Consider the following 57,671-nt stretch of genomic DNA (forward strand, 5'->3'; position numbering starts at 1 on the left):
AAAAGTGCTATTGCGATTATTTAAGAAAGTTGAGACAGTAGCCGAGCCATAATTTGCCACCGCCAAGTCAGCGTAGCCATCGTTATTTAAATCGCCAATCGCCACTGAATAAGGATTAGTGCCTGTCGTGTTGTCCACCTTGACGGCAAATGTTCCTGGAGTCGTTGTGCTGTTTATGAAAGTCGAAACAGTAATAGAACCATAATTTGCCACCGCCAAGTCAGCGTAGCCATCGTTATTTAAATCGCCGATTGCTACCGAGTATGGGCTGGTGCCCGTGGTTTTATCCACCTTGGCGGAAAAAGTTCCGTTACGATTGTTCAAAAAAGTCGAGACAGTTGCCGAGTTACTGTTCGCCACCGCCAAGTCCGCATAGCCATCATTGTTAATATCTCCAATTGCAACCGAATAAGGATTTAATCCAGTAACGTTATCAACCTTGTCAGTAAAAGCACCATTGCCATTATTTAAAAAAGTAGAGACCGTATTAGAAGCATAATTCGCAACCGCTAAGTCAATATACCCATCATTATTAAGATCACCGGTGGCAACTGAATAAGGACTGGCTCCTGTGGTTTTATTACCTTCTTTAGTGCCAAAACTAACACCCTCCCCATCTTTAACTTCCTTCCAGTCGGTTCCAGTATAGTAGGAAATCTTTTTCGTTCTGTTATTATATGAAAATTGACCTTCAGTTGGAGCTGTCGGCATAGTACTAGTCCCAGTCAAAACTAGTCCATTGCCACCAATATTAACCGTACTAGTCGCGCCCGGATTTAAATTGATGCTACTATTACTATTAATCGTAGCGCCGGCACTAAAGGTAATACTATTGGTGTCGATATAAGTTGAAGCATTGCCCACTTTCAGTGCACCTAGAACTTGAAGATTACTAGTAATCGTTGAGGTGCCGGTGCCACCGACATACATCAATCCGTCGAGACTTAATTTTGCCGATGCGGTCGTGGTACCCATCATAACATTGCCTGCATTATCAATATATATTCCCTCATCACCACCGTCGCCAGAGAGATAATTAGAGCCCAGGGCAATATTAGAGCTGGCACCAGAGAAAGTGAGTCCACCTGGAATAGTAACAGCGCCGACATTGCTAACTAGAAATTGTTGCGAACTAGTCGCGCCAACAGTAAGCATGTAAGAAGGGGTCGTGGTGCCAATACCGATATTACCATTTTGATATGCGGTCAAAGCTTTGGTTGCGCCATTAACAGTAAATATAACCGCTCCATTTCCAGCCGCAGTTTTAAACTCTAAGTCAGCATCTGCGTCCGTGGCCTGAAACTGCGTCCAAGCGCCTCTAATATTAATCTGGTTAGACACGGACATATATCCGCCAACATCAAGCGTAGTCATCAGTTCGGATACTGCCTTGCCAATCGCTACCCTGTTTGTTGCCGTATCAACATATAGCGTCGGTACAGTTCCAGTGGCCACATTTAAATTACCCCAAATATCCAGCTTGGCACTTGGACTAGTCGTTCCAATCCCAATCTTCCCATCACTAGCCACAAATAAAGCCGAAGTCGCCGTTAAGGCGTTGCCATTGGTAGCAAAATATGGAATATAGCCAGCTGTGCCAGAAGCAACCAAGTTTGGCAAATTACCCCAAGCGCCACTGGCATGTTTTAACTGAATCGTGCCAGCGTTATCATAAAAACCATAACCAGCTGTACCCGTCGCGGTACCAAAATTTAAATAACGATTAGAGCCTTCTAGGAGAGCATCACCGTAGACAGTTAGTTTTGATTGTGGTGAGGTGGTGCCGATGCCGAGGTAGCCGTTTGCATTCAATTGCACCTTCTCCGCTCCACCGATATTAAATCTCAGTGTTAGTCCGTCTAAAACTGTGCGACCGTTAGTGTTGCCGAAAGTGTTGATACCGTATTCTGCCGAATTAGCGCTTGACTTAGAATTAATAACAGCAATCTGCTCCTTCGTTTCACTGCCTACATAAGTATAAATTTGTCCATTATAAACTGTGGCGACTTTCTTTGAACCATCGGCGGACATAGTAAAGCTCTGCCAATTTCTATCAGAATCATTTTCCATCCAGGTGCTACCAGAATCAATTGAGATATACATTTTACCACCCCAAACTACTGCCGTTTGCTTAGTGCCGTCAGCCGACATGGCAACATCTTGCCAACCCCTATTTGAATCTTTGGCTGTCCAGGTCGCGCCACTGTCTGCTGAAATATAAATTTGACCACCCCAAACTACCGCCGTTTGCTTAACACCATCAGCAGACATGGTCACGCTAACCCAGTCTCTGCTTGCATCCTTGGCCGTCCAGGTCGCGCCGCTGTCTACTGAAATATAAATTTGACCCAAATTATTTACCACTGTTTGTTTGGTGCCGTCAGCGGACATAGCCACACTGCGCCAATCCCTATTTGAATCTTTGGCTGTCCAGGTCGCGCCACTGTCTGCTGAAATATAAATTTGACCTCCGTCAACTACGGCTGTTTGTTTTGTGCCGTCAGCGGACATGGCTACACTGCGCCAATTCCTAGTTGAATCCTTGGCTGTCCAGGTCGCGCCACTGTCTGCTGATACATATATTTGACCACCAAAAACTACCGCTGTTTGCTTAACACCATCAGCAGACATGGTCACGCTAACCCAATCTCTGCTTGCATCCTTAGCTGTCCAGGTCGCGCCGCTGTCTGCTGAAATATAAATTTGACCCCCTTCAACTACGGCTGTCTGTTTTGTGCCATCAGTAGTCATAGCGACGTCTTGCCAGGTTCTTGACGAATCTCGAGCTATCCAAGAGCTAGTTGGTTGCTTTATTACTGTATTGTAAAAAGAAAAATTATTGCTAGCATTTTCTTTGGAAAAGTAAGCATAATTGGTCGAATCAGTTGAATCAATTAAAGTTAATTGGCTAGAAGCGCTAATGATACCTGTGCCACCGGCAACAGTTAGCTTGTGAGCTGGAGTGGTGGTGCCGATACCAACATTTCCATTGGCATTAATTATAAATATTCCAGCATTTGTCGAAGTCGCTATTTGTAATAGATTTTCTCCCGTGCCACCAACAACGGTTAATTTGTACGTTGAGGTGGTCGTACCAATGCCAAGATTACCATTAGCATTCAATTGCATCTTCTCCGCTCCACCGATGTTAAATCTAAGTGATAATCCGTCCAAAACTGTGCGACCGTTGGTGTTGCCAAAAATGTTAATGCCGTATTCACTTGGATCTAGGCTCGCTTTCGAGCTAATAAAAGCAATCTGCTGTTTGGTTTCACTACCTACATAAGTATAAATTTGTCCATTCCAAACTACTGCCGTTTGTTTGGTACCGTCAGCCGACATCGCCACACCAGACCAACTTAGGCTTGATTCTCTAGCTGACCACGTTGCGCCATAATCTGCTGAGGCATAAATTTGTCCGTTGTAATCCACTGCAACCTGCTTGACACCGTCGGCGGACATCGCCACGCTCGCCCAACTTCTGTTCGAATCCCTAGCTGTCCAGGCAACACCACTGTCGGTTGAGGTGTAGATTTGACCTCCGCTATCAACGGCTGTTTGTTTGGTGCCGTCAGTAGACATCGCTACATCATACCAATCTCTCACTGAATCACGTGCTGTCCACGTTGCACCACTATCGGTTGACGTATAGATTTGACCGGCTAAAACTACAGCTGTTTGTTTGGTACCGTCAGCCGAGATGACTACACTGTACCAATCCCTCACCGAGTCCCGCGCTGTCCAAGTCGCACCACTGTCAGTTGAAGTATAGATTTGTCCGGCATTTGCAACGGCTGTTTGTTTGGTGCCGTCAGCCGACATGCTAATACCATACCAATTACGGGCTGAATCTCTTGGTGTCCAAGTTGCCCCGCTATCGGTTGAAGTGTAAATTTGTCCGCCATTAACCACGGCTGTTTGTTTGACGCCGTCAGCCGACATGCTAACACCATACCAATTACGGGCTGAATCCCGCGCTGTCCAAGTTGCCCCGCTATCGGCTGAAGTATAGATTTGTCCGCCAAACGCCACCGCGGCTTGCTTGACACCATCAACTGACATGGCAACATTATACCAATTTCTAGTTGTCTCTCTAGCCGTCCATGTATTCGTTGCTTGCTTTGTCACTGTATTATATAAAGAAAAATTACTACTTACATTTTCTTTGGAGAAATAGGCATAATTAGCAGAATCAGCGGAATCAATCAAAGTTAATTGATTGGAAGTGCTGGCAATACCAACTGAACCCATGACTGACAATTTTCGATCTGGAGTAGTGGTGCCAATGCCAACATACCCACCATCTTGGATTACAAAAACTGAATTTCCGCCATCTTTAAAATCAACAATTTTGCCAAGACCATTTTGGTTTATCGAAAGAGCAGCCCCACTCACGCCGATATTAGCAGTGGCCGTAATGCCTCCGCTTAACGTCAACGAACCATTGGCTATTACATTCCCCTGGGCGTTAATTCTAAACTTTTCTGAACCATCGACAGCTACTCCAAAAAGTGTATTGACTATTCCTCCAATAGTGCCGGTATTTTCATAGGCATAAGAAATGCCATCGCCACCAGCAGAACCAATAAGCAAATCTTTGTCACCATCATTGTCCAGATCAGCAAAGGTCGGGCTACCATAAGTTCCAATATCCGGTGTATTCCAAGAAGAATGAGCTGTCCATGTTGGATTAGATATAGTGCCCGTATTCTCATAACCATATGATACACCACTTGAATCGCCAATAATCAAATCCAAATCTCCGTCTCCATCTAAGTCAGCCAGAGTCGGTGCGGCGAAACCACCAATATCGGGAGCATCCCAGCTTGCAAAAGCTGACCAAGTCGGTGCGAATACTGTACCTGTATTTTTATAACCATACGCAATTCCAGAAGCCTCACCAACTAATAAATCTTTATCACCGTCATTATCCAAATCAACGAAAACCGGAGCGGCCATTGTCCCAATGTCTAACAAGTCCCATCCTGCCTGTCTTGTCCAGACTGGTGCGGACAATGTTCCAGTATTTCTATATGCATAAGACGAACCATCATTTCTGCCTATCAACATATCCACTAAACCATCGTTATCTAAATCAGTAAAAGCTGGCGAAGTATTATTGTCTTGCGCAGGAGCATCCCATCCCGCATGAGGCGTCCAAGATGGATTAAGGCTAGATCCGGTATTCTCATAGGCCAAAACTTGTCCATTGGTTTCACCAATCATCAAGTCAAGATCACCATCTGAATCTAAATCAATAAATGTAGGCGAAGCCTGATCACCGATATCAGGGGCATTCCAAGCGGACTTCGCAGACCAAGAGACCACACTTCCAACCGCATAAGCGGAAGGATTAATGTATAATGACCCGTCGCCAACATTTGAACCAACTGGAATTCTCGCAAATATACCTTGGCCACTACTATAAAGACCAGTTGTTGTTGCAAAACCAGCAGAAGAAACTGTAAATTGATTATTATTACCAACAGTTAACATTTGCGATGGCGACGTGGTGCCAATGCCCAGATAACCATTTTGCTTAATAACAAATAATGAGCTACCAGTCGAACTAGCAATATTTAGCAAATCCATTCCAGACGTCCCCCAAAGAGTTAGTTTCGCCAAAGCTGTTGAAGTTCCGATTATTATATTTCCAGCTGCATCAACCCGAAAAGATTCATCTCCAGCGCCAACTATGGTAGTCTGGAAACCGTTTGAGCCAATAGAAAGTTGACCAGTATTATCAACCGCAAACTCGGCGTAATTACTAGCATCGTAAGCCAATCTCAATTGGGCACCATTTGATGACAAAACCGTTAAAGCATTTGATGGCGTAGTTGTGCCGATTCCTAAATAACCGCTGGAATTCAAAACCATCTGATTAATCGCATTTGTTCGCCAAGTTATTTGATTATCAATTGAGAAATCAACTAAATTATCCGCATCTCGACCTAGTTTGCCAGCTGCTCCAAGATAAACAGCACTGGCTAATCCGAAGGTTGGATTGCCACTCACACCATCGCCATTCGTAACAAAAATTTGATCAGCCGTACCGGTTGCCGTTCGTGATGTATAGACACCGTTAGCTGTGCGCACCATTAGACCATTGGTAGCAAATTTAGCATCATAGAGCCAAGAGGATGAGCTGGCGTTAACGATATTATAAGCACTGGTCCAATTTGTTGAACTGGCGTTGACAGTAACAGTAGTGGCATTCCAAATCGAACTAGAGGCGATATAGGTATTAGTAATTGCAGAACCCATCCACGCCCCACCAATAACTTGACCAATGTTGTTTACGAGAAATTGTTGGGAAGACGTCGCGCCAATAGATAACATTTGCGACGGCGATGTAGTGCCGATTCCTAAATAGCCACTACTATTTAACACCATCCGCATCGCTCCATTCGCCTTAAACCCAATCTGATTCGCTGTGTTAAAATCAACATAATTATTACTATCGCTTCCAATTAGACCGCTGGTGCCGAGATAGACTGCGCTGGCGAGACCGAAGCTTGGGTTGCCAGAGACACCATCGCCGTTAGTGACGACAATTTGATTAGCGGTGCCAGTGGTAGTACGGTTGATATAAGTACCAGCGGCGGTGCGAACCATTAGACCGTTAGCGGCAAAGTCCGCGTCAGCAAGCCAAGTGTTGGTGTTGACGGTATTATAAGTATTTTGCCAATCAGTAGAACTCGCATTAATAATATTATATGCACTAGTCCAGTTTGATGAACTCGCGTTGACTGTGTTTGTCGTTGTATTCCAAATTGAGCTAGAAGCGATGTAGGTATTGGTAAGCGCTGAACCATTCCAAGTGCCAGCAGTGACAACGCCAGTACTGGAGACTAGGAATTGGGCGCCAGTCGTGGAACCGATAGTTAACATTTGTGATGCAGTGGTAGTGCCAATCGCTAAACCGGTAGAATTTAATTGCATCTTTTCTACTCCGCCAATATTAAATCTTAGTGATAATCCGTCTAACACTGTGCGGCCGTTGGTGTTGCCGAAGGTGTTGATGCCGTATTCAGTTGGGTCGGTGGAGGATTTGGAATTAATTAGTGCTATTTGTTGTTTTGCCTCATTACTTGCAAAGGTATAAATTTGACCCCCGTAAACCACTGCTGTTTGTTTAGTTCCGTCAGCAGACATAGCCACACTTTGCCATGAACGAGTTGAGTCTTTTGTAGTCCAATTTGCACCACTGTCAATTGAGGCATATATTGGACCATTGCTTGATACCAATGTCTGTCTAATACCGTCTGAAGACATAGCCACTCCTTTCCATGCATATGACGGCAGAGTCCCTGGAGTCCAAGTTACTCCACTATCAGTGGACGCGTAATTAGGGTATCCATTACCGACACCTGCTTGAACAACACCATTAATAGACACTGCGACATCAAGCCAGCTAACATATGATCCCCTGACAGTCCAAGTTACGCCACTATCAGTAGAGGTGTAGGCTTGCCCACCATTAGGGACTGCAGTTTGCTTTGTGCCATCAGCGGACATAGCTACGCTAATCCAATAACTACTTGGGCCTCTGGGAGTCCAAGTGGCGCCACTATCAGTAGAAGTGTAAAGTTGCCCAGGACTCCAATCTGTAGCTGTTTGTTTGGTGCCATCAGCGGACATAGCCACTCCATACCAACCCCTATTTGAATCTCTGGGAGTCCAAGTGGCGCCACTATCAGCAGAAGTATATATTTGGCCACCATTAACCACCGCTGTTTGCTTAGTACCATCTAAAGACATAGCCACTCTCCTCCAATTTCTATTTGAATCTCTGGGAGTCCAAGTGGCGCCACTATCGGTAGAAGTATAAATTTGACCACCATAAACTGTCGCTGTTTGCTTGGTACCGTCAGCGGACATAGCAATGGATTGCCAATTCCTATTTGAGTCTCTAGCTATCCATGTACTTGTTGGTTGTTTTAAAATCGTATTATACAAAAACAAATTATTACTCGCACTCTCCTTTGAGAAATACGCATAATTAGCCGGATCGGTAGAATCAATCAAGGTCAACTGATTAGAGGTGCTAGAAATAGCCGTGTTACCAATTATTGATAATTTGTAATTTGAGCTTGTAGTCCCAATACTAACGTTGCCGGTATTGTAGTAAATATCCGAGCCACTAGTTGTCCACTGTGAAGAAACTTTATTTGACCATTCAGATGAACTAGCAGCAATAACATCGTAAGCCATAGTCCAGCTTGATGAACTAGCATTGACCAAATCAGTTGTAGCATCCCAAGTGTTCGATGCCGCACTCAGGTCAATCCCTTCCACCGTTCCCATCCAATTTCCGGCCGTATCTAGCGTAATTGTGTTGCCAACATAAGACAAAAGTGTCGAACCGCCCGTATTGGCAACAGCTAAATCAGTATTGCCGATATGAATCGTTGTCGTCGCCGTTGAGGTGCCATTGCTTAAATATAAAAAACCGGTCGAACTAGCCAGGTTAAGACCAGTACCACCGTAAGCCAAGCCGATAATGCCGGCCTGCCAACTACCACCAGTCACCACACCGGACTTGCTCACAATAAACTGGCTACCAGCATCTAAACCGACAGTCAACATATTATTAGCGCCCAAAGTGCTAGTCCCAATTCCCACTCGTCCATCATTGGTAATTGTAAAAATCCCCCCCGGAGTATTGCTAGCCGATAATTCCATCAGATTGCCGCTGCCGTATTGAGTACCCCAGAGCAATGATGAGCTGGTGGCATAGCGAACATTCACCCCGGTTTCAAAATAGCTCGCATTCACTCGACAATAACCATCCAAACCGCTGCAATTATCATATTCGCCAATCAAACCGCTCGGACTGACACAGGTAGCGCCGTTATGGATTTCACAACCATCAGTCAAGGCTGGACCTTCAGCATTACAATCAAAATAGTTAGTATTACAGGTCGCTGCGCAACCGGTTTCATAGTGCGCATTAGTTCCTGTTGCCGTCACGCCAATCTGCACTTCGCAACCATTGCCGTCAACATAAGAACCGTCACAATACTCGTAACCAGTGCTACAGGTGCCACAAGTCGCTACACCTGCCTGATTAGCCGCACAATCAGTTTTACGATGCACTGTTGTACAAGTAGAGCTGGCATTACACCACCAATCACCATTATTACTACAATAACCACCACTCGCACTAGAATCGGTAGCAAAACAATCCAAAATATATCCACCCGGCAAAGCACCGGAATAAATCGTATTGGAAGTGCCACCTGCTACCGGTGGATTAATAGTATCTGTATCATAACATTGTGCAATATTACCAGAAAGCGTGCCGCAAATATCTAAATCATCACAATTTTGCCCTGGATAATAAGTTTGATTAGTCGAAGGACAACTAGCGGGATCAGTTACCCAATAATTCGCCGCCAAAACACCCTTAAATACAAAAAAACCTAATACCAAAACAAAAAATGGTATTAGCTTCGCTAATTTTATATTATTCTTTCTCAAAAGCATGGGGATGCGCATGAAGAAATATTTAATTAATCTGAGTTCGTTGTAAAATTAAATATTTTTGTTTTCTGTCTGTTTTTATTTTGCTTTTGTTTTTAACTCTATTTTAATGACTGGGTCTCTTTATCCACAGATAGGATTATTATACCATTTTTTTCCTTTTTCACAAAAAATTTAACAAAAGAAACTATACCATATTCTTGCTATATTTACATCAGTTTTATTACCTATCGAAAATTCAAATTTTTGTTAAATTTCAAATTTTTATTAAACATCATCGAACTGCCAGTTTGTTGAGACATTGTGGTGGTAGAAATATATGCTCCATAAGCTGTACCGCCCTCATTAGTCGCAAAGGTTCTAACATAATACATCGTATTAGGACTTAAATTTGGAATTTGCATCTTAAAAGGCCCAACTGGATAATTACTCGACTCAGAAACCGTCCAAGTGCTGGTCGCCGTGAGACCATATTTAAATCCTCTGACAGTGACCGGATCGGAACCGACAGAATTAATGACACCGTTCGCCGTTAAAATTTTGGAGGCGACCTGGGTTGACGATGCTGTTGTAACGCTAGGCAATATATAGTAAATCAATCCCACAGCATCAAGCACTGGCGTGCTGGTACTGATTAATGTTTCAAATTTTATTTTGTAATAAAAATTCGAACCAGACCAGGATAGGCTGGACAGACTTATCGCCGTCGATGTTGACAAGTGATATCCGCTCGACATGCTTTGCCAAGCCCATAATGTCCCAGAAGCATTATACCAATTCGTATTATCTTGACTAAACTGAACACTAATCGTTGTTGACGCCGGCAAAGACGACACATTATAGCCAAAATAATTTATCGAATCCGCCGTTATACCGCTTAAATAATTATTCGACAAAAATACACCATAATTAGAATATCTAGGTCCTTCGGGAGTCGTAAAACTCCGCTCACCGCCGTAGCCCCAGCCGATGCTGTTGTGGGCTTTGGCGCGGTAGTAGTAGGTGGTGCCTGGCTGAAATTGCGCTATCTTCATTTGGAAGCTAGTGTTTATGGCGTAGTTACCAGATTCGACAGCTGAGCCAACTATATAACTACCCGTGCTTGTTCCCCATTCAAAACCTCTTTGATCGGCATTTTCTCCGTTCGTCGCGGTGATTGTGCCATTCAACCAGGCTTCGTATCGGGAATAGACATATTCTGAATTGGTCGTTACCGTGGGAATAACGAGCGTATCGTTGTAATTTACCGCCACATCTTGCACTGTCGGCGATGAAGTTGAAGCGGTGGTTTCCAATTTTAATTTGTAATAAAAATTTGCGCCCACAAAATTCAATCCGACTAAATCAATCGCATTTGTTCCGCTAGCTAGCAAAGTCCATGCCCCGACGGTATTGGAGGCGTTATAAAAATTCGTACCGTCTTGGGAGAATTGGACGCTAACTGTCGTACTGGCGGGGATGGTGGTGGTGGCGTTAAATATAGTCAGGACATAAACACTGGAAACGCCGGAGAGAATATTCGTGGAAAGGAGGGTGCCTTGGCTAGAATAAGCAGGCACAGCCGGAGTGGTAAAACTCCTCTCACTGCCATAGCCCCAGCCGATGCTGTTGTGGGCTTTGGCGCGGTAGTAGTAGGTGGTGCCTGGCTGAAATTGCGCTATCTTCATTTGAAAAATGCTATTTATGGCATAATTACCAGATTCGATGGCGGAGCCGACTATGTAACTGCCTGTGCTGGTTCCCCATTCAAAGCCTCTTTGATCGGCATTTTCTCCATTGGTAGCGGTGATTGTTCCGTCCAACCAGGCTTCGTATCGGGAATAGACATATTCTGAATTGGTTGTTACCGTGGGAATGAATGGCGTATCATTGTAATTCACGGCCACGTCTTGCACTGTCGGCGACGTAGTTGAAGCGGTAGATTCCAGTTTTAATTTATAATAAAAATTCGCCCCTACCCAATTAAATCCGATTAAATTAATAGCATTTGTTCCGCTGGCTAGCGAAGTCCATGCCCAGGCGGTATTGGAAGCGTTAAAAAAATTCGTACCGTCTTGGGAGAATTGGACGCTAACTGTCGTACTGGCGGGGATGGTGGTGGTGGCGTTAAATATAGTCAGGACATAAACACTGGAAACGCCGGAGAGAATATTCGTGGAAAGGAGGGTGCCTTGGTTGAAATAAGTAGCCGCCTGTGTCTTTCCGGCCATGACAAAACTAAACAACAAAAATCCGAAAACGAAAAATATTAAGTTTTTGTGTAAAATCTTTGCCATACATTCCACTAAAAAGTATCACGTAACCATTTAGTTTATACCTTAACTATAATTATGTTAATAAATTTTTATTACCGCACAAATCATAAAAATCACATTAATCACAGTTTAGAAATTTTTAATAGGTAAATATCATATCCATGTTTTAAATACCAAATTACTAAAACCCTAAACCTAATTTGACCACCCCCGAACACAACGGACGTAATATCCGATAGACTTGTTAAAGTTGGGGTTTGGCGTTCCAGTATTAAAAAAGACGAGCCAGGCATACGCAGCGCTACTCTCCGTAGAAGACCAATAACCACTAGATATAAAATTATTACCAAAAGTTGCTCTATTGGTGTATATACAACTAAGTTCATCCTTGGTTGGCAAGCGACCACCTAGCGCCTTGCAAGCTTCACGTGCTGGATAAGTGGCTCCAAAGATAACTGTATTGTCAGCAACCAGATTATCTGTTTGCCCTCCGGTAATTGAGCATTGTGGCGGGTCGCAAGCAGTGTCGACATTTTTCCACATATTTGGCGAAACATCCGTCCGAGCAACCAGCAAGCCATTACCATCAGCCAAAGTGCTTGTACAAACCGCAGTATCAGCACAAAACCAAGGACCATTGTCACAACTCTGCTCCTTCAAAGTCACCTCCCCCGTGCTAGTCGCCACCGTCGTCTGCCAAGTCGCGGCCACCTTACTGGTGCTGGTAAACGTGTCCGAAACCATCACCCCCCAAACAACCGCCCCACCCGCCAAAACAGCTACCGCAGCAATAAGTGCCACCGTCGGAATCCGGAAAATAGTTTTCGATTTCAAAGATTTGAACATAAAATTATTTTTACAAATTTATTATATATTTATTATAGCATTTTTTTCTTTTTCTCAAAAATTTTTTATTGGAGTTATTTCTGACACCATTCACAATAAGACGTCCCCCGCCCGGCGATTTTTTGTTTAATTATTTTATGGCCGCAACGCAAACACTGCAAATTTTTGCGACCATAAACTTTTAATTTCTGAACATAATTACCCTTGCGCCCTTCCGCGTCACGGTAATTATTAAAAGTCGTGCCTCGATATTTAATGGCATTTTTAATTACCGTTCTGGAATTCTTCCAAATCTCTTCAATTTCCCCTTCAGACAAACTAGCCGCACGACGATCTGGACGTACTGCTGCCGCGAATAAAATCTCATCAGCATAAATATTACCGATCCCAGCAATCAAGCTCTGATCCAAAAGCACCGCCTTGATTAGACGACTCGTTTTTTGAAATATCTTTTGTAAATATTTTTTCTTAAATTCCTTCTCCAATGGCTCCGGTCCATACTTCGCTAGCACTTTTTGTAGCTCTGCCTCATTCACTAATTGCCAATAGCCAAATTTACGTAAATCATTGAAATAAAGATTGGCGTTATCTGCAAAGCGCAAAATTATTCGCGTATGCCGATTTGGCAAATCTTCCATCTCCTGACCGTGACCACCGGCAATATAAATATCCTTACCGCGCTGTCTTGCCTGATAAATCAGTTGTCCTGTCATCTTTAAATGAATCAATAAATAATCACCGCCACTTAATTTAAATATCAAAAGTTTGCCCTTGCGGTTTATCTCCACGAAAAAGGCCTGCACAATTTTTTTTTCAAAATCATTGGTCAAACGAACACTGCCTTTATTTGTGAGCTCTAGGGCAGTAATTTTCTTGCGCACGATTTTCGCCCGCAAGTCATTTTTAATTGTCTCAACTTCCGGCAATTCTGGCATACATTTAAACTCCCTCGCCCCGCCGGGAGAGGGCTGGGGTGAGGGAGCATTATTAAAAATGCTACATCTGATATTATTTGACCGCTCTACCTCACCCTGCCCCTCTCCTGCAGAGGAGAGGGAACTATATAGCGCTATTTTATTACTTTTTAAGATTCTCCAACTCCACCTTCACCTCTGCCAATTTCATCTGTTCTTTCTCCACCACCTCTTTCGGCGCTTTATCGACGAACTCTTTATTTTTCAATTTTCCTTCCAAGGCAGTAATAAATTTTTCTAGTCTCTCAATCTCTTTGTTAATTCGTGCTTGTTCCTTTTCCTTATCAATCGCTCCCAACAAATAAATCTTTACATCACCGACAACCACGTAGATCGCCTCACTTAATTCTTCGCCAGTTTCGACGATTTCCAAATCTTCGATACCGGTGCGCAAACTCTTAATCAAAACCGCCTGCGCCTTAATCATTTCCAATTTATCACCGGCATAAATCACCGCCTTAACCTTTCTTGTTGGCTCAACTTTGTTCTCGCTACGTGCATTACGGATTGAAGTAATTACTTCCTGAACCATCTTTATTTGATCATTAACGCCATCATCGGAAAATCCAATCCATTCCTTGTCATATTGCTGAGCGTCAGGATATTTATCAATCATCAACATCTTTTCATTACCCAAATACTCCCAAATATATTCCGTCACAAAGGGAATAAACGGATGCCACAAGCGTAACAAATCACGCAAGACAATATTGAGAACAATATTTTTCTCCGGATTTTTTTCAAACTTACTTACTTCCAAGTACCAATCAGCCAAAACATCGACAGTAAAACGCTTGATTTCCTCGGCCGCCAATGAAAATTCATATTTCACTAAATTTTGTTCAACCTGAGAAGCCACGTTTCGTAGTTCTGACAAGATCCACTTGTCCCACAAGGTTAAATTTTCAAAATTTAGTTTATCGCCAACGGTTTGTATATCATAGCTAGAAATAACATAACGCGACACATTCCAAAGCTTGTTTACAAAATTACGATAACTCTCAATCTTGTCCTCACCGATACGTGTGTCATTACCAGGCGTTGAACCAATCAGCAATGACAAACGAACTGCATCAGTGCCAAATTTATCAATCACAATAATCGGGTCGATTCCGTTACCCTTGGACTTGCTCATCTTTTTGCCGTTATTATCCAAAATCATTCCATGCAAATAAACAGTCTCAAAAGGAATCTCGCCCACGGCAAACAAGGACATCATAATCATGCGCGACACCCACAAAGTCAAAATTTCGTAACCGGTATTCAAAACTTGCGTCGGATGGAATTTTTGCAAATCACCCGACTTTACTCCATTAGCAAAAGTATCTGGCCAACCCAAAGTTGAGAAAGTCCACATGCCAGAGGAGAACCAGGTGTCAAGTGAATCCTCGTCTTGTGTCCAACCTTCACCTTCCGGTTTTTCTATACCAACATAAATTTCAACACTCTCCGTCTGCCCCTCACCCCAACCCTCTCCCGCCGGGGCGAGGGAGTTAATTTCATTGTTTGTGCGATACCACGCCGGAATTCGATGACCGAACCAAATCTGACGACTAATACACCAGTTGTGCAAATTATTCATCCAATCCATATAGCGCTTCGCAAAACGATGCGGCACGAATTTTATCTCGCCTTCCTGCGCGACCAAGATCGCTTTTTCTTTCATTGACAATCCACCCAGTCTATCTAATTTTTTATCAACATCAACAAACCATTGCTTCGATGGCAAAGGCTCAATTGCGGTGTCGCAACGATAGCAAACCGACAGATTATTATCCATCTCTTCTTCACTCACTAATAATCCGCGCTTCTTTAATTCTGCCACCACCATTTCTCGTGCTTCCAAAACCGTCTTGCCGGAATACTCGCCAAAGCCGTCGTGAATCTTTCCCTCCTCATTGATCACTTTAATTATTGCCAAATCATTATTCTCAGCCATTTTCCAATCCACCATCGAATGCGCCGGAGTTACACCCAGAGCGCCAGTACCAAATTCCATATCTACTTCCCAATCGGCAATGATTTTCAATTCCAATGGCTGTCCGCAAAAATCCACCTCAAAAGTTTGACCGATATATTGTTTATACCGCTCATCTTTCGGATTCACAGCCACGGCTGTGTCACCTAGTTTGGTCTCTGGTCGTGTCGTCGCAATCGTAAACGGAAAATCTTCACTGTATTTAAAAGTATATATTTTTGCGCTTTGATTCTTATATTCCATTTCATCATCAGCCAAAGTTGACTTGCAACGCGGGCACCAATTGACGATTCGCTCACCTTTGTAGATCACGCCCTCATTATACATATCGACAAATAATTTGCGTACCGCCTTTTCCCGTTGTTCATCCAAGGTAAAAGCCTCGCGCGACCAATCCATCGACGAACCCATCTTGCGCGCTTGATGTAAAATTGTTGCTTGTGTCTCACGCAAAAACTCCCAAACATGTTCAATCAACTTTTCTCTCCCCAATTGATGACGAGTCAGACCCTGTTCTTTTAACAACTTCTTCTCCACCACATTCTGCGTCGCAATTGCCGCGTGATCCGTGCCAGGAATCCACAAAGCCCGATACCCGCGCATGCGATGATAACGAATCAAAAGATCCTCAATCGAAAACATCGCCGAATGACCAAGGTGCAATTGCGCGGTAATATTTGGAGGTGGCAAAACAATAGTGTAAGTCGGTGCATCCGCCGGCAAATCTAAATTATCTGGATTAAAAAACCCCGACTCTTCCCATTTTTTGTAGATCCCATCCTCACAAGCAGACGGATCATAAGCTTTTGGCAATTCTGACATATTTTTATAATAAGATTAGATAATAATAAGTTGTATTTAGTATAGCAATATCTGATTTTTTTTCAACTCGGACGCTTTTTGGTAAAATTACCAAATAAAAAAGCGCAGTTCTTTCAAACCGCGCTCAATGATGACTTTTTTCCAAGAGCTACTGCAATTTCATGTCGTAGGTCAGGCATTCTTCCATTTTTTCAATCGCCTCTTCAACGAAATCAAGCTCATTGCTGCCGGCAAAAGTTTTTTCGTTAGCCGGCAATTCGCATTGATGAATAAAGATAACGGTTCGCCGTCCAATCACAATTTCTATTTTTTTGGCAATAACATCGTCAACTGCCAATCCATCTTCTTTCCAAGCATGCCTCTTAAGGCCTCCCTCAATAAAAGCTTGCCACCTTCTAGCAATATCAGGCTCAGAGCTCTTTCTGTCTCCCTCTTGATGATTAACCTTAGTGCGAACTTCCATGCCGACAACTTTTTCCTCATGCGGATAATTGAAATCCCGAAATGTCTTGTGCACCACGGTTACGAGGTCGGCCGCAAAAACATTGCCGGAAAATCCAAACAGCATCACCATTGCCAAAAAAGCCGACAAAAAAGTTCCTTTCTTCATCTCCCTCTCCTTATATTGAGTTATTAAAATGTACAACGTTATAGGCACATATAAGCACATTTATCCCAAAAAGTCAAGGAGAATAAAAAAGGGCTAATTGTATTATACAACTAGCCCTATACTTTTTTGAACTAAAATCCATTCATATTGATTATTTTTCACAAAAACAAATGAGACCATTAATTTCACTCCAACTGGTCTCAAAATGACCAAGGTGTATAGCCCAACCTCCATCGTGCTCACGATTAAGATACGGCACCCGATAAGAACCTTCATCATCCTTCCAAAGCTTATTTTTCTCATCAAATGAAAGAATGAGTTTATCAACCGGCAATTTCCCCTTAAAGGCTTTCCATGCGAACGCAAGTCCTTGTGCGCCAACAAAAACAGCTCCTTGTGAAATCAACCATCTCAAGCATTCATCAGATGTCACCCGATGATTCATTTTTATGGTAAATATCTTGACCACATAAGTCTTCCCTGGAACCAGTTTATGAGAAACTTCGGAAAAATTACTGTCAGTAAGACAATCTTTATACTTTTTGAACATCGGCGACTTTCCAATTGACGACCAAAAAAAATTATCAAGTTGCGTCGCGTGACAATAATCAACGGGCACAAGCTGATCAAACATATTTAAAAGATGAAAATTCTCAGCAAATTTCTCCTCCATTACCTTCTCCTTTTTGTGAATTTTACAATGAACAATAAAAAAATTTACCCAACCCGGGAAAAATATAAATTAACATAAAAAAAATAATAAGGCAAATGCCGAAAACTTGACAAATCCCAAATTATAGGATAGAATAAATGCATTAAAAGGAGGAAGCAATAATGCTTTCTTTTTATTTATAAAAAATTATTTCAAATCATCCTTAATGATGATTTGCGGATAAGTACAATTATGTATTCAGTAATACTCTGCGGTGGCTCCGGCACCCGCCTTTGGCCCCTTAGCCGTAAAAATTTTCCCAAACAATTTCTAAAACTTTACAGTGACAACTCACTCGTGCAAGAGACTTTTTTGCGTATGAAAAAAGTGATGCCGAGTGAAAATATTTTCTTCGTCACTAATCAAGAAAATTATTTTAATGTCTATAATCAAATTCGTGATTTAGAAAAAGGCTTTAATAAAGAACAAATCTTAATCGAACCAGCAAGTCGCAACACGGCACCAGCTATTACCTTGGCAACGAAGTATTTAGTAGAGAAAGTACAAATCGAGCCCAACACTCCGATTGCCTTCTTACCGGCTGATCATTACATTGGCGATGAAGAAGAGTTTACAAAAATCTTCAAAAACGCAATGGAAAGTATCAACGGCTACATCGGCACCATTGGCATTACGCCAACCGGACCAGAGACTGGCTTTGGCTATATTCAAAAAGGCGATAAATTAAATGGCTTTTTTAATGCCGTTGAATTTAAAGAAAAACCCAATAAAGAAACTGCTAAAAAATACCTAGAATCAAAAAATTATGTCTGGAATTCCGGCATGTACCTTTTCACTCCCAAGACTTTTGTTAGTGAATTAAAAAATCATGCTCCAGAAATGTACCAGTCTCTAGCTCTCTCTTATGAGGATTTTTTAACTCGTTTTGCCGAGCTTCCTGATATCTCCATCGACTTTGCGATTTCTGAGAAATCAGAAAAAGTGGTTGTCTTCGAAGGCGAATTTGGTTGGAGTGACATCGGCTCCTTTGACAGTTTGGCAGAAATTTCCAAGACTCTAAAAAAAGAAGAACAGAAACACATTGGCATTAATTCCAAAAATGTCTTTGTCCATTCTACGAATAATAGACTAGTCGCTACTCTTGGAATTGATGATATTAATGTTATTGAAAATAATGATTGTATTTTGATTCAAAAAAAGGGCAACAGTGAAGACGTTAAAGAAATCGTTAAATATCTCAAAGAGCACAAGCGCGAAGAAATCGAACACAACATCGTCTCTTATCGACCGTGGGGCAGCTATGAAATCTTAATTGACACTCCAATTTACAAAGTAAAGAAAATCGTCGTCTATCCTGGCAATAAACTCAGTCTCCAGTCCCACTATCACCGTTCCGAACACTGGATTATCGTCCGCGGCTTAGCCAAGGTTACCAACGGTGACAATGACATCTTCCTGCGTGAAAACGAAAGTACCTACATTCCATCTCTATCCATACATCGCTTAGAAAACCCAGGTAAAATCAATTTAGAAATGATTGAAGTGCAGACTGGTAACTACATGGGCGAAGATGATATTATTCGTTATGAAGATATCTACAACCGAACTTCAAAATAAATATAACTCAAGCAAATAAAAAAGCTACTTTCAAATTTTGAAAGTAGCTTTATTTGTTTTTTTCATTCAAATAACAAGAGATATTCTTCATTACATGAAAAGCCACACTTGCGCAAGGCTGAGTGCAAAGCCTTCGTCTTAGTTTCTCCATGTCCAGAATAGTTTACTCCATTCTTGGTGGTGATACGACAGCATTGTGCATTGCTAAATTGAGGCGAGCAACCGCTTAATCCCAGGATGGCGACCACGAGTATAAACAGATTAAATTTCCTGAGCATATCCACCCCCCTTTTTTTAAGTTATACTTCAAATGAACAAACCATTATATAAATAACCCTTATATATAGCACAAAGATTGGAAAAAGTCAATCCATTGTCTTGAGCACAACACCTTTAAATAATAATTATTTAATAGTGATAACTCTTCCCACTCTCTATCATTTGTGCCCGATAAATCTGCTCAACCAATATCAATCTTGCCATTTCATGCAGAAAAGTCATTTTAGACAAAGATAATTTAACATCCATTTTACTCAAAGTTTTACTTGAAAACCCTAGAGCACCGCCGATTATAAAAATAATTTCTTGATTAGTTTTATTTAAAAATTTTGAGAATTCCATTGATGAATATTCAGTCCCGCCCTCAGTTAAGCAAATAATTTTCTTGTCCTTATTTTTTTCAAGATAATCTAAAATTCTCTGATTCTCTTTCTCCTTCGCCTGCTCGCGATTGGTTTCACCAAAAGCTTCAGGTGCCAACTCTACCACTTTAATTTTGGCGTATGGTTTTAAACGTTTCAAATACTCCGCCACCCCATCGCGGTATATTTTTTCTTTTAATTTTCCGACAGCTAAAATCGTTATACTATACATAGAAGTTAAAAATATTAAACACCACCGTTCTACCTCACCCCGTCCCCTTTATTATGAATTGGACGAGGATTACGTTAACCCTCTCCTGCAAAGGAGAGGGAGACTGCACTCGTCATGAATATTAATGGATAATTTATTTTTTTTAAAAAAAGAAGTTCTACAAGTTCCCTCGCCCCGCCGGGAGAGGGTTAGGGTGAGGGAGCCATTAAATTTGCAATAACAGCGCTGCGCCAATCGCACCTGCCTCACTGCCGAGTTTGCTCTTCAAAATATCAATCTTCTTTGCCTCCGGATTGCCAACAAATTCTCGCATAGTCTTTTTTAATTCCGGCAAAAACAATGGACTTGACTCCATTACACCACCACCGACGACAAAAACTTCCGGATCAATCGTGTTTACCACATTAGCCAAGGCAATACCTAAAATTTGGCCGACTTCTTCGTATGACTTTATCGCAAAATCATCACCGTGATAAGCCTGGTCAGACAACTTCGCCGGACTGGCTTGCAATAATTTCATATAAGCATCTTCTAGGGAAATTTTTTCAGAAAAATTAACAATCATACTACAAATCTCACCAGCGCCATTTCTATGTCCGCGATAAATATCACCGTTTACCCACCAAGATGAGCCCACGCTCGTGCCCAAGGCCACGCCAAAAACATTGGTATGTTTTTTCGCCGCTCCCAACAAAACCTCAGCACGAACAAAACATTTACCATCATTATCCATCACCGATCGATAACCCGTTTTCTCTTGAACTATTTGCGCCAACTTCACATTATTTAAAATATCCACATTCGGTGCTTGTACAATTTTTTGTTCATCAAAATCAACCAATCCAGCCACACTTAAACCAATGCCAACAATTTTACATCGATCTTTCTTTGCTTCCTCCTCCAAGGGCTCAATCAAGGCCTTAATCATGATTAATAAATGATCCAAGCTATCCTTTGGCGTTGCTAATGAAAGTCGTGACACCACTTTTTTGCCATCAAAAAGAACGGCCTTCATATTAGTACCACCAATGTCGACACCAATTGTATAATCATTACTCATAAAATATAAATTAATTGTTATTTTTGATACAACTCCTTAGCCGCTTCCCAAATATCAGGATTATTCTGTATTTCTTTTTCCCAATACCACCATTCAACGCCCCAAAGATAAAACTCGCTGAATCCCGTAGTTGAGGAGAACTCTATCATATCTTTAAATTTTTGTAAATTCATAGTCTTACTTCTTTCCTCTTCGCTCAAATTTTGAAACGGCTTCGGCCCCCAAGGCTCGCCCTGCATTTCAATCACGACCCACTTCTGCGGTTTAGCAAAAAAACTGGTCACATTTTTCTTAAAACGAAAAAATGCTGGTGTGATTGGATAATGAACATATCTTTCTAGCTTAGCCGAATAAGTATCTCGGTACATAGTCGTACCAAAGATATCGGCACGCTTAGCTGCCGGAACCCATAGGGACAGTTCTCCGGAATCAGTCACAATTACTGGACGTGAATCTAGTTTTTTTACCAAAGCAATTTCCTTGTCCAAGAAATTACTATCAAGAGGTGGACAAATGCCAAAATATTTCAAAAACGGTTCATTTTCTACCTGCCAAGCGGTTATGTTTTTATTTTCCTTATATCGCAAAATAGTTTTCTCCAAATAATCCAAGGTATATTTTTCCTTTTTATCTTTATCTAAATTATTCACCCATTCTGGATAATGACACTCTGGCCAGCGAGGCAGTCTCCCACCCATTGCTAAAACGATTTCCGCATTACGACTAGACGCTTCACTAATTTGCCAATCCAGGTCGTTCCAAGTATATTCTCCACCCTCAACTGATTGCAAATCATCCCAATAAGCCGACAGGCGCAATTTCTTAACACCCAATTCATCCAACATGGCAATATAGGTCTTTTTCCAATCCAGGCCTAGTGCCATTGCTTGTTTTTGAGAAAAAGTGACGCCATATTTTAATTCATTTCTCTTGGGAATATGGATTTGGCTCAAAGTAATAACTATCACCAACAGAAGAAAGAAGAAAAGAAAAAAATATTTTAATATTCTTAGAGATTTAAACATAAAATATATCAAAAAAAGCACTATCTATCAAAGTTGTGCTAGAAGTAGCTGTATTTATTTGATTACCGACAAAAATAGTAACGCCATAAGCTGCCAAGATTATCGCCAAACCAATCACGGCATTCTTAATTTGAGACAATGCTTCTTCTGTGACCTTATTATCACCAGCCATCATGTATTTATAACCTGCTAATATAATTAAAATCACGAATATCAACCCCAATAACCCCAAAAATATTTTAACATATGAAACTATAATTTCTCGAACATCTTTATTAGGATTGGTCCCAAAGGCGGAATCAATCTGTCCGCTACCCGGAGCCATTCCTTCTTGATTATTAAGATTAAGCGGACCGGCGATTACTTGATGAACATTAGACATAAAACTCATCTGAAATACTGCCATAACTAGCAATATTGCAAAACTTACAATTTTTTTGGATTTATTCATATAATTTTGATATAATAATTATAACTTCTTATAATATACCATAAAATTAATTCTTTGAACATAAACTATGCGCTTATCCACTAAAATTGCCTATAATACCATCATTCAAATCGTCAGCAAGGTTATTTCTACCGCTTTAGCCTTGGCCGCCGTAGCAATCATCACCCGCCAACTTGGCCAAACGGGTTTTGGTGAATACACAACCGTGGTGACCTATCTGTCTTTTTTTGCCATTGCCGCTGATTTAGGCCTAACCCTAATTACCGTTCAGATGATTAGCAAGCCCGATATTGACGAAGATTATGTCTTGGGCAATCTTTTTGGTCTCCGCCTAGTCTCCGCCCTGATCTTCTTAGCACCCGCTCCCCTGATCGCAGTTTTCTTTCCTTACAGTGCTGCCATGAAAATGGGCATCATCATCGCCTCTTTTTCTTTTTTATTTATTGCCCTCAATCAGGTTCTCGTTGGCGTTTTCCAAAAAAATCTCCGCATGGACAAAGTTTCCATCGCCGACATTGTCAGTCGCGTCTTCTTAGTTGTTGGCATTGTAATTGTGTACAAATTTAACTACGGGCTCTTGAGTATCCTCCTTGTCACATCTTTATCTAGTTTGGTGAATTTTATTTTTCACTTCTACTTTTCTCGCCAATTCACGATTATAAAACTGCGCTTCGATTTTCGCTTTTGGCAAGAAATAATGATCAAGTCCTGGCCACTCGCACTCACAATTACTCTCAATTTAATTTATTTAAAAACCGACACGCTACTTCTATCCATTGTCGACCGTCAGAGCGATATCGGCATCCTGGCCGAGGTTGGTTTATACGGCGCTGCTTACAAAGTTATTGACGTTCTGGTCACCCTACCGTTTATGTTCGCCGGCATCATCCTGCCCATCCTAACCCTGTCCTGGTCGCAGGGCAAAAAAGAAGAATTTAGCACTGTCCTGCAAAAATCCTTCAACGTCATGGCCATCATCGCTATTCCTGTAAGCCTAGGCACTCAACTCTTAGCCAAGGATATAATGACACTGGTTGCTGGCCCAGATTTTTCCGGCTCTGGAAAAATCTTGCAAATCCTAATCCTGGCTGCTGGCATGATCTTTTTGGGCAACATGCTTGCCCACGCTATTATCGCGATTGAAAAACAAAAAGCCGTCATCAAGGCATATCTTTTTACCGCTGTCACCTCCGTCATCGGCTATCTACTCCTCATCCCGCTCTATTCCTACTACGCCGCTGCCTGGGTAACGGTCTACTCCGAAAGTGTCATCGCCCTAGCCTCGATTTACATCATCTGGAAATACACCAGATTTTTGCCCAATCTAAAAATAATCATCCAAACTGGCGCCGCCTCTTTATTAATGTGCGCTAGCATTTGGCTATTACATTTTTTCCAAATTAATAATTTACTTATCGTGCTAACAGTCGCTATTCTTATTTACTTTTTCTTTTTATTTTTATTCAATGGACTAAATCGAAAAGAAATCATTGAGCTGTTAAAAAAATAAAAATCAATTTATGCAAATCCTTATTATAAATTCCTACTACAACATCAAACCTCTTTTTCCCATCTTTGAAGAGTTGAGCAATAAAGATCATAGCTTGTGCTTTCTTTCACATGATTCACGCTTGATCAAATTAGCGCTCGAAAAAAAATATCCAGCCCAAAAAATCCGCGCACATCAACAACCAGCAACTCTCCTAGCTATTTTGCTAATTGTCTTTCTACCGCTTACTCTAGTTTACGGTTTTTTCGCAATTCTTTATTACAAGCTCAAAAAGAAAACAAACACGATTATTTATTTCAATTGGTTTGAAAAAATTATCTACACTATCCCGGCTAAACTTTTAAAAATAAAAAATATTTGGCTCTTTTTACCAGAAACAGAAACCAATAATTTAAATATTGGCCTACAAAAAATTATCAAGCTTTCTTCTCAACTCGCCACTGTTATTGTTTTCAATCAAAAGACCAAAGACAAAATTAATAAACTCATTTCTTTAAAATCTGTAATCAAAGTCATTCCTCTTGGTATCAAAAATAATCACGAACGCCAAGAAAATATTTTTGAAGAACTTTCCAAAGCCGAACATGCCGAAGGGGCCAAAAAATATTTCACCATTGGGACCGCCGTTGAACTCAACAAAAATCAAAATATTGAAATGCTTTTTCATGCAATCGAAAAATGTATTTCTGTTTTACCAAACCTACAATTAATTATTATTGGCGACGGTGAAGAAAGAAAAACCCTCAGCTGGCTCGCCAAAAAAATGAATATCGAAAATATCACCTGGTTCGTGGGTGAACAAAAATTTCCGCGCAAATGGCTAGACAACTTCGACATCTTCGTTTCAACAAGCAGAGAACTCCATCTCGCCGACATTGAAATTACCCTAACCGCCATGAAAGCCAACCTGCCTATCATCGGTTTTTGGAATACCGGCATCGACGACCTAATCAGCACCAATAATAATGGCAAAATCATTGAAAAAGAAGACAGCGAACTCTTAGCTGACGAAATTATCAATCTCTATAAGCACAAAGTATTATGCCACAAACTCGGCGAAGCAGCCAAGTTTCAGGTTGACAAAAACTATAATCTTGATACAATGGTAGATACCCTATTGGCGGTTTTAAAATAATATTATCATATTTTCTCCCTCTCCTTGCCAGGAGAGGGTCGGGGTGAGGTAGTGAATTACAAAATGAACAAAATACTAGCAAAAATAGAAGATGAGAGCAAAAGACTAGACGTTTTCCTAGCTGAAAAGCTCGAAAATATCACTAGATCACAAATCCAAAAAATCATCAAATCCGGCAACATCACCATCAATGATGTTGTTTATGATTCTCCGCACCACAAAGTCAAAGACAACGACCTGATTGTTGTTACCAGTATGGACAAAAAAAAGAAAGAAGTGGTGAAGAAGGTAGCCGAAGAAGGTGAAGAGCCAGTTTTTTTCACAATCAAAGACATTCCAATTATCGAAGAAAATGACGACTTTATTATCATCAATAAGCCAGCCGGCCTCATCACGCACGGTGATGACCATATCATGGAAAAAACTTTAGCAGATTTATTATTAGAGAAATATCCGGAAATGAAGAAAGTTGGCGATGACCCACATCGTCCCGGCATCGTTCACCGTCTCGATAAGGAAGCGAGTGGCCTCATGGTCGTGGCACGCACCCAAGAAGCGTTTGAACATCTCAAAGAACAATTCAAAAAACGCCGTACGAAAAAAATTTATATAACTCTTGTTCACGGCAAAACCGATAAAGACGAAGACACAATTAACTTCCCCATCGCCCGCAGTTCCAAAGGTTTCAAAATGGCGGCCAAGGCTTACACGGAAAAAGGCATAAAAAATACAGAAGGCAAACCAGCTGATACTGAATTTAATGTCCTGACTAGATTTGTTAATTACACCTTATTAAAAGTAAGAATCAAAACCGGCCGCACGCACCAAATACGCACTCACATGTCCGCCTACGGTCACCCGATTGTCGGCGACAAACTATACAGCACCCGCGTCGCTCGTGAGAAGAATAAGAAAATAAATTTAGGAAGAATTTTCCTAACAGCCGTGGAGCTAGAATTTAAAGACCTACAAGGAGAGAAAAGAAATTTCCAGATTGAATTACCAAGTGAATTACAAGAACTATTGAAAGTAGTCAAATAAAAAAATTATTCATTACATCTCCCTCTCCTTGCCAGGAGAGGGTCGGGGTGAGGTAGTATTCCGTGCACAAAATTAACCACACACGACAAATCATCTTCCGACGCCCCCTCACCCCAGCCCTCTCCAGCCGTGGCGAGGGAGTATTAATAGCCATCTTATATCTATATGCAAAATAACCTATACATAATCTCCGGTCCTTCCGGTGCCGGCGAAGACAGCATCATCAACGGCCTCAAAGAATTATTTCCCGTTGAAGTTGTCATTACTACCACCACCCGCTCCATGCGCCCCGGCGAATCACAAGGCCAACCATATTATTTTATCATCAAAGAAGAATTTCAAAAAAATATCGCTGCCAATAAATTCTTCGAATGGGCGCAACAATACAACGACAATCTCTACGGCGTTACCTTCGAAGAAATCGAACGCGTCAAAAATTCCGGCAAAGTCGGCCTTTGGAAAATCGAATACAAGGGCGTTATGACTGCCAAAAAATTAATGCCAGAGGTGCCAGCCATCTTCATCAATGCCCCCCTGGATCAACTAGAAGAAAGAATCCGCCGACGCGATAATGTCACCGAAGAATTCATCCAAGAAAGAATCGCCTACACCAAAGAATGGCTTGAACACACCGATATTTATGATTATGAAGTAATAAATGAGAACGGAAAATTGGCTGAATCCATTAAGCAGGTTGCTCAATTTATCAAAACAAAAAAGACTGATTACTAAATCAGTCTTTTTTTATATAGTTCTTAATTTTATCTATTACCAAACCCACCACCTCTCGGCTTAAATTTGCGTACCGCGCCACCAAAGGACTTACCTCTCGCCTCACCGCCTGCTTCTCTGGGTTTGTTAAAATTACCAGTCGCCGCTCTCGGCTCTCTGGTTTTATTAAAACCACCACCGGCACTAGCACCCTCTTTCGGCTTATTAAAATTTCCGACCTTCTTCTCACCACCTTGTGAACCGCCACGGTTAAATGAACCGCGACCACCATTCACGCCCGAAGAGCGTCGGTTACGGCTTGGCTTTTGTTCCTTGGGTGGATTCTGAATTAGTCTTTCTAATTCAACCAAGGGAATGTTTTTTTGAATAATTTTTTCAATTGAACGAATCGCTGCAATCTGTCTCGGGGTTGCGAATGAAATCGCTCGTCCCGCCTTACCAGCCCGACCGGTTCGACCGATACGGTGAATGTAGTCAGCTGAGTCATCAGGTAAGTCATAATTAATAACTAACTCGATACCTTTGACATCAATACCACGAGCCGCAATGTCAGTTGCTACCAACACGCGAAATTTGCCGTCTTTGAAACCTTGTAAAGCCATCTTGCGCTGTCCTAATGAACGGTTGGAATGAATCTCGGATGAAGTATGGCCCATCACCATAATCTTCTTACTCAAATCACTTACGCCACGCTTAGTTCGCGCAAACACTAACACAGTCCCCTTATATTCATTTAATATTTTCGCTAATTGCTTAGCCCGATCTTCCGCATTCAAAACAATCATCTCTTGAATCACGCTCTCCGCTGGTGTTCCCGCTGGCGCCACCTCAATCCGCAACGGTAATTTCATACATTTCGTGGCGATCTTAATTACTTCCGGAGCCATCGTTGCTGAAAACAGCAAAGTCTGACGATCAGTCGGCACGGCTTTCAATATTTCATTAACCTGTGGCGCAAATCCCATGTCAAACATTAAATCTGCTTCATCCATCACTAACATCCGCACCTTGTCCAATTTCACTGACTTTCTTTTAATATGATCAATCAAACGACCAGGAGTCGCGATAATAATATGCGGGTTACCACGCAAAGCGGTAATCTGGCGGAAAATTGGTGCACCTCCAATCAAAACCGCGGTTTTAATTCCAAGACTACGACCAATGCCCAATAAAGCTTCTTCAACCTGAAGCGCTAGCTCGCGGGTTGGCAAAATAATTAAGCCATTACCTCTATTCATCAAAACACGTTGTAACATCGGCACACCAAAGGCCAAGGTCTTACCCGTTCCCGTCTGTGCAATGCCCACGATATCTTTTTCAGTAATAATTACCGGAATCGATTTCAACTGAATAGGGGTTGGTATCTTAAATTCCATTTTATTAAGGACTTCTAAAATCCTCAAATCAATCCCAAGGGTATCAAAACCCTGAGACACTTCTTTGTTCTCTGTCATTCATTTAGTGACCCGACGCTTAATAAACAGGCACTAATGTGACAAAATAAGTTCGAGTTCAATATATATTTAGATTAGACATTTATTCTAGCACAGAATGGATTATTTGTAAAGAGGCTGGAAATCTAAGTCATCATTGACAGCTGTTTTTCTTCGTGCTAAAAATACATCATAAAATAAAAGTTCAAAATCATCTAAACAAATAAAAAGCAAAAAGGAGGAAAATATGACCGCTCGAGAGTCTATTGCAGCTACACCGCTGATTGCCGTATTCATCGTTAGCATTATTATGCTAATTCATTCATGGTGGAAATATTTTTCACTCGAAAATCAAGACTTGCTATTGTCACCCAATAGCCAAGAAGCACTTACTATTGCAGACCCGATTGCCAAAACGTTAACAGCTGGCGCATTACTGCTAATCACAGCTGTAATATTTTTCAAAAACCAATCACAAAATAACGATCATAATGAATTAAGTTTTATTACGAGACAAAAAAAATTAAAATAAACACTCGCCTTCCTTCACATTAAATGAAGGAGGGCATTTTTTTTACCAACAAAAAAGCGTTCGCATTGGCGAACGCTTTTCATCTTTAAAGAAAATATTTCTTATTCTTTATCTTCAACTTTTGTAGCTGTTTTCTTTTCTTCCTCTTTCACCTCAACACTTTCCACACCAATAGCAGCTAAACCTAATCTATGTTCCTTTGGCTCTACGGATACGATTGTGAATTCAACCTCCTCGTCAACCTTATATTTATCGTTAACGCGTTGTTTTGGCGCTAAGCCTAATTGGCTAATGTGTGCTAGACCGTGAATATCACTGTCTAATTGTACAAACAAACCAAATGGATTAACTTTCAAAACTTTCCCTTTGATAACTTGGCCAATCTTATACTTCTCCGCCACGCCATCCCAAGGATCACGCATTAGTTTTTTCGCACTCAAGAAAATCTTTGAACCTTCAAGGCTGATTACCTCAGCTTTGATTATATCACCAACGTTGAAAAGTTCACTTGGATTATCAATTCTCTGCCAAGCTAATTCAGAAATATGGATCAAACCTTCAAGATTTTCACCAAAACTAATAAAGACACCAAAGTCTGTAATTGCAGTGATTGTGCCCTCAACTGGAGTACCAACACTGTATTGAGAAATAACATCTCTTTGTCTTTCGTTCCAAGCTTCTTTTTCAGAGAAAATAATCTTGTCTTCTTTTTCATTAAAGGTTACTACGCGAGCCTCAAAATCACGACCAACATAAGATTTTAATTTTTCTAAAATCTTACTCTTATCACCACCATTGATTCTCGGATAATTTTCTGGTGCCAATTGTGACACAGGTAAAAATCCAGAAATCTGTCGGTACTTAACCAAAAGACCACCCTTGTTCGCATCAATAATTCTAACTTTAACATTAGATTTATCTTCATATGCTTGACGCAAGCCAAGCCACGCTTTTTCTTGACCAGCAAAACGGAATGAAAGTTCTAGCTCGCCATTCTCATTTTCACCTTCAATTACAGTTGCTTCAATAATGTCGCCCGGTTTCAAATTTGCATAATCTTCATCTTCTTCATAAAGCTCTGGGCCACGCACAACACCAATCAAATAACCATTGATGTCCAATTTTACCTCCGCTCGAGAAGCAGAAACAACTTCACCTTTAATCAATTCACCAACCTGTGGTGCTGCAAATTCATTTTGGCTCAACATCGCCTCAAAATCATCTTGCATTTTTTTGTCGTCAGTCATAAATATATAAACGCTTTTAATTATTGTGTAATTTTAAACAAAAAACTCAAATAAAAAAAGGCATTTTAACCCCTGACACTAATAAATGCTCCAGAAGTCCCCTCGCTGCCACATCCAAAGGGTTTTATAAAAGGCAGTATATTTAAATGTAAAATTAGTATATAATAAATTTTAAAACTAGTCAATAGTTGGCGAAAATTAGACTACTTGACAAATATTCAATAATGGTGTATGATATATATAGTTCATTAAATAAAAAGAATCTTTACAAACTCATCTCAAAAGGAGCAGGATATGAAGAATTCAAAAGCAGTAGGCGCCGATTTCGCAAAGAAAGAGTTCCTGAAAAACCAGGTAATCACTCCCAGGAAGAAATCCGCCAAAAAAAGCGCGAAAAAATAAACCCTCGCGCTACATCAACCCGCCACTTACTAAACAAAGTAAGTCGGCGGGTTTTTTATTTCTAGGGAATTATATTTTCAACAAGCCCCTAATCTCCTTATCATTTTTATACGGACCAATCACCGCCATATTCAAACCACCATTCACAAAAATCTCCTGCGCCACTTTCTGAATATCACTCGCTTTTACTTTCAAAATTTCTTTCAAATAGTCTTCATGGTTAGAAATATTTTTATCGTCAAATTTTTTCTTTTTCGTGCGACTCACAGTTGATTCCATCACCAATTGTCGTGAGTACCAAGTCGCCACGTTGTCTGAGCCTTCCATTTGAATCGCCATGCGACCAACAATCATATCCTTGGCGCGCTTTAATTCTTCAGCCGTGACCAATTCATTTTTCATCTTGCGATATTCTTGTAAGACAATCTTAATCGCCTCATTCAACTTCGCAGTGGGCACACCGGCGCGCGTTGTCAGATAACCACAGTCCGAATAAGTCTCGCCATCCGCGTGCACATAATAAGCGAGGCCATTACGTTCACGCAAGTTAATAAATAAACGTGAGCTCATTGAACCGCCCAAAATCAAAGACAGCATTTTTAAAATCGCTTTTTTCTTATTGCCATAAGCATAAGTGCGTACTCCCAAAGAAAAATGCGCTTGATCGGTTTTTTTATATTCCACCAAACATTGTGGCTTGCTTTGTTTTTCCACGACCGCCACTTTTTCCTGAAAGTCCTCGCCACGCTTGTTTAATTCCGGAGAATTAAAAATACGAGTCACCTTCGCCACCATCTCTTTGCTATTCTTCAAATTACCAACCACGCAAACTGTAATGTTTTTCGGTGCATATTGCGAATTAAAATAACTGGTAAAATCTTCACGATTAAATCTCAAGATATTATCTTTAAATCCAATTGTGTCCCAACCCGCTGGTGTATCCTCATACAATACGCGTTCAAAAATATCCTCAATATGCATCATTGGATTATCTTCATACATATTATATTCTTCGATAATCACACCCTTCTCCCGATTAATTTCCTCTTCGTCGAATTTTGAATTCAACAACATATCTGATAACACATCCAAGGCCTTATCAAATTTCGAACTGTCTGCCTTGATCCAATACCCAGTATACTCTTTGCCGGTAAAAGCATTAAACTCCGCCCCGATGCCATCCAACTCTGAAGAAACAGCCAGTGCTGTCGGTCGTTTAGTTGTGCCCTTAAAAAACATATGTTCCAAAAAATGTGAGATACCGCTATTTTTACGATGTTCATATTTTGAACCGGTTCCGACCATAATTAAAATCGTGGCCGTCTGAGTGCCACGCATTGGTGCGGTTAATAGACGCACGCCGTTTGAAAGTGTTTTTAATGTATGCATATAAAGAATTTTTAATTTCAAATTTTGAATTTTGAATCAATTTTTAATTACTTAATTTTTGAAATTTAAAATTTCTCATTCATTCAAAATTGAAAATTCAAAATTATATCCTACTTAATTTCTTCATGGTCAAGTATCGCCTTTAACACCTTCGAATCCTCCTTTAGTATCTCAATATATTTAACCTGTGTTTGATAAATTGTCATTGAACCATCTGGGCCATATGACTCTTTACCTCTTTTAACCAAACGTAGACTGCCAGCCTCTTTATTATCGGTAGTAGTTGCCTTGTTGCTAGCTTGGTCATAATCATAATAAACGTTGGCAATCTCAACCGGATTTTTATCTTTATCAGCAATTAAGCCATAGTACACCTCCCCATTTACCAAGACAATAGCCGACCACATCGCTTTTTTCTCTTCACTGACCACGACTGGCTTTTTTCCCCTATGAGAAAAAACAGAAAACAAAATAATTATGACAATCAATCCCAAAATGACGGCCCCAATCCTCCACAGTAAAGCGTCATAATTTTTACCAGCGCGAATAATCTTATGTAAACTATTTTCACCATCACCCTCTCTATCCCTAAACATCCATTCAATCGCCTTTGCCTGAACGGTTTCATTGTTGCCGGTCAAGAATTTTTCTGGTCGGCGTGCCTTCCCGTTTTTTGGCAACACAAAAGCGGCCTGCTTATTAGACTGGTCTTTTAGATTAACAATCTTCTGAAACTGTTCTAGCATAAAATTTTTATTTTATTGCATTTTACCATAAACCCAAACAGCTAATAAGCCGCCAACGATTAAGAGGAAAAAAACTGGAAACAAACCCATATATTTTATTTTAATATTTAAACAAACTAATATCTTGCTTTATTGACAACATCGTCAATCTTCACGCTTAACAACTTCGACACGCCGTCATCACCCATAGTCACTCCATACAAAACACTCGCTCTCTTCATTGAAGCACGATTATGCGTAATAACAATAAACTGTGTCTTGTCTGCCAAGTCATCCAAAATTTTTGCCAAGCGTTCTGAGTTGGCCTCATCCAAGGCCGCATCCACTTCATCCAAGAAAACAAAGGGTGAGGGGTTGTTGCTGATAATCGCACTAATCAAAGCAATAGCGGTCAAAGCTTTTTCACCACCAGACAACATTGAGACAGAGCTAATCTTTTTTCCCGGTGGACAAGCATTTATTTCAATGCCAGCTAATCCGGTAGAATTATGCTTTTGTAAAAATTTAATTTTCTGCGGATCTGCAAAGCCAGCTGATACACCACTCACATTTTTAACCTTCTCTTTTTTGACGGCAACCTCAACACCATCTTCGTTAAGCTCGGTCTGTACTTCATCAACTACGCTCTTCTCCTCAAAATCTTCAATCACCTTCTCAATCTTGGCCGTGCCTCCATTAAACAATATCTTAAAATATTCCTCAAACTTTTTTGCAATCAAATTAAACTCACGATCAAACTTCTCTTTAATCGTCTTATCCAACTCGATTATAATTTTTTCCAAAGAATCAATTGCCTTATCCAAATCATCAGCCTGCTCTTTTAAATAATCATAGCGATCCTTGGTCTCTTTGTATTCATCTTCGATTTGCGGATCAATACCACCAATCGTTTCTAATTGTTTTTTAATTTGATTAATCTTTTCCTTTAAAACATTCTCACTCATTGCCTGATCCAAGTGCGTGCCATCCTTAATCTCCTTCAAGCCCTGCAGCTCATCGCGAATTTCGGCCTCCAAGCTTTCCAAGCGTGTTTCAAAACGCGCCGCTTGGATACTCGTCTCGTTCAAACGCGCTCCCAGGGAATTAATTTCCATTTGTGCTTCATGAATGTCTTTTTGCAAAGCCAAAAGTTTCTTACGCTTCTCTTCTTCTTCACGGCTAATCTTGCCAATCCGATTTTTTAAGGCCAAAACCGTCTCTTCAATTTTATCAATGTTCACTCGCAATTTATCCTGTTCTTCTTTCACGCCCTCAAAATCAAAATGTTCGGAGTTCTGTTTAATTTTAGACTCAACCATCTTTAATTCACTCTCCATTGATCCCACCTTTTCTTTCAATAATTTAACGCGCTCCGTGCGTGCTCCAATGCGTAAATTGTTTTCGTTGATACGCACAATAATCGCTTCCTTTTCGTCAATCAAGTTTTGTAAATCCAAATGTGCTGCTTGCCAATTTTCATTAACCGAAGCAGTTTCTTGAATATGGTTTTGCGATTTACCCCTTGATTCATTAAAAATCTCTTCCACTTCTTGATAAATCTCTGCCAAAATCTCGCGGATCACTGTCAACTCATTCAACTCCTTGGCTACGTTTAATTTTTTCAAAACCTCATCAAAACGCTCATTTAAGCTAATAATGTGCTTCGGCGGTGTTTGCTGATTACTGCGACCGACTTCAATGATAATTTTATTTTGTTCCTTAATTTTTTCTTCTTGTTTTTTTAATTCCAAATACAACTCCTCACCCTGTCCAGTGTCATGGCTCACACTATTGCCCAACGAAATCATTTCCTCATTTACCACTTTTAGCTCCTTCGCAATCTCTTCTTTCTTGGTCAACAAAAATGACAAATCAAATTTACCCGCCGCTTCCAATCTGACCTCCAATTGCGCATTCACGCGCGCTAGTTCGCGTTCCAAATTCCCTTTTACCGACATCTCCTTATTCAAGTCGCGCTGTAATTGCTCATACTCATTCTCTTCATTCGTTACTGCCTCAAATTTTTCCAACTCCTTGTTCAAAGAGTTTAGTTTATTATCCTTGTCCTGTTTAATATTTTCCAATTCTAAAAAGGCTTGATTATATTCTCTCAACTTATCATTATTCGCATGCCACAAATTACTGTAATGCACCAATTGTAAAGCCCGCAATTCTTTTTCCAAGTCACCGCGCTTGCGTAGTTTATTCACCTGTCGTGTTAGACTAGCCAAGCGTGGCTCAATCTCCGCCAACAACATCTGCGCCTGCACAAGATTATCATAACTCGAACGCAATTTATTCAAAGAGGCATCACGCTTAATCTGATATTGCTTCACGCCTGTTGCTTCATCAAAAAACTCCTTGCGATCAGCAAGAGAACTATTTAAAAAACCATCAACGGTTCCCTGTCCTACAACACTATAAGTCTTCTGCCCGACGTTCGCCTTCGCCAACAACATCTGCACGTCCAACAAACGAACTTTAGTATTATTCAATAAATATTCACTATTACCGTCCCGATAAATCCGGCGTGTAATCACCAGATTGGTATAATCAATCGGCGCTTTCTTCTCACTGTTATTCAAAAATAAAGAAACCTCGGCCATGCCCAGTTGTCCTTTTTTCTCAGTACCAGCAAAAATCACATCCTCCGCCTTCTTCCCGCGCAATGATTTCAAACTCTGCTCACCCAACACCCAACGCACCGCATCGGAAATATTGGACTTGCCCGAACCATTCGGCCCGACGATCCCCGTCAAACCCTGCTTCGCATCCGGCAACATCCCCGGAAACGCCAAAACCGTCTTCTGAGCAAAAGACTTAAATCCGTGAATCTCTAATTTTTCTAAATACATATAAAAAATGAAAAAACAACCATTTTTAGTTGTCTAGTTATCTAGTTTTCAGCTGTTTACATTATACAATGTTTTCCAAAAATATAAAAGCCTCAGGTTTTAATCTAAGGCTTTGAAAATTTTTATAAATATTTAACCGCGACAGTGGCCAAATCACTCCTTTCACTTTTTAACAGAGAAACATGTCCATGTATTTTATGTCCGCGCAATTTTCTAACCACATGAGAAAGTCCATTACTAGAAGCATCGAGCTCAAGACAATCAATTTGATCGGTATCTCCGGTTAAAACAAATTTTGTGCCCTCCCCAGCACGTGAAATAACTGTTTTTATTTCATGAGGTGTTAAATTTTGCGTCTCATCAACAATAATAAATTGCCTTCGGATAGACCGCCCGCGAATAAAAGATAAAACCTCAAGACTAATAACTGTTTTAAGTAGACGCTCTACTTGTGCCTCAATTGTCCCTTTTTCATAAGGGATACCTTTTTTATTTTTTTCACTAACAATGGCTTGCAGATTGTCATAAATGGGTTTCATCCATGGCAAAATTTTCTCATCCTTGCTTCCGGGCAAATAGCCAATGTCTTTGCCAACTGGCATGACTGCCCGCCAGACAATAATACCGTCATAGAGCTTATTGGGTCCGGATAATTCCAAACCAGCAATTAGCGCCAAGAACGTTTTACCAGTTCCAGCTGGACCAGCCATTGTCATTACCTGAACGGCAGGATCAGTTAGCAAGTCAAAACAATATTTCTGCTCCTGATTTCTAGGCTTTATGCCATACAAATCTCTTATTTCTGGCATTTTAACCAATGCACCATTCTTTTTTCGCATTAAAACCTTCATCTCGAGCGAACGACAGTCCATTTCTAGAAATTCATTCGCCTGAAGATTTGGCAACTTAGCCTCATTCGTCTCACCCGCCAAAACTGCACCAAAAAGATTCTCGCTCACGGTTACCCTTTCAATACCATCGTGCTGATCAACAATTTTACTTTTGTCACCTTCGAAATCTTGAGCAAGAATACCATAGCTATTCGCTTTAAGTCTCAAATTTATATCCTTAGAGACCAAAATGACTTTTTTTCCTTTTCTTCTGTTGCCCCTCTTGGTAAAAGAAAGATTATAGGCCACCGCCAAGATTCTATGCTTCGGGTCATCAAAATCAACGCCCATGGGCGCGGCATTAATAACATTTTTACGATTAACCTCAATTCTTATTGACCCACCTCCTGGAGTTTTAACACCCTTTTTAAAGCTTCCTTTTTTCGTGATTAATTTATTAAGAAACCTCATCACCTTTCTAACGTTGTAGTTTTCTTGCTCTGAGCCATCCTTGTATGCATTTAAACCTTCAATTACGGATATCGGCACAACAATGTCATTATCCTCGAAATACCCAAACACATCTGGACAATGACGTAAAACACCGCCGTCCAAAATATAAATTTTGACCATTTTGTCTCCTTTTTAATACACAAGGATTAAAAAGTTTTGGATTAATAACAACTTGATTATCACCTCTTTTGGTTAAATTTTATTTCAAAGAACGGCTATTTTAACTACCTAAAAATTAGCACAACCCTCTGAAATGTCAATCAGTCGCACCGGACTAATTTTCTTCAATTTTCTAATCAAAAACACCGCCTATAAAGAGTTCAGCGGTGTTTTTGTTTTTTATCCCCATGCTCACTCCGCCGCTTGAAGCGACAAAGTAAGAAAGAGAGCTGTGTCCGTTTTGGTTATTTTTTTTATTTGCGCCAAAAAGGACACAGCTTGTGATAGTGATAACTGATGGAAGGCTCTGATGTTTAGAGACTAAATATTAGATCTTTCGATCAGTATTTTTTGAAAAGAACGTTTGTATTAATGCTAATACATAGCATTTTTTATCTTGTAAAAATACAAGAATGAAAAATAAATTTCTTTATTTCTTATTTTTATATTCTTAAACTAAAATTAACAACTAAAAAAAGGCGAACTGCTAATACTATGCAATCCCCCTTGTAAATATTCGCTTTTTGCCTCCAATCGATAAATAGTTCTAACACCGGCATTTCTAGTCTGTTCAAATGACTTGTTTACCAAGTTCAAAATAACCGCCGTTGAAAAGACAACAAAAAAAGCAATGGACAAACTAAGTGCAAGTCCAGCCCAGCTGAACTCCTGCTCCATTGCTTTCTTTTTTATTGTGTTGTAATACTTCCAACCAACATGGTTTAAATTAAAACCACTGGTTTTCAGTGTAATTGGATGTGTCATTTTTGATTTTTTTATTTTTGTTTTTATTTTGGGGACATTTATTTTTAATGTCTATAAGTAGTATAGCAAATATTAGCAAAAGTGTCAATGTGGATAACTTCGCCATGACAATGCTGCCATCTTTTCCAATTTCAAATCTGAGGCAAATTTATTTTTATTTAAAAAAATCCCCCTATTCTTGCGCAAATAGGGGGACACATTTATTTTTCAACTTACTTCTCTCTTCGTAAAGCCTCCAGGTGAGCAGCTTTTGCCAAGTTTTCTTGGCTAAAAAAATTATCGCAAAACTTAATCAAAATCTTTTTTGCCCGCCTTTGTCTTCTTTTTCGTAAGGTTTTAACATATCCAGAAACTGCCAAAATCAACGAACCATAACCAATAAGCATTTCTTCCACCATAACTTGGACCGAGTAAACCAATATTCTGTTCTCATAAATCTTCACATCTACCCTTTCCGCTGATTTAGGCGGGTACGTTCCATTGGGAATTTGCTGAGCAACAACCATTATCTGTCTTGCCTCACTTAATAATCGAGACCACCAAGACTGTTCATCAATAAAAAAAAGTTGCAACTTGGGGATGTAATCTCGGACAGGATAAATACTTCTAGGCAAGCAATTACCCTCTTCGTTTTTTTTAGCCTCCTCAATTAAATCGGGGGCCATGTCTTCAAGAACAATCATTAAATCCTGATCACTCAAAACCAAATTCGCAGTGCTGAACTTCTTAAGCTGCAACATAATCTCCTGATATTTTCTCGCTGACACTTGACGCTCCAGTAAAAATTTTTCAACAAAATCAATAGAGGCCGGCATATGCTTTCTCCTTTTATAAAGAACTGAATTTATAAAATAATTATTATTTTAATGAGTCTATTATGTCTTAAATACTATAAAAAGTCAACAGCGTCTCCATTAAATATGAAAATAAAATTAGAATCAAAATAAAAGAGCCTCGAATATTCGAGGCTCTTTTATTTTGAGCGGGTAAGGGGAATCGAACCCCTATCTTCGGCTTGGAAGGCCAACATATTAGCCTTTATACTATACCCGCCTGTATTCTGCGGTACTCTTGTCGGGGTGCTGGGAGTCGAACCCAGCCCACATGGTCCCAAACCATGCGTACGAGCCGATATACTACACCCCGGAAAACAGCAAACTAAGTTTGCTGTTTATAGTTGCGGGAGTTGGATTTGAACCAACGACCTCCAGGTTATGGGCCTGGCGAGCTGCCAACTGCTCTATCCCGCTATGTATTTAATTCGAGTGCCGGGGGAGAGGATTGAACTCTCGACACAAGGATTTTCAATCCTTTGCTCTACCACTGAGCTACCCCGGCGCTTTGATTGCAAATTATTTTGCAATCATGATGTGGGCGATGATGGATTCGAACCATCGACCTCTTCCTTATCAGAGAAGCGCTCTAACCAACTGAGCTAATCGCCCGTATATTTCATACGACATTCTTTCAACTAACTGCCCCTCACCCCAACCCTCTCCCGCGGGGCGAGGGAGATTTATCGGTAGTTTCATTATAACAAAAAAGATTGATTCCAACAACAAGTCAGAGCCAATCTTTTTTGATAAAAATTGAAAGAACGGACCCATAAAAACCGTTTAGTCTTACAACGAAACAGTTTCGAATCTAACAGGCGCCAATTAACACCTTGCGACTTACCGATGCAAGGATTTGTTTTTTTATCCTGATCCAAAATAAATTCTGGAATCAAGCATTTCGTCTTTTACAATCTACACGTTCGTAAAAGCTAATAGAAATGTCGCTTTCTGCGTGTACTCTATCGAATTTGCAGAAAATCTCCCTAGAAAGGAGGTGATCCATCCACAGCTTCCGCTACGGATGCCTTGTTACGACTTCATCCCTATTATCAGCCCTACCTTCTATCGGCTTACACCGATATTCGGATATTGCCAACTCTCTTGATGTGACGGGCGGTGAGTACAAGACCCGAGAACGTATTCAACGCGCCATGGCTGATGCGCGTTTACTAGCGATTCCAGCTTCATGGAGTCGAGTTGCAGACTCCAATCCGAACTTGGGGAAGTTTTTTGGGATTTGCTCCACCTCGCGGTTTGGCGTCCCTTTGTACTTCCCATTGTAGTACGTGTGTCGCCCCAGATGTAAGGACCATGCTGATCTGACGTCATCCCCGCCTTCCTCCCACTTAAAGCGGGCAGTTTCCTATGACACATGAAACATAGGATAGGGGTTGCGCTCGTTTTCCGACTTAACGGTACATCTCACGACACGAGCTGACGACGACCATGCAGCGCCTGTCTAGCACCCTCGAAGGCTCCCCTGTTTCCAGGGGTCTGCAGCTAGATGTCAAATCTGGGTGAGGTTCCTCGCTTATTATCGAATTAAACCACATACTCCACCGCTTGTGCGGGTCCCCGTCTATTCCTTTGAGTTTTAGTCTTGCGACCGTACTCCCCAGGCGGGATGCTTAAGGCGTTAGCTTAAGTAGACAACACTGGCAGGGTCGATACTGCCAATGTTTAGCATCCAGTGTTTACGGCGTGGACTACTGGGGTATCTAATCCCATTCGCTCCCCACGCTTTCGTCCCTCAGTGTCAGAATCGTTCTAGTAAGCTGCCTACGCATTTGGTGTTCCTGCTGATATTAACGGATTTAACCCCTACACCAGCAATTCCGCTTACCTCTCCCGACCTCTAGTTTGTCCATATCTTCCACGGTTCCAAGGTTGAGCCTTGGGATTTAACAGAAGATGTTACAAACCACCTACGGACCCTTTACGCCCAATAAATCCGGATAACGCTTGGGGCCCTCGTATTACCGCTGCTGCTGGCACGAGGTTAGCAGCCCCTTATTCATTAGGTACCGTCATTGTTTCGTCCCTAATAAAAGATTTTTACACCCCGAAGGGCTTCATCAACCACGCGGTATTGCTCCTTCAGCCTTTCGGCCATTGAGGAAGATTCGTGACTGCAGCCTCCCGTAGGAGTCTGGGCAGTTCTCAGTCCCAGTGAGACGGGCCATGCTCTCACACCCGCTACCTGTCAAAGCCTTGGTGAGCTTTTACCTCACCAACAAGCTGATAGGACATAGACTCCTCCTGAAGCGTTGGAACTTTAGTACAATAGAATTAATCAACTGTACACTATCGAGTATTATTCCCAATTTCTCGGGGTTATCCTCGTCTTCAGGGTAGATTATCAATGTGTTACTCTCCCGTTTGCCAAGGTCTACCGAAGTAAACCTTTAGACTTGCATGCCTTAGCCATACCGCCAGCGTTCATCCTGAGCCAGGATCAAACTCTCAAAAAGTTTTTTACTTGGTTTGCTATCCAAGTGCAATATATCTTGGCGACATATTACAGATTTGACGTATATTTGAAGATAATTAAATCTTTATTTTTTGGTCGTTAATTGACGCCTGTTAGCGTCAAAACTTATATTCAATTGTTAAGGTTCCGATTAAACGAATAAAAAACAGACCTATCAGTTCAGATATAAATGAGTCTGTATTAAAACTCTATTTAGAATTTACCGCATTCAAGATGCTTGTTTTTTAAAACGTATTCATAATATATATTATTTGCTGTTTCCTGTCAAGAAGCTATTATCACCATTTTTTCAACATCTCTACACTCCGTTTTTTTGGCTTTGATTAAACAAAAAAATAATGATTAACTAATCAATTAACACGTCCCAAAATTAGCACTTTTTTTGAAAAAATATTTTATGTGGATAAAAAATTTTAAATTACACCAATTAAAATAAAAAGGGAGAGGTATTCATTCAAATACATCTCCCATTAACAACTACGGTTCGAGTTCGTAGTCAATCTGACAGCTACCCGTTATTAAAAAATGGTTATACGGATTTACGGGAAGTGTCCACGAAACCTCTAACTCCCCATCCTCATCAAGCACGCCTTCAATTAATACCTGGCCCGTGCCATCACGAAGGACGATCCTTCTATCACAACAAATCATTTCTTGGAAAAACGGTGCTTGCTGATTTAATTTTAAGATCATTTGATACCCGCCATCATCCAACAAAAACACCAAGGACCAAAATCTTCTATCCGCACTTATCATAGACGGATGACGCAAGTACAACTCCTCACTATTTACCTTCATAACAAACCTCTTTATTTATTATTAGTCTGATAAATTTTGCCTCATTATATAGCTACGAACGATATTAACATAAAAATTAGAAAATGTCAATAATTACACCTCCGCAATCATAAGCTGATACTAAAAACCGATAAAGTATTTTTTTTTACTAACGAATAAGTGGTATTGAACTCAACTCAACTTATATGATCTTATTTACAAACCATACATGCTCTTGACTTTTCTTTAAAAAAATTCTATTATCTTAATATTAAATAAATAAAAAATAAAAGATAAAACAGGTGACAAAACACCGTCACATGCTCAAAACTGTTTTATTTTTTAACTAAAGTATGCTGACTATCAAGCTATCAAGAATTGGAAAGAAGAAAAAGCCAATGTATCGTTTTATTATTTCTGAAAAATCTAAGGATCCCTATGGCGATTCATTGGAAATTTTGGGATCATATAATCCTTATTCAAAGGAAATGACTACCAATGGTGAACGTATTAACTACTGGATTAGTAAGGGTGCGCAGATGACTGCGACTGTGAACAATCTATTGGTTGGTGCCAAAATTGTTGAAGGTAAAAAAGTAACAGCTTCAAAACCAGGCAAAAAAAAGGACGAAGCGGCTAAAAAATAAAAGTTGACAAATTTTTATTTTGTGTCATAATTAAGTATATCCTATTTTAGGTATTTATAATTAAAAGCTCTTTCAAAAATGATTAATAGGTATTATACATTATCATTATTGAGAGGAAAAAAGTATGAACGAAGTTACAGACAAAGATTTTTTGGAGTTTATCGTAAAGTCCATTGTTGCAAATCCTGACAAGGTAGCTGTTGAAAGAACAGTTGACGAAAGAGGTGTGCTTTTGACTTTAAACATCGATCCAGCAGACATGGGTTATGTAATCGGACGAAGAGGACAAACAGCTCAAGCAATTAGAACTTTGTTAAAGATTGTAGGCGCTAAGAACAATTCAAGAGTTAATTTGAAAATTAACGAACCAGAAGGCTCAACAAGAGGACCAAGATTTGAAAGAGAGTCAAATGACGCTCCAAGAAGATCTTCAGAAGAGATTGATACTTCAAGCGTAGACGATTTCAAGATTTAATTATCAACAAAATCACATATCCAAAAAGCCACAACTTACAAGTCGTGGCTTTTTGTTTATTAACTTAATTAAAGCATTAATTTACTGTCATTCTGGAACGAAACGAAGTGTAGTGATAGAATCTTCCGCTTTGTACGTTTTTTACGTAGTCGAAGATCCTATCGCTTCGCTCCAGGATAACAAGAAATTATTTACTACCTAAAATATATATATGAACTACAATATAATCACAATTTTCCCAGGCATGTTCGATTCCTATTTCAACGAATCAATTATTAAACGCGCACAAGACAAGGGTATAATCAACATTAAAACACACGCCTTGCGTGATTACACCACCGACAAGCACAAAACTGTCGATGACACACCATACAGTGGCGGCGCCGGTATGGTTATGATGATTGAGCCACTTTACAAGGCGTTAGAGTCCGTTAAATCAGAAATTAAAACACCTAAATCAAGAACTATTCTCCTCTCTGCCAAGGGGCGACGCTGGACTCAACAAGTCGCTCAAGAATTTGCGGAATTAGAAAATATCACCATGATTTGCGGTCGCTATGAAGGTGTTGATCAACGCATCCTAGAGTTTATCGATGAAGAAATCTCTATTGGCGATTTTGTACTAACCGGCGGTGAAATTGGAGCCATGACCATCGTTGATTCTGTTACTCGACTCTTGCCTGGCGTACTCGGTAATGAATTTAGCGCCATTGATGAGTCCCATTCCATTCCTGGCGTCCTTGAATACCCCCAATATACCAAGCCAGAAATCTTTAAGGTCGGCAATAAGGAATATACCGTTCCAGAGATATTATTGTCAGGAAATCACAAAAAAATCCAAGAATGGCGCGAAAACATGAAAAAAAAGAAGCCTTCAAATAACTAATATTAGCCAATAAGCCCTATTTGCCCCTTGACAACTTTTTAATTACCTGCTACAATGCAATGTTAATCTTTATTTTTATTAAATAGAGATTTTTATTAAGGCAGAACAAAAACTCCTCGCTATACGCGGTCTAGTCTTTGCTCTTGCACAAACATTGCATTTAATGAAATCAGAATTTCCTATTTTTAGAAAAAAATCTATAATCCCCTCTTTTTTAGCAGACAAAATTATTCTGTCACTTATTTTCATCACCTTCTTTGACTTTGCGTTATTTCCAGTGCCAATTTTGGCCGCTGAAATTAACCCCAAGACACAAGAAAGTGGTCTATTAGAAGAAATTAATAATTCACTTGATCTAATTAAAGATGTTTTAGTTGATGATACTAGCAATTTTACTGGCAAATTGCCAAATAATAAAGACGTAGCAAAAGCCAAAACAGAGTTTCATGAAATGACCGCCTACACCTCCGAGGTAGCCCAATGTGATGCTTCGCCCTGTATTACCGCCAATGGCTTCAATGTTTGCAAACACAACGTTGAAGATACGATTGCGGCTAACTTTCTTAAGTTTGGCACAAAAGTAAAAATTCCGGAATTATACGGCGATCGTGTTTTTATCGTTCGTGATCGTATGAATAGAAGATATCCAGACCGAGTAGATATTTGGATGAAAGACAAAAAACAGGCTATCAAGTTTGGTTTTAAGGTCGCTAAAATTGAAATATTGGAGTAAAAACCTAATATTGACTTATTTCTTGAAATATATTAATATCAAATTATAACAGTTGGAAAACGATTGTTATTTTTTGTTATAAGAAGTATTTTTGGCGGAGCGGTAGCTCAGCTGGTTAGAGCGCTGCCCTGTCACGGCAGAGGTCGCGGGTTCGAGTCCCGTCCGCTCCGCTAAGAATATTTAAGCTCAAAAAAAAGAAGCATTAGTGCTTCTTTTTTTTATTTTATATAATTTTCTAATTTACATCGGCAATATTTTTTTATCGTAAACCTCATTAAGAATTTCCGCGGAAGCTAAATAGATAGCCGAAAAACCACAAACAATTCCTTCGTAGCCAGCAATTCTAGTAATCAAAGTAATTCCAGTAATATCACCCAAGGCCAACAACATAAACAAAATTGTTAAAAGTGCAAAAACGATTTGCAACCCTTTGCCCAGTTTTAAAGTCGCGACATACATCACCGCCGTAAAAAGACCCCACATAAACAAATAAGCAGCCATAGCGCTTGGCTCAGGCTTAGAAGCTAGGCCAGCGGCTGGCAAGACAATAATTCCCACTAAAGACAACCAGAACAAACCATAAGAAGTAAACGCCGTCATACCAAAAGTATTTTGCTTACGCCATTCCAAAATACCAGCAATAATTTGCGCGATGCCACCATAAAAGACACCCATCGCGAGGATCATGCCGTCCATCGAAAAGAAGGCCGCGTTATGCATGTTTAACAAAACTGTTGTCATGCCGAATCCTAACAAGCCCAAAGGCGCTGGATTAGCGGCATTAATTAAACCTTTTGGAAGAGTCATAAAAAAATATTCCGCTATCCTCAGCTTGTGATCGTAGAATTTAATTTCTCGACCATACAAAAAGCCTTAGGCTTTTATAACTGGGACACAGGAGTTAAATTATTAAAATTACAAATTAGATATTTTTATTTTACTATATTTTTGAAATTTTTAAAAGAGAAATTTATTATTCTGCCAAAGCTTCGCCAGCTGCATGGCCTGTACTCCAACAGATTTGTAAATTATAACCACCAGTCGGACCATCAAGATCCAGAATTTCACCGGCAAAATAAAGATTTTCAATTATCTTTGACTGCATTGTCTTCGGATTAACTTCGCGCGTATCTACACCGCCGGCAGTAATCATGGCTTTATCAAAACCTTTCACATCCTTTATTTCCAAGCTAAAACTCTTGAGCAAACGAACAATACCCCTACGCTCGTCTTTAGTCATTACACTTAATTGTTTTTCCGGGTCAATGTTTAAGAGCCACAAAAGCAACACTCCCAAACGCGACGGCGCCAAGGGCGTTAAGCTATTTTTGATCATTTTATTGCCATCACGCTGAAATTCTTTTTGCAGCTGCAAATCCAAGTCCGCTTCATTAACATGCGGCAATAAATCCAAACTCAAAGAAAACTTGCCAGACACTGATAAATCAACCTCGCGACTCATATCGATAATCGCCGGCCCACTCACGCCGTCAGCGGTAAAAATAATTGAACCACTTTTAGTGTTCATTTTTTTATTATCTTTTTTAAGAGTAATGCCAATATTTTGCAGACTCACACCTTCAACGGCTTTAACAAAAGTGTCGTTCAAGATTAATGAAGTCAGGGCCGGTCGCGGTTTAACAATATTATGTCCTAGTTTTTCTAGCCACGCATAAGCATCACCAGTTGAACCAGTGCCCGGATAAGATTGACCACCGACACAAATCACAAATTTGTCCGCCATTAACTCCTCGCCGCTTTCTAAAATAATTTTTTCAATTTTATCGTCTTTTTTAATTATCTTTTTTACTATCGCACCATATTTTATCTGCACCTTATTCTCATCTAAATAATTCGTCAACACCTGCAAAACATCCCGCGCCTTGTCGCTTTTCGGAAACACACGACCATTGTCCTCAACTTTCGTCACCACGCCTCGCGTTTTAAAAAAATCCAAAGTCTCCTTAACGCCAAATCGATGAAAAGCCGACATCAAAAACTTGCTATTTTTACCATAGCAATCAATTAATTCTTTTTTATCTGCAAACATATTGGTTAAATTACAACGCCCATGTCCGGTCGCTAATAATTTAATGCCCAGGCTCTGGTTTTTTTCCAACAACAAAACCTGCTGCCCAAGTTCACCTGCTCGCCCCGCCGTCATCATACCAGCTGGTCCGCCACCAATTATAATTATATTGTAGTTCATATAAATAGTATATTCTTTTTAACAGATTTTGTCGACACTGCCCGTTATCTTAAATTACCAAAAAAAGACGTCCTTAATTAAGGACGTCTTTTTTTGGATTTAAATACTGAGTTGTAATAAAAATTTAATAATTACTATTTTGAACAATCTTGACGTTTTGAATAACTTCCTCCATGGCTTTTTTATATTTTTCAACCTGATCAACGTCTATCCAGCCACTTAATACTAAGACATCTTTATCTGAAAGCCTTATTACTTGTCCAATATTCCAGGTATCCATCACTGGATCGATATCCTTGAGATTATTTTTAATATAATCATTGTAATATTTATTGCTATACTCTATTACATAACCCTGATAGCCGCCAATAATATTTTTTTCCTTTCTTATTTCTTTAAACTCAATTAAATCAGGATTTATTATTTTGTCGCCAGTGCTTTCGATCAGTTCAGTAATCAACTTCTCATAATCCAATTCATTGCGTCCCTCAAATATTTGCACATCTAGCCAACCACTACCATCACTCATTGATACCGCCTTTTTCGCATCTTGTTCTACGTTCGGCAATCTCATATAAGCATAGCTATTTGCCGTAAAATTAGTAGATGACCCAATATTAACTGACTCTTGATTTAAGCGACTAATCCAATTTTCTGGCAAATTAAACTCAATTGAATAATTCTTATATTGAATAGTGGAAGTGCTCTTTATAATTTGATTTTCAACATTCTCCTCAACATTAATTCTTTTGTAGTTTATGCCAATGATTAGAATTATCAATATAGAGATAATTATTGTAATTAATAGGGCAATCTTATTTTTTGTCATAGAAATATCTTATCCTCTTTTTAAAAACCAACCTCTCTCCAATTTGGCAATATCCCATCGGCGCTACATGAAGATTCTACTCCACCAAGCTCGCCAGCACATGTCCAATACCATGGTCCTCTTCCCGTTAATGCTGAGGGTATGCCAACATTACAGAGATCAGTTGTTGGGGCGATAAAAAATGACTGTCCATCTGCCGGTCCACACTGACCATTTACGGCACATGTCGCATCTGACGGCGTAACCGCACTACACGCTCCAAGGCAGTCTATTATCCCGCTAGTTGTCTGTCCGCAAGTATTCGCAGTCGAGGTGCAGCTGATTAAAGGTCGTTCAGCTGGTTTGACGGCGCTACACGGAAGCCCACAGCTCATAAGACCAGTGTTTGTATCGCCACAGGAATTTGCAGCAGAGGTACAAGGAATTGATGTAACGGGTGGTGCCACGGTAACACTACACACTCCAACGCAATTATATACACCAGGCGTTGTCATCCCACAAGCATTAGCCGGAGAAACGCAGGGAGTGCCATAGATGGCCGGATTAGGTGGCACGGTAGCACTACACGCCCCCGTACAAGTTATCGTTCCGGAATTTCTTTGATTACAACTATTAAATGCAGAAAAACAAGCATTTCCATAAGGTGGCTTATATACCGTTGTACTTGTATACGTCCTTGGCAATGGCGCCGGCGCACTACACAAACCCGTATTGCACTGGATTACGCCAGTATTATATTCTCCACAAACATTAGTATAAGATTGACAATAAGTCAGGGCATTAAGCGGATAAAGAGGAGGCACTGGATTAGGCGGTACACTGCATGTCCCAGAACAGCCTATAAACCCAGAATATTTTTGATTACAAGCATTGGGGTTTGAGTAACAAACTGAGCTATATCCAGGTGGAGTGGGCGGCGCAGCAACGCTGCAAGATGTCGCTCCCCACAACCCATAAACTATCGTACCAACGGCGCACACCTTGCAGGGGTTACAAACGACACAGGCACTACTAGCGCAAATAGTATTTGCTGGCGTGACAGCACTACAAGCACCGTAACAATCTATTGTCCCGCTACTAGTTTTCCCGCAAGCGTTCGGAGCAGAGGTGCAAGCTTTGCCGTAATTTGCCGGATTAGCAGGAACTGGGGCAGAACAAGCAACCCCACCACCCCAAAGATTATAGTATGTACCGGAATTACAAGTACCACAAAAATTACAAGACTTACAAGCAGTTCCCACGGCTTGTGCCTTGGCCTCATTTTTAAAAAAAACAAACGAACTAAAAATAAAAAAACAAACAACAATTAAAAACTTTATCCATTTTGTCATATTATTGTTAAACATAAATATATGTTAAAAGTATAATTATTAAAAAGTGATAAATATATTAGCCTTAAAAATAGTTATGAGTGCCCCAAGAATAATCCACACAGAAAAAGGCAGGGATTTTACAATATTGATTTCCTGATGATTATTAGAAAAATAATAAATTTTAATTTTTTCCACCTGTTCAATCGTTAGACCCTCGGCCATAAATCTTCCCAATGACGCTAAAAATTCTTTTTTTTCTATAATCTTATTCCTTTCCACTTCGCTCAAATTCATACCCGGCTTAAGTTCTTCAACTCTTATTTTCATCTCACTCTTATTATAATAATACCCCAAAATTCGATTAAGCGCAAGAAAAAATATAAAATAATAAATTATTTTAGAAATATTTAATTGTATTTGAAAAGACCTATGTAAAATAAAAAAATATAGCAAATACTTCAAGGTAATCTTAGAGATATTAATCAGATAATACTTAGGATTTTTTAAATTAACTAATAGCTTTAAAAACTGCTTTTTAGTATCGTTCCAAAATTTAATTAAAACAACGTTCATTGAACTTTTTTTTATCTCGAAAATTAAATCGCTCAAAAATAAAAAAGCGGCCTTAATAAAAATAAAAAATAGAAACGGAATAAAAATATTAACTAATAAAACGACAGATGGAAAAATGGGAACGTAACTTTTATTGTAATATTCAAGCGGCAACAAGAAGGCAAACAGGGCAAAAAATTTTGCATCACCCGCTGGCCACACTTGCGCATACCACATCAAAAACCCAAGCAATAAAGCCAAGGCGGAGTTGAGCCAAACAGTTGTAATATATTCATTGCTTATTTGTCCAATAACTAAAAAAGAAAAAAATAAAATCTCGCCAAAAATCAAACCAAACAAAATCCATTTATTTCTAATTTTTCTTGTAACAAGATCATCATCCAAAATCAACTTTCCAATCACAAACATGATAACCAATGAAATAATTTTAAACATTTTTTAAAATTTTATTAATTATCTTTTTTTTGTCGACAAAAACCGGGTATGCCTCATCCATTTTGTAATAATTACCTTCATTATACAATCCAATACAAATATTATTCAAAGAGCACGTCACACAGTCCTTCTTCTTCTTATAAAATCCATCAATATGCCCGCTTTCCTGCAAAAACTCTCCTTTGTCATCAAGAAAGTAAGTAACCCGTTTTTCTTTTTTAACTATTTTTCGAGTCTCCGTAGACAAGTGTTCATAGCCAGTCATATAACACAAAGGCACACGTTCAACCCTGGCCGTCTTATGATTTTTTTGAATAATTTCAAGCGCCTTAAAAAGTTCGAGTTGAAAATCATTCATCCGCGGAATCACTTCCGAGTGACTTCGAATTCTTTCCGAAGTTGGATCAAGATTATTGAAGACAAAATGATCAACAAATGGATAGTTAGTAACTAACATTTTAATCAATTCCGACAAATTATCCGCATTCCACTTGCCTATTACCACATTCATATTAACCTTAACATTTCCCAAGCGCTGCAAATTTACCAAAGCTTTTTTTATATTAGGCAGAGATTCTTTGTTTTTCGATATTTTTCCCTGAACCTCCTTCTTGTGTGAATAAATTGATAGGTGCAATTGTCTCAAACCAGCCTTTTTCAGCATCTCCAAATATTCATAATCTGCGATTTTTTGTCCATTACTGATCATATTCACAAACAACCCGCTTTGACTAGAATAGGTCATAATCTCTTTTAGCTCGGGATGCAACGTCGGCTCCCCTCCTGTTAAAATAATTCCTTCAAAGCCCCTTTTTTTAAAATCGTCAATCTTGGTTCTTATTTCAGGCAAGCTCAAAACTAACCCGTTGTCGGGATTGGAACAAATTATGCATTGCTGATTGCACTGCCTGATTATCTGAAGATAGGCAAAATTGGCCATATTATTTTAAAACGGTTTTATTATTTTAAAACTTTTATTTCTTATTTCATTTATATGAACACCGTCACAGTCCTTGTCCATGACGCATTTCTGACATCTTATGCTTTTTACAAAATATCTATTTTTTATATAAAATTCCGTAAATTCATTTATATCAAGACTCGGACTGAACTTAGCAACCCCTGTTTGCATGGTTGTCGCTCTTTGACATTTTGCCCTTGCCTTAGGCCCAAGCACCCCTATAGTTCTTAGCTTAATTAAATCCTTGCAAAAATCATTCATATAACAAATGTCGCATCTTTCTCCATGACAGCTCATCAGTCGGCCAACCTTAATATATTCTAAAAATTGTTGTCTCATGCCCAGCACATCATCATTTAGCTTATGCGGACTTTGTATCAACCACTCATAGTTCTCCAAGTTGCGCGCCGGCCATCTATTGGTCCACAAATGCACGCCTTCTATTTTTGAGAATTCCCAGGCCTTGTCGAGATATTTCTTTGCCCCTCCATAATTAAAAAAAAGTTTTTTTCGATTGTGCCAAGCCTGACCGAATGGAACAAGATAAAGAATATCAAACTCATACACCCCCAACTTTATAAAAAAATTCAAAGTTTGGGATAAAGTTTTATAATTCAATTTTGTTACCACGATATCAATACTAACAATCAGATTATGTGCGATAACATTCAATAATCCTTTCATGGTCTGCTCATAAACACCTTTTACGCCAATAATCTCTTCAAGGATCTGCTTGTTGTGACTATGCAGAGAAACAGTCACCTCATCTAGTCCGGCTTTTTTTAACTTCTCGGCAAAATCGTCATAAGCAAACATTCTCCCATTACTAATCATTTGTACATGGGTATAACCGATTTTTTTTGCCTGACTAATTATTTTAACCACATCCGGATGCAAGGTTGGTTCTCCCCCAGAAATTATCACCCGCTTAGCACCACCAAGAAATCCAGATTTCAATTCTTTTACAATCTCCTCATAAGCAATTGATGTTCCATCTTGGTTGCCTGTATCATGACAAAAAAGACAATTGTTATTACAAACTTTTGTCACCCTAACCCAGTGTCTTTTTTCTTCCGCCACCAAGTCTCTTAAAATAAGATCTTCTTGTCTACTCATTTTTTTATCGGTTTAAATTCTTTCCAGCCAAATTTTTCTGGATATTCTCGCCAAGTTCCTTCACAATATTTATAATGCTTACATTTATTACAGTTCGGCCCTTTTAATTTGCCCTCAGTAATTCGATATTTCTTATAATCTTCAATTTCCATCTGGTAATCATAAACCATCGAATCAAACTGAATATTTTCCGCCACATATTCCTCATAACCTGTCATAAAACAAAATGGAATCGCCTCTGTCATTGCGGCAACTTTGAAATGTTTAGCAATATCTAATCCCTTTTTTACATAAGGCATTACCAAGCTCATTCTTGGCACAACCATATCAAAATTTCGCTCCGCCGACCCCACGGCATGCACAAAGGCAAATTGAAACTGAGCAACACCAAGACTAACTAGTAATTTAGCTATTTCCGGCAAGTGGCGGTAGTTGGACTTAACCACAACCACATTAATCATAACCTTCTGTTTCAGCTGTACTAAATTTCTAATACCAGCCACAGTCTGATGAAAACTATCACTCCCGGTCAACCAATTATGCAACTCCGGTGTATGTCCATGCAAAGCAAGGGCGAATTCATTAACACCAAGCGCTATCATTTTCTCACAAAATTCTGTATAGGCAAACATCCGACCATTAGTCTGCATCTGAATGATCTTATAACCACTCTTTACAGCCAAGGCCACTAGGCCCTCGATTCCTTTTTTTATTGTCGGTTCGCCACCAGTAAAGACAACGCCATCACAGTCCTTGCTACCAGCTACAATATTCTTTTCAATCACCTCTAAAGAAATGTCGCCAAATTGTTTTTTATGTCCCTGGACACAAAAAACACAATTATTATTGCACAAAAATCCTATTTTGATATCCGCTTTTTTCATAATTCAATCTATTTAAAAAATATCTATAAATTGTACCTCTTTTATTTTAAAAATACCAACTTTTTCCAAATATTTTTTGGGCATTTTTTCTACTTCAATATTTAAAAAATCTTTATCCCTGGCTGCCACGATGGCCTCCAATAACAAATCGGCATAAGCCGAAAAATCAACAACAAGCCAAGAGTTGTCCAATATTCGCCCCTCTGGAACTAATCCGGAAAATTTAATACCCCTTACATTGTTTTGATGCAATAACTCAACTATGTCCAACAAGTATTCGTGGTTTAATGATGTAATAACAATGTTTACGGCCAAATAATGAGTATGCTTTAAAATATTTTGAATACCTCGCATGGTCATACCATGGCTACCAATGACACCCGTAATTAAATCATGTTTCTCTGCTCGAAAATCATGAAAACTTGTTCTCATCATAAAGCGATTCAAATCAATGTTTTTAAAAAAATCTTGCGCATAATTAGAGTCAGAAAATTTAACACAGTTTGTCGCCATTGTACACGAAAAACCCTCCTTCTGGGCATAAATAACAGCCTCTTTTAAATACGGAAAAACTGTTGGCTCTCCGCCAAAAAAATCAATCTTCTGATAGCCACGCGTCTTGGCAAAACTAATTTGCTCTTTTACCTCCTTATAAGAAAACAACTCCCCTTTTGCCAAATTTTCTTTTTCCATGCAAAATAAGCAATTCAAATTACACTTATTCAAACGGATAATATAGGCCATCTCTTTTTCTTTAATAGTCTTCATTTTTTTACTCTTCGAGCCTTTATGATATTTAATTCATAGCCCTGTCTTGATGTCACCACCTCGCTCTTATTAATAACAATTTTTTCCTTAAAAAAGGGAGCATCAACAACCAAGGTATGATACTCGCCCTTGTCGCCACAATAATCAATACCGTTTGTCTTACTTAAATATTCAAAAAAAACATTATCAACTTCCCTGCCAAGCCACTCTCGACCAATATATATTGGTTTAACCGCAGTAATAATAATTTTTAATCCTGAATCAATGATTGCGCGTAAAACATTTTTGGAATTTTTTTTATAATTTGGCAAAATTAATTCCATATTTAATTTCTTTGTAACATCTACCAGAAGCTTATCCTGATAATCGCCAGACAGAATATAACCAAAAACAACGCCATCAATGCCTTTCTTTTTTAAAGATGAAAAAATGGCAAAAATTTGTTTTTCAAATAACTCTTTATCAACTCTCTGATGAGCTACGCTTTTTTGCATAATTGGCAGGCCAATTGAACGCGCCTGTAATTTCACTAACTCCTTGCCATAAGCATGAAAGCTCACTCTGCCCTCATTGTTAATTAAGTTTAAAAAACCTACAACTTCAAAATTGTCATTAAGACAAGACTGATAAGCAAACAAACCATCCTTGCCGCCACTAATAACGCTTATTAATTTTTTAACAGGTTTTACTCCCTTTATGTTTTTGACATTTTTTATCATCTAACTTGTTCTTATTTTTTATTATTTTGCTTGACCCGATCATAACATCTGCTATTTTACAAAAGTTTTTAAAATATTCGAGAAAGTTTTTTCCATTATAAACTGACCAAAGGTACAGGGGTAAGGGATTAGCGCAAATATATCCGTATTCACATGTTTGACACTTATCATCAACAGCTTTAGTTAATTTCAAAAATAACAAATCAAATAATTTTTTTCTTTTTTCTAAATCAATTTTTCCGGCATCGCCAATAATAAACCCCTTACGGTCCTCTTCTTTTAGCGGAAGCACCCATTCAAAAAAATAAAAATTTCCATCTGCTCCCAATAATATTTTTGCATAATGAGATGAGCCCCAGAGACGATTAAGTAATCGAAAGTTAATTTTATCATTATCGTTATATTTTTTAATGACAACTCCTAGTCTTTTCTTTAATTTTCTTACATCGACCTCACTCCACAACGTAAGCATTTGCGGAAACAAGTCAATATAAGGAAAATTATTGCTCGTCATGAAGTTGACATTCTCTTCCAAGTGACCAACTTCAGACGGAGAAATTGTTGAAATAACCCTCATTGAACATTTCCTTTTTTTATTCAAGGAAAAATTTTTAAAATTCTTCCAGGCTAAATCAAAAGAATTTACTCCATCCCCGCCCCTAGTTTTCCGATGAGCGCCGTGGCTCTTAGCACCACCATCCAAGCTAAAATTAATTGTAAATCGTTCGTCCATTTTGCTGACGAAATCTTGCATTTTTTTGTCAAAGGCAACTCCATTGGTAGTTGCAACAACTGAAATATTTATCCCCTTCTCCGCTGCTCGCTTAAAGATGTAATTGACTGAACTCACAAAAAGATCTGGATAAATAAAAGGCTCGCTCGTCGTAAAAGTTATTGTCTTATCATTACCTGATAATTCATAAAAAGTATCAATAGCCTTTTCAATTGTTTTATAGTCTAATACTGATTCGCTTGTTTTGTTCACGAAACAATAATCACAATCCAAATTACATTTTTCACTAAAACAAATATCCATCTGCGAGGGATGGGAAATTTCATTATTAAAAACATTTTCTTTTTTTAAATTATTCATATTTTTCTTAAAAACACCGCGCCTTAATAGCCGCCTGAATAGCGCTCTTGTCGTACTTATTTTTCTCTATCTTTTTTCTAAAATACTTCACCGCCTCAATGGTGGCTAAATAATAGTATCGCCTAACTATATGCGCGTGATCATTATTAATAACTCCACCATAATATTCCCTCTCACATTTTTGACATTCTTCCCTGGTTATATCAAACGAACATTTCTCATATTTTAAAAATTTTTTCTCCTTCAGGTTAGCAATAACAAACTTTTTTTTATCATCGCGATTAAGCAAAAAGGGTGAGAAGGCCACCTCCCCACTTGGATAAACCTCTAGCGTATGCTGGAATGGACACGCAACGCCTTGTAAGCCGCCTATAAACTGTCGATCAAACTCCCAGTTAACAGGATTGATATAAAATTTTGGCATACCGTTTGTACCAATATTCTTCAAAAATTCTTTTAACACTTTCTCATATCCCCTAATAAAATTATCCTGATATTCCTTTGTCCAGTCCTCAAATTCTTGCACTATTTCAAAGTTAATATTATCACTAACCCCAAGTGCAAGCAAGTCTGTGAAATAGTCGTATATTTTTTTACTTTGCGAAGGAATTATAACAAATGAGATACCTATATTCTGAAGAGGAATTTTTTTTCTCAATTTTAATAAATTAGCCAAGACAACGTCATAAGTACCACTACCCCCTTTGAAAAAACGATACTGATTATGATTTTTTTTGTCACCAGCTAGGCTAACCGAAATTTTAATATCATAAGTTTTTATAAAAGCGATCAAGTCATCATCTAAAATCGTTAGGCTGGTAGCCACGGAAATAACTAGTTTTTTCTTATTCTCTATGGCTAAATCAAAGGCATATTGCACAATATTTTTAAAAAGCGCTATTTCCAAAAAAGGCTCTCCTCCATAAATAGACAATAGCTTTTCTTCGCCCTGAGACTCAATAAGTAAATCAACCGCCGCCCTAGCCACCGACAACGGCATAACTTCATTTGTTTTTTTAACAAAACAATAATTACAGTCAGCATTACAGCTCGTTGTTAAAGCTAATTTAATTTTACGAACATTTTTATTATTAAATTTCATAAATCTACAACCGTATATAAAAAGTCACTACGCCATCATCTTCAATGGCCAAGATTACCAGGCGAGCATTAATGCCTCGAAAGACATCCCTAAACGTTTCCTTATTATACTCACATCTCATTATAGTCAAAATTTCTTCAATTAAATCCAAGGTTTCTTTCTTGTTTAAATATAGGTCATCTAAAAATTCCAAATATAATTTTTTTCTACCTACGCCTAGTCCTCCTTTTTTGTATCGCTCGCTGGCAAAAAACCAATACTTATGCTCGCTTTTAAGCAATCCTATTAATTCACCAACAATTCGCCTTTCCTCGCTATTCATCTGATGATAATTATCTTTATTTAAAAAATAATAAATCTTGTAATAGAGATCATTATTGTCAATATCAAATCCAATATTTAAAATATTTTGAGTAATTTCAAAACTGGGATTAAACCCTAGTCGTTTAAAAAGTTTATCGATTATCTCAACAGAGTTCTTTTTTAAATTTATTTTGCCACTTCTCAAAGCTCCACCCAAGATAAGCCAAATTGCAAACTGATAATCTTCATTTTCAATATCTGCCCCAATATAAACATCCATGGGGTCATCAGAAACGGACTTCAAGGCCTCGTGGAGTGTGTCGAGCTGAAGATTAATATTATTTTTTTGAAAAATATCAAAATAACTATCTAGTCTTTTTAAATAGGCGCCTTTATTGCGATAAGAATACGCTTTACTATCCAAATTTAAAAGACGCATTTTACTATCATCTTTTATAGCCTTGTTAAACTTAAAAGACAGTTCAAACTGAGTCAAGCCTAAACTGTCTATCGCAAAAATATCTCCAACAAAAGAGTTAAGATTGGATTTTGTTGTCTTGGAAAGTTTTAAACTTTGACAAAA

At 39.3% G+C, this 57,671-nt stretch carries 44 protein-coding genes, 6 tRNA genes and 1 rRNA gene (1 of these 51 running past the window's edge); 11 read left to right on the plus strand and 40 right to left on the minus strand.

From position 1 onward, the window contains the following. The 7 genes from KKD45_03335 to KKD45_03365 all read right to left on the minus strand — a co-directional run. A partial coding sequence (locus tag KKD45_03335) for a VCBS repeat-containing protein (protein ID MBU4309537.1) occupies window positions 1-9,501 on the minus strand: 9,501 nt, incomplete at its 3' end. A 212-nt stretch (window positions 9,502-9,713) separates the two neighbouring features. After that, window positions 9,714-11,762: a hypothetical protein gene (locus KKD45_03340; GenBank protein MBU4309538.1), complete on the minus strand. Its 2,049-nt coding sequence runs from the start codon at window positions 11,760-11,762 to the stop codon at window positions 9,714-9,716. A 174-nt stretch (window positions 11,763-11,936) separates the two neighbouring features. Then, on the minus strand, window positions 11,937-12,587 hold the full coding sequence (locus tag KKD45_03345; protein ID MBU4309539.1) for a DUF1566 domain-containing protein: 651 nt from the start codon (window positions 12,585-12,587) through the stop codon (window positions 11,937-11,939). 74 nt (window positions 12,588-12,661) lie between these two features. Next, entirely contained in the window at window positions 12,662-13,522 is an 861-nt protein-coding gene (mutM, locus tag KKD45_03350) for a bifunctional DNA-formamidopyrimidine glycosylase/DNA-(apurinic or apyrimidinic site) lyase (GenBank protein MBU4309540.1), read from the minus strand. A gap of 142 nt (window positions 13,523-13,664) precedes the next feature. Continuing rightward, on the minus strand, window positions 13,665-16,361 hold the full coding sequence (locus KKD45_03355; GenBank protein MBU4309541.1) for a valine--tRNA ligase: 2,697 nt from the start codon (window positions 16,359-16,361) through the stop codon (window positions 13,665-13,667). Between the two features lie 148 nt (window positions 16,362-16,509). After that, window positions 16,510-16,971 (minus strand): hypothetical protein, encoded by a 462-nt coding sequence (locus KKD45_03360; GenBank protein MBU4309542.1) that lies wholly within the window; start codon window positions 16,969-16,971, stop codon window positions 16,510-16,512. Window positions 16,972-17,122: 151 nt separating this feature from the next. Next, the gene (locus tag KKD45_03365; GenBank protein ID MBU4309543.1) at window positions 17,123-17,644 is read right to left on the minus strand and encodes a hypothetical protein; all 522 of its coding nucleotides are present in this window, start codon (window positions 17,642-17,644) and stop codon (window positions 17,123-17,125) included. A 231-nt stretch (window positions 17,645-17,875) separates the two neighbouring features. On the opposite strand from KKD45_03365, the gene KKD45_03370 reads away from it, so the two are divergent. Next, a complete protein-coding gene (locus KKD45_03370) occupies window positions 17,876-19,261 on the plus strand; it encodes a mannose-1-phosphate guanylyltransferase/mannose-6-phosphate isomerase (protein ID MBU4309544.1) in 1,386 nt (461 codons plus the stop codon). Window positions 19,262-19,323: 62 nt separating this feature from the next. Here KKD45_03370 and KKD45_03375 read toward each other — a convergent pair whose 3' ends face one another. From KKD45_03375 to KKD45_03395, 5 genes are all read right to left on the minus strand, one after another. Next, a complete protein-coding gene (locus KKD45_03375) occupies window positions 19,324-19,539 on the minus strand; it encodes a hypothetical protein (GenBank protein MBU4309545.1) in 216 nt (71 codons plus the stop codon). A gap of 130 nt (window positions 19,540-19,669) precedes the next feature. After that, window positions 19,670-20,134, minus strand: coding sequence for a 23S rRNA (pseudouridine(1915)-N(3))-methyltransferase RlmH (locus KKD45_03380; protein ID MBU4309546.1), 465 nt, complete (start codon window positions 20,132-20,134; stop codon window positions 19,670-19,672). A gap of 205 nt (window positions 20,135-20,339) precedes the next feature. After that, window positions 20,340-21,194: an ROK family protein gene (locus tag KKD45_03385; protein MBU4309547.1), complete on the minus strand. Its 855-nt coding sequence runs from the start codon at window positions 21,192-21,194 to the stop codon at window positions 20,340-20,342. 17 nt (window positions 21,195-21,211) lie between these two features. Further along, complete coding sequence (locus KKD45_03390; GenBank protein ID MBU4309548.1) at window positions 21,212-22,219, minus strand: hypothetical protein; 1,008 nt, start codon at window positions 22,217-22,219, stop codon at window positions 21,212-21,214. After that, entirely contained in the window at window positions 22,212-22,670 is a 459-nt protein-coding gene (locus KKD45_03395) for a pilin (protein ID MBU4309549.1), read from the minus strand. The genes KKD45_03390 and KKD45_03395 overlap by 8 nt, the downstream gene beginning before the upstream one ends. A gap of 67 nt (window positions 22,671-22,737) precedes the next feature. Between KKD45_03395 and KKD45_03400 the strand changes: the two genes are divergently transcribed. The 4 genes from KKD45_03400 to KKD45_03415 all read left to right on the plus strand — a co-directional run bounded on the left by KKD45_03400 (window position 22,738) and on the right by KKD45_03415 (window position 27,088). Beyond that, on the plus strand, window positions 22,738-24,180 hold the full coding sequence (locus KKD45_03400; protein MBU4309550.1) for a flippase: 1,443 nt from the start codon (window positions 22,738-22,740) through the stop codon (window positions 24,178-24,180). 10 nt (window positions 24,181-24,190) lie between these two features. Then, window positions 24,191-25,315: a glycosyltransferase family 4 protein gene (locus KKD45_03405; protein MBU4309551.1), complete on the plus strand. Its 1,125-nt coding sequence runs from the start codon at window positions 24,191-24,193 to the stop codon at window positions 25,313-25,315. A gap of 63 nt (window positions 25,316-25,378) precedes the next feature. Continuing rightward, window positions 25,379-26,356 carry an RluA family pseudouridine synthase gene (locus tag KKD45_03410; protein ID MBU4309552.1) on the plus strand — a complete coding sequence of 326 codons (978 nt, stop codon included), beginning with the start codon at window positions 25,379-25,381 and terminating at the stop codon, window positions 26,354-26,356. Window positions 26,357-26,521: 165 nt separating this feature from the next. Beyond that, window positions 26,522-27,088, plus strand: coding sequence for a guanylate kinase (locus tag KKD45_03415; GenBank protein ID MBU4309553.1), 567 nt, complete (start codon window positions 26,522-26,524; stop codon window positions 27,086-27,088). A 29-nt stretch (window positions 27,089-27,117) separates the two neighbouring features. Here KKD45_03415 and KKD45_03420 read toward each other — a convergent pair whose 3' ends face one another. Continuing rightward, window positions 27,118-28,542, minus strand: coding sequence for a DEAD/DEAH box helicase (locus KKD45_03420; protein ID MBU4309554.1), 1,425 nt, complete (start codon window positions 28,540-28,542; stop codon window positions 27,118-27,120). Between the two features lie 226 nt (window positions 28,543-28,768). On the opposite strand from KKD45_03420, the gene KKD45_03425 reads away from it, so the two are divergent. After that, window positions 28,769-29,053: a hypothetical protein gene (locus tag KKD45_03425; protein MBU4309555.1), complete on the plus strand. Its 285-nt coding sequence runs from the start codon at window positions 28,769-28,771 to the stop codon at window positions 29,051-29,053. Window positions 29,054-29,154: 101 nt separating this feature from the next. Here KKD45_03425 and KKD45_03430 read toward each other — a convergent pair whose 3' ends face one another. The 14 genes from KKD45_03430 to KKD45_03495 all read right to left on the minus strand — a co-directional run bounded on the left by KKD45_03430 (window position 29,155) and on the right by KKD45_03495 (window position 42,063). Then, window positions 29,155-30,300: a S1 RNA-binding domain-containing protein gene (locus KKD45_03430; GenBank protein ID MBU4309556.1), complete on the minus strand. Its 1,146-nt coding sequence runs from the start codon at window positions 30,298-30,300 to the stop codon at window positions 29,155-29,157. A 471-nt stretch (window positions 30,301-30,771) separates the two neighbouring features. Next, complete coding sequence (locus KKD45_03435; GenBank protein ID MBU4309557.1) at window positions 30,772-32,091, minus strand: insulinase family protein; 1,320 nt, start codon at window positions 32,089-32,091, stop codon at window positions 30,772-30,774. 110 nt (window positions 32,092-32,201) lie between these two features. Continuing rightward, on the minus strand, window positions 32,202-32,837 hold the full coding sequence (locus KKD45_03440) for a hypothetical protein (GenBank protein MBU4309558.1): 636 nt from the start codon (window positions 32,835-32,837) through the stop codon (window positions 32,202-32,204). Between the two features lie 116 nt (window positions 32,838-32,953). Continuing rightward, window positions 32,954-35,671: an AAA family ATPase gene (locus tag KKD45_03445; GenBank protein MBU4309559.1), complete on the minus strand. Its 2,718-nt coding sequence runs from the start codon at window positions 35,669-35,671 to the stop codon at window positions 32,954-32,956. Between the two features lie 122 nt (window positions 35,672-35,793). Then, a complete protein-coding gene (locus KKD45_03450) occupies window positions 35,794-37,134 on the minus strand; it encodes a PhoH family protein (protein MBU4309560.1) in 1,341 nt (446 codons plus the stop codon). A gap of 501 nt (window positions 37,135-37,635) precedes the next feature. Further along, window positions 37,636-37,938, minus strand: coding sequence for a hypothetical protein (locus KKD45_03455; GenBank protein MBU4309561.1), 303 nt, complete (start codon window positions 37,936-37,938; stop codon window positions 37,636-37,638). 212 nt (window positions 37,939-38,150) lie between these two features. After that, complete coding sequence (locus KKD45_03460) at window positions 38,151-38,753, minus strand: hypothetical protein (protein MBU4309562.1); 603 nt, start codon at window positions 38,751-38,753, stop codon at window positions 38,151-38,153. 166 nt (window positions 38,754-38,919) lie between these two features. Then, window positions 38,920-38,991: transfer RNA gene (locus KKD45_03465), tRNA-Gly, on the minus strand. Between the two features lie 21 nt (window positions 38,992-39,012). Next, window positions 39,013-39,084 (minus strand) — tRNA-Pro (locus KKD45_03470). Between the two features lie 31 nt (window positions 39,085-39,115). Further along, window positions 39,116-39,188, minus strand: a tRNA-Met gene (locus KKD45_03475). A 16-nt stretch (window positions 39,189-39,204) separates the two neighbouring features. Then, a tRNA-Phe gene (locus KKD45_03480) sits at window positions 39,205-39,276 on the minus strand. Between the two features lie 33 nt (window positions 39,277-39,309). Next, window positions 39,310-39,383 (minus strand) — tRNA-Ile (locus KKD45_03485). A gap of 378 nt (window positions 39,384-39,761) precedes the next feature. Continuing rightward, window positions 39,762-41,245: ribosomal RNA gene (locus tag KKD45_03490) — 16S ribosomal RNA — on the minus strand. Window positions 41,246-41,742: 497 nt separating this feature from the next. Next, a complete protein-coding gene (locus tag KKD45_03495) occupies window positions 41,743-42,063 on the minus strand; it encodes a hypothetical protein (GenBank protein MBU4309563.1) in 321 nt (106 codons plus the stop codon). A 332-nt stretch (window positions 42,064-42,395) separates the two neighbouring features. On the opposite strand from KKD45_03495, the gene rpsP reads away from it, so the two are divergent. The 5 genes from rpsP (at window position 42,396) to KKD45_03520 (ending at window position 44,953) form a co-directional block, all read left to right on the plus strand. Further along, entirely contained in the window at window positions 42,396-42,689 is a 294-nt protein-coding gene (gene rpsP / locus KKD45_03500; GenBank protein ID MBU4309564.1) for a 30S ribosomal protein S16, read from the plus strand. Window positions 42,690-42,813: 124 nt separating this feature from the next. After that, window positions 42,814-43,164 carry a KH domain-containing protein gene (locus tag KKD45_03505; protein MBU4309565.1) on the plus strand — a complete coding sequence of 117 codons (351 nt, stop codon included), beginning with the start codon at window positions 42,814-42,816 and terminating at the stop codon, window positions 43,162-43,164. A gap of 211 nt (window positions 43,165-43,375) precedes the next feature. Next, window positions 43,376-44,050 (plus strand): tRNA (guanosine(37)-N1)-methyltransferase TrmD, encoded by a 675-nt coding sequence (trmD, locus tag KKD45_03510; protein MBU4309566.1) that lies wholly within the window; start codon window positions 43,376-43,378, stop codon window positions 44,048-44,050. A 163-nt stretch (window positions 44,051-44,213) separates the two neighbouring features. Continuing rightward, on the plus strand, window positions 44,214-44,783 hold the full coding sequence (locus KKD45_03515; protein ID MBU4309567.1) for a 3D domain-containing protein: 570 nt from the start codon (window positions 44,214-44,216) through the stop codon (window positions 44,781-44,783). A 96-nt stretch (window positions 44,784-44,879) separates the two neighbouring features. Continuing rightward, window positions 44,880-44,953, plus strand: a tRNA-Asp gene (locus tag KKD45_03520). 70 nt (window positions 44,954-45,023) lie between these two features. Here the strand turns inward: KKD45_03520 and KKD45_03525 are convergent. From KKD45_03525 to KKD45_03585, 13 genes are all read right to left on the minus strand, one after another. Next, window positions 45,024-45,590 carry an acetate uptake transporter gene (locus tag KKD45_03525; protein MBU4309568.1) on the minus strand — a complete coding sequence of 189 codons (567 nt, stop codon included), beginning with the start codon at window positions 45,588-45,590 and terminating at the stop codon, window positions 45,024-45,026. 166 nt (window positions 45,591-45,756) lie between these two features. Then, the gene (locus KKD45_03530) at window positions 45,757-46,992 is read right to left on the minus strand and encodes an NAD(P)/FAD-dependent oxidoreductase (protein MBU4309569.1); all 1,236 of its coding nucleotides are present in this window, start codon (window positions 46,990-46,992) and stop codon (window positions 45,757-45,759) included. Window positions 46,993-47,116: 124 nt separating this feature from the next. Continuing rightward, window positions 47,117-47,821 carry a hypothetical protein gene (locus KKD45_03535; GenBank protein ID MBU4309570.1) on the minus strand — a complete coding sequence of 235 codons (705 nt, stop codon included), beginning with the start codon at window positions 47,819-47,821 and terminating at the stop codon, window positions 47,117-47,119. Window positions 47,822-47,841: 20 nt separating this feature from the next. Further along, window positions 47,842-49,167 carry a hypothetical protein gene (locus KKD45_03540; GenBank protein ID MBU4309571.1) on the minus strand — a complete coding sequence of 442 codons (1,326 nt, stop codon included), beginning with the start codon at window positions 49,165-49,167 and terminating at the stop codon, window positions 47,842-47,844. Window positions 49,168-49,191: 24 nt separating this feature from the next. Then, window positions 49,192-50,142, minus strand: a complete 951-nt coding sequence (locus KKD45_03545; GenBank protein ID MBU4309572.1) for an FUSC family protein — start codon at window positions 50,140-50,142, stop codon at window positions 49,192-49,194. Continuing rightward, entirely contained in the window at window positions 50,135-51,082 is a 948-nt protein-coding gene (locus KKD45_03550) for a radical SAM protein (protein MBU4309573.1), read from the minus strand. Before KKD45_03550 ends, KKD45_03545 begins: the two co-directional genes overlap by 8 nt. A gap of 6 nt (window positions 51,083-51,088) precedes the next feature. Then, complete coding sequence (locus KKD45_03555; protein MBU4309574.1) at window positions 51,089-52,219, minus strand: radical SAM protein; 1,131 nt, start codon at window positions 52,217-52,219, stop codon at window positions 51,089-51,091. Then, a complete protein-coding gene (locus tag KKD45_03560; protein MBU4309575.1) occupies window positions 52,216-53,103 on the minus strand; it encodes a radical SAM protein in 888 nt (295 codons plus the stop codon). Before KKD45_03560 ends, KKD45_03555 begins: the two co-directional genes overlap by 4 nt. 12 nt (window positions 53,104-53,115) lie before the next feature. Continuing rightward, entirely contained in the window at window positions 53,116-53,871 is a 756-nt protein-coding gene (locus KKD45_03565) for a radical SAM protein (GenBank protein ID MBU4309576.1), read from the minus strand. Then, a complete protein-coding gene (locus KKD45_03570) occupies window positions 53,868-54,590 on the minus strand; it encodes a diphthine--ammonia ligase (protein ID MBU4309577.1) in 723 nt (240 codons plus the stop codon). Before KKD45_03570 ends, KKD45_03565 begins: the two co-directional genes overlap by 4 nt. After that, entirely contained in the window at window positions 54,547-55,683 is a 1,137-nt protein-coding gene (locus tag KKD45_03575; protein MBU4309578.1) for a radical SAM protein, read from the minus strand. Before KKD45_03575 ends, KKD45_03570 begins: the two co-directional genes overlap by 44 nt. Before the next feature lie 7 nt (window positions 55,684-55,690). After that, on the minus strand, window positions 55,691-56,785 hold the full coding sequence (locus tag KKD45_03580) for a radical SAM protein (GenBank protein ID MBU4309579.1): 1,095 nt from the start codon (window positions 56,783-56,785) through the stop codon (window positions 55,691-55,693). A gap of 4 nt (window positions 56,786-56,789) precedes the next feature. Then, window positions 56,790-57,671 carry the 3' portion of a hypothetical protein gene (locus KKD45_03585; protein ID MBU4309580.1) on the minus strand. 45 nt of this gene lie beyond the right edge of the window, so only the last 882 of its 927 coding nucleotides appear in the window; the start codon falls outside the window, past its right edge; it ends in the stop codon at window positions 56,790-56,792.

The sequence above is a fragment of the Patescibacteria group bacterium genome, from assembly GCA_018897195.1.
In the GTDB taxonomy this organism is placed as follows: Bacteria; Patescibacteriota; Patescibacteriia; order Patescibacteriales; family UBA12075; genus JAHILH01.

Bases quoted from the DNA above. Each gene is read 5' to 3' on its own strand.
- KKD45_03340 (MBU4309538.1), bottom strand. From the start codon at position 11,762: ATGGCAAAGATTTTACACAAAAACTTAATATTTTTCGTTTTCGGATTT.
- KKD45_03345 (MBU4309539.1), bottom strand. From the start codon at position 12,587: ATGTTCAAATCTTTGAAATCGAAAACTATTTTCCGGATTCCGACGGTG.
- mutM (MBU4309540.1), bottom strand. From the start codon at position 13,522: ATGCCAGAATTGCCGGAAGTTGAGACAATTAAAAATGACTTGCGGGCG.
- KKD45_03355 (MBU4309541.1), bottom strand. From the start codon at position 16,361: ATGTCAGAATTGCCAAAAGCTTATGATCCGTCTGCTTGTGAGGATGGG.
- KKD45_03360 (MBU4309542.1), bottom strand. From the start codon at position 16,971: ATGAAGAAAGGAACTTTTTTGTCGGCTTTTTTGGCAATGGTGATGCTG.
- KKD45_03365 (MBU4309543.1), bottom strand. From the start codon at position 17,644: ATGGAGGAGAAATTTGCTGAGAATTTTCATCTTTTAAATATGTTTGAT.
- KKD45_03370 (MBU4309544.1), top strand. From the start codon at position 17,876: ATGTATTCAGTAATACTCTGCGGTGGCTCCGGCACCCGCCTTTGGCCC.
- KKD45_03375 (MBU4309545.1), bottom strand. From the start codon at position 19,539: ATGCTCAGGAAATTTAATCTGTTTATACTCGTGGTCGCCATCCTGGGA.
- KKD45_03380 (MBU4309546.1), bottom strand. From the start codon at position 20,134: ATGTATAGTATAACGATTTTAGCTGTCGGAAAATTAAAAGAAAAAATA.
- KKD45_03385 (MBU4309547.1), bottom strand. From the start codon at position 21,194: ATGAGTAATGATTATACAATTGGTGTCGACATTGGTGGTACTAATATG.
- KKD45_03390 (MBU4309548.1), bottom strand. From the start codon at position 22,219: ATGTTTAAATCTCTAAGAATATTAAAATATTTTTTTCTTTTCTTCTTT.
- KKD45_03395 (MBU4309549.1), bottom strand. From the start codon at position 22,670: ATGAATAAATCCAAAAAAATTGTAAGTTTTGCAATATTGCTAGTTATG.
- KKD45_03400 (MBU4309550.1), top strand. From the start codon at position 22,738: ATGCGCTTATCCACTAAAATTGCCTATAATACCATCATTCAAATCGTC.
- KKD45_03405 (MBU4309551.1), top strand. From the start codon at position 24,191: ATGCAAATCCTTATTATAAATTCCTACTACAACATCAAACCTCTTTTT.
- KKD45_03410 (MBU4309552.1), top strand. From the start codon at position 25,379: ATGAACAAAATACTAGCAAAAATAGAAGATGAGAGCAAAAGACTAGAC.
- KKD45_03415 (MBU4309553.1), top strand. From the start codon at position 26,522: ATGCAAAATAACCTATACATAATCTCCGGTCCTTCCGGTGCCGGCGAA.
- KKD45_03420 (MBU4309554.1), bottom strand. From the start codon at position 28,542: ATGACAGAGAACAAAGAAGTGTCTCAGGGTTTTGATACCCTTGGGATT.
- KKD45_03425 (MBU4309555.1), top strand. From the start codon at position 28,769: ATGACCGCTCGAGAGTCTATTGCAGCTACACCGCTGATTGCCGTATTC.
- KKD45_03430 (MBU4309556.1), bottom strand. From the start codon at position 30,300: ATGACTGACGACAAAAAAATGCAAGATGATTTTGAGGCGATGTTGAGC.
- KKD45_03435 (MBU4309557.1), bottom strand. From the start codon at position 32,091: ATGCATACATTAAAAACACTTTCAAACGGCGTGCGTCTATTAACCGCA.
- KKD45_03440 (MBU4309558.1), bottom strand. From the start codon at position 32,837: ATGCTAGAACAGTTTCAGAAGATTGTTAATCTAAAAGACCAGTCTAAT.
- KKD45_03445 (MBU4309559.1), bottom strand. From the start codon at position 35,671: ATGTATTTAGAAAAATTAGAGATTCACGGATTTAAGTCTTTTGCTCAG.
- KKD45_03450 (MBU4309560.1), bottom strand. From the start codon at position 37,134: ATGGTCAAAATTTATATTTTGGACGGCGGTGTTTTACGTCATTGTCCA.
- KKD45_03455 (MBU4309561.1), bottom strand. From the start codon at position 37,938: ATGACACATCCAATTACACTGAAAACCAGTGGTTTTAATTTAAACCAT.
- KKD45_03460 (MBU4309562.1), bottom strand. From the start codon at position 38,753: ATGCCGGCCTCTATTGATTTTGTTGAAAAATTTTTACTGGAGCGTCAA.
- KKD45_03495 (MBU4309563.1), bottom strand. From the start codon at position 42,063: ATGAAGGTAAATAGTGAGGAGTTGTACTTGCGTCATCCGTCTATGATA.
- rpsP (MBU4309564.1), top strand. From the start codon at position 42,396: ATGCTGACTATCAAGCTATCAAGAATTGGAAAGAAGAAAAAGCCAATG.
- KKD45_03505 (MBU4309565.1), top strand. From the start codon at position 42,814: ATGAACGAAGTTACAGACAAAGATTTTTTGGAGTTTATCGTAAAGTCC.
- trmD (MBU4309566.1), top strand. From the start codon at position 43,376: ATGAACTACAATATAATCACAATTTTCCCAGGCATGTTCGATTCCTAT.
- KKD45_03515 (MBU4309567.1), top strand. From the start codon at position 44,214: ATGAAATCAGAATTTCCTATTTTTAGAAAAAAATCTATAATCCCCTCT.
- KKD45_03525 (MBU4309568.1), bottom strand. From the start codon at position 45,590: ATGACTCTTCCAAAAGGTTTAATTAATGCCGCTAATCCAGCGCCTTTG.
- KKD45_03530 (MBU4309569.1), bottom strand. From the start codon at position 46,992: ATGAACTACAATATAATTATAATTGGTGGCGGACCAGCTGGTATGATG.
- KKD45_03535 (MBU4309570.1), bottom strand. From the start codon at position 47,821: ATGACAAAAAATAAGATTGCCCTATTAATTACAATAATTATCTCTATA.
- KKD45_03540 (MBU4309571.1), bottom strand. From the start codon at position 49,167: ATGTTTAACAATAATATGACAAAATGGATAAAGTTTTTAATTGTTGTT.
- KKD45_03545 (MBU4309572.1), bottom strand. From the start codon at position 50,142: ATGTTTAAAATTATTTCATTGGTTATCATGTTTGTGATTGGAAAGTTG.
- KKD45_03550 (MBU4309573.1), bottom strand. From the start codon at position 51,082: ATGGCCAATTTTGCCTATCTTCAGATAATCAGGCAGTGCAATCAGCAA.
- KKD45_03555 (MBU4309574.1), bottom strand. From the start codon at position 52,219: ATGAGTAGACAAGAAGATCTTATTTTAAGAGACTTGGTGGCGGAAGAA.
- KKD45_03560 (MBU4309575.1), bottom strand. From the start codon at position 53,103: ATGAAAAAAGCGGATATCAAAATAGGATTTTTGTGCAATAATAATTGT.
- KKD45_03565 (MBU4309576.1), bottom strand. From the start codon at position 53,871: ATGAAGACTATTAAAGAAAAAGAGATGGCCTATATTATCCGTTTGAAT.
- KKD45_03570 (MBU4309577.1), bottom strand. From the start codon at position 54,590: ATGATAAAAAATGTCAAAAACATAAAGGGAGTAAAACCTGTTAAAAAA.
- KKD45_03575 (MBU4309578.1), bottom strand. From the start codon at position 55,683: ATGAATAATTTAAAAAAAGAAAATGTTTTTAATAATGAAATTTCCCAT.
- KKD45_03580 (MBU4309579.1), bottom strand. From the start codon at position 56,785: ATGAAATTTAATAATAAAAATGTTCGTAAAATTAAATTAGCTTTAACA.